The following is a 56,664-nucleotide window of genomic DNA, read 5'->3' as shown; positions in this document are numbered from 1 at the left end:
CATGTGACTGCGGAAAGTGCCGGACCCGGGCAGGGATCGACATTTACGGTTACACTGCCTGCGACAGAGACGACATGACCCAGAACCCGCACATCTTCATCGTCGACGACGAGGCGCCGGCCCGCGAGATGGTCGGTGATTACCTCAAGATGCACGGCTTCGGCGTCACCTTGTGCGACGGGGGAAAGAGCCTGCGCAAGGAGATCGAGAACGCCGTGCCCGACCTCGTCGTGCTCGACCTCAACATGCCCGAGGAAGACGGGCTTTCGATCATTCGCGACCTGAAGAGCCGCATCAACGTTCCCGTCATCATGCTGACGGCGACCGCGAGCCCGATCGACCGCGTCGTTGGCCTCGAACTCGGCGCCGACGACTACATCGCAAAGCCCTGCGAGCTGCGCGAACTGATGGCACGGATCCGCTCCGTGCTCCGCCGCAGCACGCCGGCCAAGACGGCGACGCCCGAGCCCGCGACGGCCAAGGCGGAGAAGGAACAACTGGTGCGGTTCGGCACCAAATGGCTCGATCTCGAAGCCCAGGCGCTACGCGACGACGAAGGCAACGAGCATCCGCTGACGGCGTCCGAATTCGGTCTGTTGAAAGTGTTCGCGGCGAATCCGAAGCGGGTGTTGTCGCGCGAGCGGCTGTTGGAATTGGCCAATGCGCGCGACGCCGAGGCTTTCGACCGCGCCGTCGATCTGCGCATCATGCGTATCCGCCGCAAGATCGAGATCGATCCGACCAAGCCCGCCGTGATCCGCACAATCAGAGGCGGCGGCTATTTGTTCTCGCCGACGGGTGAGAAGGGTTAAGCCTCGGCGCTTCTGCTGTTCGACCCTCATGGTGGTGAGGAGCCGCGAAGCGGCGTCTCGAACCATGTGGCCCGTCTGGGCCTGCATCCTTCGAGACGCGGCGAAGGCGCCGCTCCTCAGGGATGAGGGTCTACCTGCGGAACTAATCCGCATCTGAAATCTTCCAATTTTCCGCATATTGAAATTACTGGCCTTTTATCTCCGAATGTTTCGTCGCGGGCCCCGCGACGAAACAATTCTCTCGGCCACGAAACCATTTTTCCCTTGTGGAGCAGACATCCCGAAACCGAGCCTAATTAACAATTCTCCCAACGAAACGCCGCCCGGCGTGGAATTGGGAGCCTGTCATGTCGAACGTCATCGCCATCAACGCCGCAGCCAAGAAGTCGATTGCCGCCGCCCGCGCGACATCCGACGAAACGCTGCTGCAGAGTATTGCCAAGGGCGACCGCACGGCGATGCATGTGCTTTACTCCCGCCATAACGTCCGGGTTTACCGTTTCGTGCTGCGCATGGTGCGTGACACCACGATGGCGGAAGACCTCGTCAGCCAGGTGTTTCTCGACGTGTGGCGGACCGCCGCCCAGTTCGAGGGCCGCTCGCAGGTTTCGACCTGGCTGCTGTCGATCGCCCGTTTCAAGGCGCTGACCGCGTTGCGCCAGCGCAAGCATGAGGACATCGAGCAGGAAGACGTGCTGGAGATCGCGGACGAGGCCGACACGCCGGAAGCCTCGCTTGACCGCAACAATACCAGCGCCATCCTGCGCGCCTGCGTTGCCAAGCTGTCGCCGGCGCATCGCGAGATCATCAACCTGGTCTACTACCACGAGAAGTCGGTGGAAGAGGCCGGCGCGATCATCGGTATTCCCCAGAGCACGGTGAAGACCCGCATGTTCTATGCCCGCAAACAATTGGCCGAGTTGCTTAAGGGCGCGGGCGTGGACAGCATCGCCGCGTAAAGGTAAGCGACTTCAATTACTTAGATCGGAATTAATGACGGAAAAACGGGTCGATTTCGACGGACAAAGATTACCTCCGACGAAACAAATGAAACAAATGGCGACATCACCCGGAAAAACTCACCCCCTATACCGATCATCAACGACGCAACGCAAACGCCGAACCGGAGAGCGAACATGCTGAAGCCGTCCTTCCGCTTTTTCATCGTCCCGCTCGGCGCCGTCGCAACATTGGCCACTCTGTCGGCCCAGAACGTCCAGCCCCGCGCCCAGCGCGACGCCGGTTCGACATTCGTGCGCGAACAGGTGGTCGATTGCGGCACCAAGAACCCCAAGGAGGTCTGTGTGATCTCCTACGACAGCGAGACCCCCCGCTGAATTCTTCCTACCTCCCAAGCTCCAGACTCCCAAGCGACCTCCAACGACCCGGCCGGGATGCCCCCCAGCCGGGTCGCTCTGTTTTGGAGGACCGCTGAACGCAACCTTGCGGCGAGTAGGTGATCGCGAATAGTCTGCCGCGATGGGCTACTCTCGCCTGCCGTATTTCAGCCTTACACTTAGCCGCTTACGTGACCACGTCGGTCATGATGCTTGCCGCCATCGATGGATGCTGCGACTAACGAGAATGAAGTCAGGCTACGCAAGGGCACGTCGCTTAACGAGCGGCTCGCTCTCGCAGGCGCTGCCGTACTCCTTTGTTTGGTTGCCTTGCCTGGCCTTAGCCATCTGCCGAACCAATATTGGCTTGGCGTCGCCGCCCTTTTTGCACTGCTGTTCGGATGCCTCCTGCTGGGCGCAGCTCTACTTGATCGTAATGTCGTCTGGATCATTACATCAGGCGAAATCCTGATCGGCGAACAGCGTCCATTCGGGAAGTTGCACAAAAGACTGATCAGATACGATGAAATTTCGGGGATGCATATTCGAAAGAACAGCGGCAGATCAATCGAGTTCAGCCTGGTATTTGAGACCGAATCGGGAGATTTGCTCACCTCGCCTCCCCTGCCTGATATCACCCAAGTGCACCAAACCACCGTCCACATTGCCCGGCTGCTTCGGCTTCCTGATCCCGAACCGGCCGAGAACCCGCTCGACGCCGTCAATGCCGAGATACGACTAGGCAAGCCGGTCAACCCCAGAAGGGTACGAGGACTCAAGGTTCTCTTCGTGCTGCTCGCCGGCACACTGAGCCTTCCATTCATCTATGCACCGTGGAGCGGCAAATGGTCCGCCCTCGGGATCGCTGTCTGGTCGCTCGGCGCGATCGTGACCTTCGTGCTGCTCAGATATCTGCATCGGATAAGTGCATGCTGGATCGTCCACGATGGCGCGATCAGGATCGAACGGCTTTCATGGAAAGGCACAACAGAGGTGGAGACGATCGGCGGTGACGATGTCGAGGCCATCGACGTCGAGAGCGGCGGTCGCAAGGATAGCCTCTACGTGATCACAATTCGACTTCGCACGGGAAAGAAAATCCGCAGCCCGCCGCTGGCCGGCAAGGATCAGACGCACGCCGTACAGGCCGAGATCATTCGGCGACTGAGACTAAACTCGTCGGGTGACGCATAGGCTTGCACGCCTGTTCCGCGCGGCATGCAGGTACAATCGTCGCATCGGGCGTGGTAAGATACACGTCTGGTCCGGACGCAATTTTCGAAAACTGTAGTTCCGTTTTTGAAAGATCGCGCCCGGCGAAATTAGTGACGGGTGGTGTCGATGTTTGAAGGCTGGGATGCGGTCGTATTGGCCCGGGCGCAGTTTGCTTTCACGATGTCGTTCCACATCATCTTCCCGGCCTTCTCGATCGGGCTCGCCAGCTATCTCGCCGTGCTCGAAGCGCTGTGGCTCGTGACCGGGCGCGAGGTTTACATCAACCTGTTCAACTATTGGCTGAAAATTTTCGCCGTCGCCTTCGCAATGGGCGTGGTGTCGGGCATCGTGATGTCCTACCAATTCGGCACCAACTGGTCGGCCTTTTCCGACAAGACCGGCCCGGTGATCGGCCCGCTAATGGCCTATGAGGTGCTCACCGCATTCTTCCTCGAAGCGGGTTTCCTCGGCGTGATGCTGTTCGGCCTGAACCGCGTCGGTCCAAAACTGCATTTTCTGGCGACGCTGATGGTCGCGATCGGCACGCTGATTTCGGCGTTTTGGATCCTGTCGGCCAATTCCTGGATGCAGACGCCGGCGGGCCATACCGTCAATGAGGCCGGTCAATTCATCGCCGCCGACTGGCTGAAAGTGATCTTCAATCCGTCGTTCCCATACCGTCTCGTGCACATGGTGCTGGCGGCGTATCTGACCACCGCACTGGTGGTCGGCGCGGTCGGTGCTTGGCATCTGCTGCGCGATCGGCACCTCGCCGGCCCGCGCGTGATGTTTTCGATGGCGATGTGGATGGCGACGTTGGTGGCGCCGATCCAGATCATCGCCGGCGATCAGCACGGGCTCAACACGCTGGAGCACCAGCCGGTGAAGATCATGGCGATGGAAGGCCATTTCCAGAGCCACAAGCACGGCGCGCCTTTGATCCTGTTTGGCCTGCCCAACCAGAGCGCCGGCAGGGTCGACTACGCGGTCGAAGTGCCGAAGCTCGGATCGCTAATTCTAAAACACTCGCCGGATGCGCCGATGGCCGGCCTCGACACGGTGCCGCGCGAAAACTGGCCGCCGGTGGCGATCACGTTCTGGTCGTTCCGCATCATGGTCGGGATGGGATTGCTCATGCTGGCGCTCGGCATGTTCAGCCTGTTGATGCGTGTTCAGGGCAAGCTCTACGATTCCCGGCTGTTGCACATGTTCGCGGTCGCAATGGCTCCGGCGGGCTTCATCGCCGTGCTTGCGGGCTGGATCACCACCGAGGTCGGCCGCCAGCCGTTCACGGTCTATGGATTGCTGCGCACGGCTGAATCCGCCTCGCCGCTGGCGGCGCCCGCGGTCGCCTCCTCGCTGATCGCCTTCATCATCGTCTATTTCGTGGTGTTCGCGGCCGGCGTAATCTACCTGCTGCGCCTGATGACGGCGCCGCCGCATCCAGGCGAAGAGGGAATGGCGCACGAGGCGCCGATTCGCACCGCCGGCATCACCCCGGCTGCCCAGGGGGCCGGCTCATGAACATCGCGGTCGATCTCGCCACCGTCTGGGCGTTCATCATCGCCTTTGCCGTGTTCGTCTATGTCGTGATGGACGGCTTCGATCTCGGGCTTGGCATCCTGTTTCCGCTGTTTCCGGAGAAGCGCGACCGCGACGTCATCATGAACAGCGTCGCCCCGGTGTGGGACGGCAACGAAACCTGGCTGGTGCTCGGCGGCGGCGGCCTGATGGCGGCCTTCCCGCTCGCCTATGCCGTGCTAATGCCGGCGCTCTATACGCCGATGATCGTGATGCTGCTCGGCCTCGTATTCCGAGGCGTCGCCTTCGAATTTCGCTGGCGGACGACAGCCGCACGCAACCGCTGGGACATAGCCTTTTTCGGCGGGTCGTTGCTGGCGACGCTGGCGCAGGGCATCGCGCTCGGCGCCATCCTGCAGGGCGTGCATGTCGAGGGGCGGCACTATGCCGGCGGCTGGTGGGACTGGCTGACGCCGTTCAGCATTCTAACCGGCGTGTCGCTGGTGATTGGCTATTCGCTGTTAGGGGCGACATGGCTGGTCATGAAGACGGAAGGCGAGTTGCGCGACCGCGCCTATCACCTGAGCTGGGTCCTGTTGCTCGCGATGCTCGGGGCCATCGCCGCGGTCAGCATCGCGACGCCGTTCCTCCATATACAGTACACCGAGCGCTGGTTCGCCTGGCCGAACGTCCTCGTCACGGCACAGGTACCGATTTCGGTTGCTGTAGTCACCGCCCTGTTGCTGCGCAGTCTCGCCAAGAAATACGACTACCAGCCGTTCTTTCTCGCGCTGGCGTTGTTTATGCTGTCCTATGCCGGCCTTGGCATCAGCATGTATCCGTATATCGTGCCGCAGAGCATCACGATCTGGCAGGCGGCGGCACCGCAGAACAGCCAGCTCTTCATGCTGGTCGGCGTCGCCGGACTGATCCCGCTCATCCTCGGCTATACCGCCTGGGCCTATTGGGTGTTCCGCGGCAAGGTCAAACCCGAGAGTGGCTACCATTGAAGCCCAACGAGCCGGCCCGTCGCCCTCTCATGCAGCGCCTGCTGTGGTTTGCCGCGCTCTGGCTCGGCGGCGTCGGCACCGTCGCGCTGATTTCGTTTTGTCTGCGGCTGTGGATCGCGCCGAAATAGGGCAGGCGGGATTTCCCTTGAATTTGGTGGATGACGAAAATGGACGACATTTCAGTCACGTATCCGCCGCATTCGCCCTAAACTTGCCATCAAGCCAGCCCTGAGATTTGATGGTTCCGCTGATTTGCCAAGGCGCCAACCATTTGGCCGCCGTGCCAACAAGGAGAATTTCTGCGATGAAAAAATTTCGGCACCTGATCTGGATGGTGATCGCCGCCGGCGGCCTGATCCTTTCGGCCTCGCAGAGCCAGGCGCAGATGCGGCAGCCCGATGTCGGCGACCAGCCCGGTCTGCTCCCCGATGAATCCGTCGAACTCGATCCGCAGTTCAGGAAGACCGCGGTGCTCTATCGCACCAACGAACCGCCGGGCACCATCATCATCTCGACCCAGGATCGCCACCTCTATCTGGTGCAGGGCAATGGCCGCGCGTTGCGTTACGGCATCGGCGTTGGCCGCGAGGGATTCCAGTGGCAGGGGCTGCTCAATATCACCCGCAAGGCGGAATGGCCGGACTGGACGCCGCCACCGGAGATGATCGCGCGCCAGCCCTATCTGCCGCGCTTCATGGCCGGCGGACCCGGCAACCCACTCGGCGCGCGGGCGATGTATCTCGGCACCACTGTCTACCGCATCCACGGCACCAACCGACCCGACACCATCGGCACCGCCGTCTCCTCCGGCTGCTTCCGGCTGGTCAATGCCGACGTCGCCGATCTCTATGAGCGCGTGCCTGTCGGCACCAAGGTGATCGTGCGGCAGAAGCCGGAGCTTTAATTACGACGCGGCTTCTCCCGCCGATCCATTCCCCTGAAATAGTGAGTTAAAAATGCTACGGACATTTCGAGGCGGCCTCCTGATTGGGCTGGCGGTCGCAATCGCGATTGCGGCTGGCGCAATTACCTATGAGCGTTACGACACCAAGACGCTGAAGCGGACGATCCGCCGCGGCGACGTGCTGTGCGGCGTCAACAAGGGCCTACCCGGCTTCTCGATCCCCGACGACAAGGGCGACTGGACCGGATTCGACGTCGATTTCTGCCGCGCGGTCGCCGCCGCGATCTTCGACGATCCCAAGAAGGCGAAATTCGTGCCGCTGGATGCCAACGAGCGCTTCAAGGAGCTGCAGAGCCGAAAGGTCGACATCCTCTCGCGCAACACGACCTGGAGCATGTCTCGCGAGAGCAATAACGCCCTCTATTTCCCGGCAGTCGCCTATTATGACGGCCAGGGTTTCATGCTGCCGCGCTCGCGCAACATCGATTCCGCGCTGGACCTCAACAACAGCAAGGTTTGCGTGCAGGAGGGGACGACGACGGTCCTCAACGTCGCCGACCATTTCCGCGCCAACAACATGAAATATACCGAAGTGAAGTTTCCTAGGCTGGAAGATGTGCTCAAGGCCTATGAATCCGGCAAGTGCGACACCTTCACCGCCGACGTCTCTCAGCTCTACGCGCTGCGCTTGAATCTGATCCAGCCGAGCGATCACGTCATCCTGCCCGACGTAATTTCCAAGGAGCCGCTCGCTCCCGTGGTGCGCCAGCGCGACGACGACTGGATGATGATCGTGAAGTGGACGCTGTATGCGATGATCAACGCCGAGGAACTCGGCATCACCTCGAAGAACATCGACGAGGCGCTGAAGTCGAAGAAGCCTGACGTGATGCGGCTGGTCGGCACCGAAGGCGCCTATGGCGAAGATCTCGGTCTGCCCAAGGACTGGGCCGCCCGCATCATCCGCCATGTCGGCAACTACGGCGAGGTTTACGAGCGCAATGTCGGCGAAGGATCCAAGCTGAAGATCCCGCGCGGGCTGAATTCGCTGTGGAGCAACGGCGGGATTCAGTATGCGCCGCCGATACGGTGACGGCCATCAGGCCGTCATTCCGGGATGGTCCGAAGGACCAGACCCGGAATCTCGAGATTCCGGGTTCGTGCTTCGCACGCCCCGGAACGACAACCAGTTTCCAAGCGGTTGTGTTTGCCTCCTCTCATCCTGAGGAGCGCGCATAGCGCGCGTCTCGAAGGATGAGGCCACCAGCCGGGCCGCATGGTTCGAGACGCCGCGCTAATGCGCGGCTCCTCACCATGAGGGGAGAAATCAATACCCCTTCATTCGCGCCAACTGGTCGGCGTGGTAATTGCTGTCGCCGAACAACTCCTGGCAGACCCGCGCGCGCTTCATGAAGAAGCCGATGTCGAACTGGTCGGTCATGCCCATGCCGCCGTGCATCTGCACGCCCTCCTGCACCGCCAGCGTCGCCGTAGTGCCGGCCTTGGCTTTTGCCACTGACACGGCCGCGCCCGCGTGCTCGAAATCACCGTCGAGCGTCTGCAGCGCCTTCAGCACCGCGGCGCGGGTGATCTCGATGTCAATATAAAGCTGGGCTGCGCGGTGCTGCAGCGCCTGGAATTCGCCGATCAATTTACCGAACTGCTTGCGCTCCTTCAGATACGTTACGGTGCGGCCGAACACCTCTTCGCTCAAGCCGACCATTTCGGAAGCTACCGCACCGCAGCCGATATTGAGTACATCTTCCAATAACGCGCCGCCCTGGTCGACCTCGCCGAGCACCTGATCGGCATTGACCTCGACATTGCTGAATTCGATTCGTGCAGCATTATGTGCGTCGACCATCACCGTACGTTCGATCGCGATGCTCTTGGCCTTGGGATCGACCAGGAACAGCGTCAGCCCGTTGCGCTCGCCGGCCGCACCGCCGGTGCGTGCCACGACGATCAGAAGATCGGCGATGTGGCCGTCGACCACCAGCGCCTTGGCGCCGTTCAGCTTGAAGCCGTTGCCGGAGCGCACCGCCTGCAGCTTGGTCTGCAGCGGGCGATGCTTGGTTCCTTCATCGATCGCAAGCGCAGCCAATAGCGACCCGTCGGCGATCTTCGGTAGATGCGCCGATTTCTGCGCTTCGCTACCGCCGCGGGAAAGCGCTGATACGGCGAGCACCGCGGTCGAGAGAAACGGCGACGGCATCAAAGTGCGGCCGATTTCCTCCATCACCACGCCGGCCTCGACACAGCCGAGCCCGCTGCCGCCGAAACTTTCCGGCACCAGCAATCCGGAAAAGCCCATCTCGGCAAACGCCTTCCAGAGCTCGCGCGAGAATCCCGTTTCGTCCTTGCTGTCGCGCAGGTGACGCAGATGCGACACCGGTGCCTTGTCGCTGATAAGGCCGCGCGCACTGTCGCGCAGCATGGATTGTTCTTCGGTGAGGACGAGGGGCATGGGGATTCCGTTACGCTGATCTTGGACTGATTTCGCTCTTGATCCTCATGGTGAGGAGGCGCCTTGGCGCCGTCTCGAACCATGAGGCAGATATCGGGGCCTCATCCTTCGAGACGCGCTCCGCGCTCCTCAGGATGAGGGATTCAGGTCAAGCCCCCGGCAGATCGAGGATGCGCTTGGCGACGATGCCGAGCATCACCTCGGAGGTACCGCCTTCGATCGAGTTAGCCTTGGTGCGCAGCCAGGCGCGCGGACGTGCGCCGCCTTTCGAGCGCTCGCTTTCCCATTCCAGCGCGTCGATGCCACCGGCCGACATCAGGATCTCGTGGCGGCGCTTGTTGAGTTCGGTACCGTAATATTTCATCGCCGACGAAAACGCCGGATGCGACTGGCCGGCCTTGGCGAGATCGATCGCGCGTTCGGCCACAGCCGCAAACGCCGCCTCGTCGATGTCGAACGCGGCGATCTGGCCGCGCAGCATGGCATCATCGAGCCGGCCGGAATCGTCGCTACCGACGGAATCGGCCGCGACCTGCCCAAGCGGACGGCCGATACCGCGCTCGCCAGTGCCTGATATCATCGCGCGCTCATGCTGCAGCAGATATTTTGCAACATCCCAGCCGCGGTTGACCTGGCCCACCACATGCGATTTCGGCACCCGCACATTATCGAAGAAGGTTTCGCAGAACGGCGAATAGCCGGAGATCAGAAGAATCGGCTTGGTCGAGACGCCCTTCGAGGCCATGTCGAACAAGATGAAGCTGATGCCATCATGCTTCTTCGCCGTGGGATCGGTGCGCACCAGGCAGAAAATCCAGTCGGCGTAGTTCGCATACGACGTCCAGATCTTCTGGCCGTTAATGATGTAATCGTCGCCGTCGCTCTCGGCGCGGGTCTGCAGCGAGGCGAGGTCCGATCCGGCGTTCGGCTCGGAGTAGCCCTGGCACCACCGGATCAGGCCCGCGGCAATCTTCGGCAGGTGCTCTTTCTTCTGCGCCTCGGTGCCGTATTTCAGCAGCGCCGGCCCGAGCATCCAGATGCCGAAGCTCGAGAGCGGCGAGCGCGCGCCCATCGCGGCCATTTCTTCACGCAGCACCTTGTGCTCGTCGGGTTCCAGCCCTCCGCCACCATACTCCTTCGGCCAGTCCGGCACGGTCCAGCCCCTGTCCCGCATCCGCTCAAACCAGACGCGCTGCGGCTCCGAGGAGAATTTGGCGTTGCGACCACCCCAGTAGGTATCGCTTTCGGAGGTCATCGGCCGTCGCATTTCCGGCGGACAATTGGCCTCTAACCAGGCGCGGGTTTCACGGCGGAATGTCTCCAGATCGGACATGTCGGCGTTTCCATGTGGGAATGTTTGGAAGCGACCTTAGCCCTCGCGTTGCGGAATTCAATATATGCCTGACGTCAGCCCATGCCGCTCTGGCGGTGGTCACGATGCCCGATCGGGTGTATGCGCTAGGCGATAACGATTGAAAAACAAGAGGAAACCGGCATGCGGCTGAAGTTGCTTTCGCCTGGCGAAATGAACGCCGAGCAAAAAGAAACCTACGACGAGGCCATCGCCGGCAAGCGCGGCGCGCCGCCGGCGCCGATGATGGCCTGGCTCAACAGCCCGGAGATGGCGCGGCACGCCACGCGGCTCGGCGAGCAACTGCGTTTCAACACAATCTTCCCTGCAAAGCTTTCCGAAATTGCCATTCTCGTCACCGCGCGGCACTGGACGTCGCACTACGAATGGTATGCGCACAAGCGCCTGGCGCTGAACGGCGGCATGGATCCGAAGGTCATCGAGGACATCAGAGACCGCCGCACGCCCGTCTTCGATGACCCCAAGGGCCAGACGATCTATGATCTCGCCAAGTCGCTGCATGAGGGCCACGGCGTGTCGCAGGCGCTGTATGATGAGGCTGTCGCGCTGCTCACTGTGCGCGGCGTGGTCGAAATTATCGGCCTATGCGGCTATTACACGATGGTGTCGATGACGTTGAACACGTTTGAGTTCGGGCTGCCAGACGGCGAAGTGTCCGATCTTGCGTGAGGAAAATCCGCGCCTACGTGTCCCGGACGCGGTGCAGCGCTTCTTAAGCGGTGCACCGCAGAGCCGGGACCCCATGCCGGCCCTAACATAGGCCCCGGCTTAGCAGCGCATCGCCGGAGTCGCGCGAAGCGCGATCCCGAGCGCGCTGCGCAGCATCCGGGGCACGCCAACCTTCAGAACGGAGACAACATGCCCCAATCCCCACCCATCGTCGCCGGCACGCGGATCGGGCATGTCCATCTCAAGGTCGCCGACCTCGAACGCGCGCTCGGCTTCTATTGCGGCGTGCTCGGATTCGAGGTGATGCAGCGGATGGGTTCTGGCGCGGCATTCATTTCGGCCGGCGGTTATCACCACCACATCGGCCTCAACACCTGGGAGAGCAAAGGCGGCCATCCGCCGCCGCCGGGCACCACCGGCCTGTTTCACACCGCCATTCTCTATCCTACCCGCCCGGCGCTGGCGGATGCGCTCTACCGCGTGATCCAGGCCGGCATCGAGCTCGACGGCGCCAGCGACCACGGCGTAAGCGAGGCGCTCTATTTGCGCGATCCCGACCAGAACGGCGTCGAGCTCTATCGCGACCGGCCGAAAGAAGAATGGCCCCGCGCACCCGACGGATCGCTCGCGATGTTCACCAAGCGGTTGGATCTGGAGGATCTGCTGCGGCAGCGGGAGGCTTAGGGCGGCACATCGTCAAACCATACTCAACAAACTTGTGAGCCAGCCGGACACATAGAGACCGAGACCGAAAATCGCGTGCGTGAGGAGGCTATGCAGGCGAGCGGCCATCGTGTGCGACGTGCGGCTGGCGGCGACGCCGAGACCCATCCCGGGCTGCATCAGCAGGAACGGGAAGATCACGCTACCGATGCCGAGAACCAGCGGAGGACCGATGGTTGGACGACGCACCCAGTCGAGACCCCAGATCGCAAGCAGCATAGCTGCGAGCGCGATGCCGATCAGATAGTGGGCGCCCCACCCGATCAGGCGTTCGCCCTGCACGGGCGGAGAGTCGGCGATCTGATCGTGGCGAAAACGCCCGCGCAGCAGATGGCCGATCCAGCGGCCCACCAAGCCATAATCCAACGGAGCAATGCCGAGCAGTCGCTTCCGCGCTGCGGTCCAGCCGTCCATCGTCGCGGTCGCGCCTGCTCCAATCAGGACCGCTTGCACGAGATAGTTCGTCGCCTCAACCACACACCGCCTCCCCCGCCGCGCCCGAAGCAGACCGTGCTCGAGCGCCGACCATCCAGCAGGCCGCTGTGAAGCGGACCTCCGCTCCGTGCACGAAAGGAGAAAAAGCGGCGCGAACCGTCTCGATGACCTGCGCGCGGGTCTCGCTGTCCGTCTCCTGGAGGGCCAGGCCGACGGGACCGAGTTGCGACAAGTAGCGGACCAGTTCCTTCTCCGACAGAGTGCAGGCGACATCGATGGGCCGGATATCGATTTCGGCCCAGCCGCTCTCCTGCAGGATGCCGTTGACCCGGCTGCGATCGGCGAAGGCGAATTGTCCCGGTGCGCCCGGCCGGCGGGCGGGTAGATTTGGCAGTAACGGTGCCGCAGCACGCTCGGCGGTCGTCATGAACGGATTTTCCGCGGGCCCGCGCCAGGCAATGAACCGCAACTCGGCGTTATTCTTGGCGGCGCGCCGGAGGTTCGAGAAGGCGCGAACCGGATTTCCGAAGAACATCACGCCGAAGCGCGAGATGATCGTGTCAAAACTATCGAGCTGGAACGCATAGGTCTCCGCGCTGGCGCAAACGAAGCTCGCCGGCACGCGCTCCGATTCAGCGCGGGCTCGGGCGGCCGCGATCATCGGCTCCGAAATGTCGATGCCGGTGCAAGTTCCTTTTGTTCCGAGCAGCCGCGCGACCGCAAGCGTTGTGCCGCCCGCGCCACAGCCGACGTCGAGCACGCATGCATCGGACCGGGAGGCAACTGCTTCGAGGAGCATTTCCTCGAATGGTTTGAATATCTGCTCGATCATGTCCTGAGTTCCAAGCCAGGCGCGTGCCGCGGGACCGTTCCAAAGCCTCATCTGCTCGTCATCGTCTAGCTGCGTTGCATCCATGATCCGCGTTCCTTGTTGCTTGCCTTCACCGAAGGATGGCCACATGATGCCAGTTCAAGTCCACTTGAGGTCAAGAGATGAATGGCATGGATATCGCGGAGGTGGCGCAGCGATCCGGCGTTCCCGCCTCGACGCTGCGGTTCTACGAGGAAAAGGGGCTGATCGCTTCGATCGGAAGGCGTGGTCTGCGCCGCATGTTCGATGCGAACGTGCTGGAGCGGTTGGCGCTGATAGCGGTGGGGCGCGCCGCCGGATTTTCGCTCGACGAGATCACCCGGATGTTCGCGCCCGACGGGCGGCCGCGTATCGACCGGAAGGTGCTCATGGCGAAGGCGGAGGAATTAGACAGGACCATTCGCAAACTGAACGCCATGCGGGACGGCCTGCGCCATGCCGCGGCGTGCCCCGCGCCAAGTCACATGGAATGCCCGACCTTCCGCCGCATTCTGCGCGCTGCCGCGTCGGGTGCTATTGGTCGACGAGAGAGGGCTCGGCGGCCATCGCGGCACTAGTCCGGTAACGGCAATCGTCATCGTTCAGCCGGAAGCCTCTTCACCTGGACGTTCTGCGAATCATGACCAGCACCGCCGCCGTCAGCTCCACCGCGATGCAGCCGTAGAACGGTAGCGCATAACTACCCGAGAGATCGCGCAACAGGCCGACCACGCCGGGACCGAACGCATACGTGATCTGGTTGATCGCCGTGATCAAACTGACCAGCACGCCGAACGAACGCGGATCGAATTCGCGCTGCACGATCAGCGCCGGCAATGTGATGAGGTTGCCGACGGAAAAGCCGAACAGCGCGCAGGCTGCGATCAGCACGTATTCGTTATGCACATTGATGACGATGAGCAGCGCCGCCGCCTGGCTGACAAAGGACAGCGAGGACGCCAGCCGCTGGTTCATCCGGTCGATCACGAAAGAAAACAGCACCCGGCCAACCACCGCCATCGCCGTCAACAGCGCCACCGCAATCGCCGCCTGCTGCCGCCCGATCACCGTATCCAGAAACGCGATCAGGTGGACGATGAAGCCGACCTGCGCGAACAGCACCAGCGCGAATGCCGACGACACCGAAAGAAAACCGATATCGCGAAAGGCGCGTGCGCGAATTTGCGTCGGCGACGGCGCGTCGGCAGTGTCGAGCCCGCCCGCACTCAGGTGAAGCGGCGGCCGTCCGACCAGCAGCAGGATCACCGGAACCATCAGCGCAACCATTACGGCGGCCGACGCCGCCATGGCACCGGCGAAGCCGAAATAGCCGATCGCGGTCACCAGCAGCGGCACGCCGACGATGCCGCCAAAGCTCGCGCCATTCAGCGCCAAGCTGATCGCCATGCCGCGCTTATTGTCGAACCAGAGGCCCAGCGTATTGGTGATGATGCCGAGGCTGGTGCCGGCCCAGCCGAACGCCAGCACGGCATTGGCGAGGTAAAGCTGCCAAGGCTCGCGCACCTGACCGATCGAGATCGCCGCCGCGGCCATCGCCAACGTGCCTGCGATCAGGCAGTTGCGCGGCCCGAACGCCTTGATGGCTTCGCTGACGAAGGCGACCAGCGCCGCGCCGAACAGATAGAAAAACGTGGTGCCGGACGAAATCAGCGATGCCGGCCAGCCGTGCAGCCGCTGCAGCTCGGCGACATAGACGCTCTGGCCGTAGAAGCCGAGCCCCCAGCCGAAGGTTGCCAGCAGGAAACAGACGGCGACGATGCGCCAGCCGTCGTAGCGGATAGAGGTCTCGTCGATGGAGATGTGAGTGAGATGGCTATCCAACTTTTCGTGCTTCATCTGCTCACCACACCGTCATGCCCGGGCAAAAGCGCGAAGCGCCTCTTCGCGCTAGACGTCCCGCGCATCCACGCCTTTTTGCTCTCGGAGACAAAGACGTGGGTGGCCGGGACAAGCCCGGCCATGCCAGCGAGGCTTAGCAGATCGAAACGCCAATTGCTTCGGCGCGGGCCGAACTGTCAGCAGGTGGCAGCTAGGCCGGTTTCGACGGATCGTAGAAGAACCGCTCGCGCCAAACTTTGTCGCCGCGCCATTCCTGCAGCGCGACCTCGTCGAACCGTCCGGTCTTCCCGGACTTGTACACGAACTCGAACACCCAGTGGATCGCGACATGGTCGCCCTCGACGATCGAGGTCACGCAGGTCGAGGTCACGCTTTTGACCCGCTCCAACACCGCGCGCTCATGCGCTACCAGCACGTCGCGGCCGACTCGCGGTGCGGCGGCGTTCTCCTGCATGCTGGCGTCCTCGGTGTAGAAGCGCTCGATCGCGCCGGCATGGTCGCCGGAGACGACGGTGGCGATGAATTCATCGAGACGGGCGCGCGACGGCATGGGACCTCCGGTAATCAGACACTCGGATCGGGAATCTCGTTGACCGCCTGCAGCTTCGCGCGACGCTTGGCAAGTGACGCAAACGACAGCACTGCAAGGCCGAGCAGCACCGGCGGGAACACCACCATGTTTACCATCGACCAGCCGTAATGCGCCAGCAACTGGCCGGACGAGAACGACCCCAGCGCCATCATCCCGAAGATCAGGAAGTCGTTGAACGCCTGCACCTTGTTGCGCTCCTGCGGCCGGTGCGTCTCCAGCACCAATGCCGAGGCGCCGATAAAGGCAAAGTTCCAGCCCACGCCGAGCACGATCAGCGCCGCCCAGAAATGCAGCGCGGTGATGCCGGAAAGGCCGATCGCGGCAGCGACGGCTTCCAGGGTCAGGCCAAGTGCCACGATTGTCGGTGCGCCGAAGCGGGCGATCAACGTTCCCGTGAAGAAGCTCGGGCCGTACATCGCCACGATGTGCCACTGGATGCCGAAATTGGAATCGCTCACCGTGAGCCCGCACATCTTCATGGCGAGCGGCGCCGAAGTCATGACGAGATTCATCATCGGGTAAGCAATCACGCCGCACAGCGCCGCGGCAATGAAGCGCGGTTGCCGCGCAATCTCGAACAGCGGCCGCCCGCCGTGCATGTCCGACGGTGCCGGCTTCGGCGCGTCGACGCTCCACAGCACCGCCGTCGCCACCAGCGCGACGAACGCCTGCACCACGAAGCTGAACGCAAACAGATAAGGCGGCCAGATATCCATGGTCCACTGCACGAGCTGCGGACCGAGCACGCCGGCGAACACGCCGCCGGCCATTACCCAGGACACGGCTTTCGGCCGGAATGCGGCGCTGGCGCCGTCAGCGGCGGCAAAACGATAGGACTGCGCGACTGCGCCGTAGAGGCCGCCGAGGAAAGTTGCGAAGCAGAACAGCCAGAACGACGCGTAGAGAACGGCGGCGGCGGCGAGCGCACCGGTGAGGATTCCACAGAAGGTACCAACGATAAACGCAACACGGCGGCCATACGCGCGCGAGATCGCGCCCGTCGGCAGCGTGCCGGCGGCGAGCCCCAGCACGTACATCGACAGCGGCACGGTGGCGAGCGAGATATCAGGCGCCAGCGTCGCGCCCACGATCGAGCCCGTGGCGAAAATCACCGCCGAATTGGCGCCGGTCAGCGCCTGCGCCGCAGCGAGCCGCAGCACGTTGGCGCGCGCGCGAGCGTCATTGGCGATCTCTTGGTTGGCTGTGGTATCCAGCATCGGCATTCCCGCCCGGTAGGCCCCGGGGCCGGGAGCCTCGTTATTGATTCCGCGGCACTATGAAGACACGGGGCGGCGCGATCAACCGACGCAAACGGGCGCGCGCTATGCGCCGACGTCACCCTTTGTGGATGGCGCGAAGGCCACGATCATGTTGTTGGCCGGCATTGGTACGGTTTCGACCAACGTAAGGCCGACCTTCTCGGCCAATGTACTGAGTTCTCCGATATCGCGCACGCCCCATTCGGCGTCCTGCTCGCGCAGGCTGGTGTCGAACACGGCGTTGCTCATCGCGGTGTGCTTGCCGTCGCGCTTGAACGGGCCATAGAGAAACAGCCGCCCGTCATCACGGAGATAGCGCGCCGCGCCGGCGAACAGGCCCTCAGCCACGCGCCAGGGCGCGATGTGGATCACGTTGGCGCAGAACACCGCCAGCAGTTTGCCCGGCCCGCTGCCGTCATGCATCGCCGGACACCAGGCCGGATCGGCGAGATCGACCCGCAGCGGCGAACGAATGTTCGGCAAGGCGGCATGCGCCCGCCACGCTTCGATGCTTTTGAGATGCCGTTCATTGAGATCGCTCGGCCACCAGATGATGTCAGGCGTATGTTTTGCGAAATGCACCACGTGCTGGCCGGTGCCGCTGCCGGCCTCCAGCACGTCGCCGGATTTGCCGGCGAGAAATTTCTGCAGCACCGCCCAGATCGGCTCGTGGTTGCGGTGGAATGCCGCCGCGTCGAGCCGGCCGTCGGGCTCGACCGGCCGGCCGTCCTTGCCGAATTCCACTACATACTCAGCCATCGCAGTTCGGTCCCGAAAAAATCAGTGGCGCAGCGATCACTTCAGATCGCCGCAGAAGATCTCCTTCAACACCCCAAGCAGACGCAGGGTGCGCTGGTCGGCGACGCGATAATGCAGCGTCTGCGAGGTCCGGCGGAATTCCACCAGCCCGTCGGCGCGCAATTTCGCCAGATGCTGCGACAGCGCGGACTGGCTGAGATTCACGATGGCGACCAGTTCGCCCACCGTCATCTCGCCGCGCACGGCAAGAAAGCAGAGGATCAGCAGACGCTTTTCATTGGCGAGCATTTTCAGAAGCTGCGCGGCGTCACCGGCCTGCTTCGCCAGCTTCTTCAGCGCCGCCGCGTCGTCGGCGCCGGGGGCGAAGGCCGTCTCTTGCCTAGTCTCTTGTTCAGTTTCTTGGGCTGCCGGGGCGGCTGCTCTCATCACTGCAAATCCGGTATCTTTTTCCGCGCCTGCGAAGCACACATACCACACTAGCGCGCCGGGCCTTCTTTAGCATTGACTAAATTAGTAAATGTGGATATTGGTTCCAAAAAGCAAGAATTGATGCGGCGACGCGGCCGCGAGGGGAAGAAAACGTGCGGCCAGACCCGTTACGCAGCAAAGCTGTTCTCTCTGATCCCGCCGCCCCGGACACCCCGATGGGCCGCCGCCGCTTTCTTGGCCTCGGCGCAGCCCTGACCGGCAGCCTCGTCATTGGCGGCAAACCGGCCGTGGCTGACACCGCGCAGGAGTCTCCCCCCGCAGACGCGCCCTGGTCGCAATCGATCGGCGCCGGCGTGGCCGATCGGCCCTATGGCCGCCCCGCCGATACCGAAGCTTCCGTCATCCGCCGCAACGTGCCCTGGTTGACCGCGAGCGCGGAATCGTCGGTGAGCTTTTCGCCCCTGCAGGACCTGCACGGCATCATCACGCCAAACGGATTGTTCTTCGAGCGCCATCATGCGGGACGGCCCGACATCGATCCGGCGCAGCACAAGCTGATGATCCACGGCCTTGTCGAGCGGCCGCTGCTTCTCTCCATGAAGGACATCATGCGCTTCCCATCTGTGTCGCGCATCCATTTCATCGAATGCCCGGCCAATGGCGGCATGAACTGGCGTGCTGCGCAGATGAATTCGCTGCAGTTCAGCCACGGCATGGTCAGTTGCGCGGAATGGACCGGTGTCAAGCTGTCGACGCTGCTGGAGGAGGTCGGCATCAAGAAGCAAGCGAAGTGGGCGATGGTCGAAGGCGCCGACGGCGCGCATATGAACCGCAGTCTGCCGCTCGACAAATGCCTCGACGATTGCCTCGTGATCTATGCGCAGAACGGCGAGGCGCTGCGGCCCGAACAGGGTTATCCGCTGCGGCTGGTGGTGCCGGGCTGGGAAGGCAACGTCAACATCAAGTGGCTGCGCCGGATCAAGCTCGGCGAAAAGCCGTGGCACACCCGCGAGGAAACCTCGAAATACACCGACCTGATGCCGGACGGCACCTCGCGCGGCTTCACCTGGCTGATCGACGCCAAGTCGGTCGTTACCTTTCCCTGCCCCGAGAAGCCGCTCGATGGACCCGGCCTCTACGAAATCCGCGGACTGGCCTGGACTGGCAACGGCAAGGTCAAGCGCGTCGATGTCTCCATGGACGGCGGCGTCAACTGGCAGACCGCGCGGCTACACGAGCCGGTGCTGTCGAAGGCGCTGACGAAATTCACCCTGCCCTGGCGCTGGGACGGCAGGCCCGCGCTGGTCGCATCCCGCGTTATCGACGAGACCGGTTATGTGCAGCCGACAATTGCACAACTGCGCGCACAGCGCGGCTCAAACTCGGTCTACCACAACAATTCGATCCAGACCTGGCAGGTCAAGCCCGACGGAAGCGTCTTCAATGTACAGCTCGCGTAAGATTTGCCTGCCGATCATGGCCATCCTGCTTGCCTGCGCCGCAAGCCTCGCCGGCGCGGCCGAACCCGGCTCGTTCGGTTACGGCAGTGTGGCGACGCCGGCGCAGATCGCCGGCTGGGACATCGACGTGCGCGGCGAGGACGGAACGGGCCTGCCGCCCGGCAAGGGCACCGTCGACCGGGGCGCCGAGGTTTATGCCGAACAATGCGCTGCGTGCCATGGAACCTTCGGCGAAGGCGAAGGCCGGTTTCCGAAGCTGGTGGGCGGCGTCGGATCGCTCCGGGACGAGCGCCCGGAGCCGACGGTCGGCAGCTACTGGCCGTTCGCCCCGACCCTGTGGGACTATATTAACCGCGCCATGCCGATGCAGGCGCCGCACACATTGTCAGCGGATGACGTTTATGCTTTGACCGCCTATATTCTGAACCTGAACGATCTCGTTTCCCATGAATTCGTTGCCGATCGCAACAGTTTGCCGAAAGTCAAAATGCGCAATCGCGACAATTTCGTCTGGGCCGACCCGCGCCCCGATACGATGGCAAAACCCTGCATGAGCGATTGCGTTAACGCCGCCGATGTCAGGATATCATCGACGGCCGAGGGCAGGAATCTGACGCCGCGCACGACCGGGCCGCTTGATACGATGCAACCGAAGTAGAATTACGGAAACGCCTGTGACCGATCATTTCCTGACGAAATCCGCAAAGCTTCCGGCGCTGGCGCTGCTCGTCGCTCTGGCGTGCGCAGGCGCCGCGCACGCGCAGTCCGCGGTGGATGAAGGCCGCAAGCTTGCGTTCGATCGCTCGAAGGGCAATTGCCTGACCTGTCATGTCATCAAGGGCGGCAACCTTCCCGGCACGATCGGGCCGGAGCTGGTCGACATCAAGAGCAAATACCCCAATCGCGAGGAACTCGTCGCCATCATCAATGACGAAACCTTGCGCAATCCGCTTACCGTGATGCCTCCATTTGGCCGCAACCGGATCCTGACCGAAAAAGAGATCAACGCGGTGGTGGATTTCCTGCAGACGCTGTGAACGCGGCGCAATGCTTTAGGAGAGTTTGTATGAGCACTATGGAGAATGATTTTTCGGCGACGCGCCGGTTGATCCTGCAAGGCGCCGGCGTGTTGACGCTGATCGGCCTTGGCATTGTGCCCTTTGATGTCACGAAGGCACTCGCCGCGGCCAACGACAAATATCCGGAAGAGGCCTTCAAGGCGAAGAGCGAGGCCGACGCGATCAAGGCGCTCTACGGCAAGACGCCGGAGCCTTCCGACAAGGTCAAGATGGATGCGCCCGAAATCGCGGAAAACGGCGCCGTGGTTCCGATTTCGGTGACGACGACGCTTTCGGACGTGACGTCAATCTCGTTCCTGGTCAGCGAAAATCCGGTCGCGTTGGTGGCGTCCTACAAGATCCCGGCAGGCACACTCCCAAGTGTTTCCAACCGCATCAAGATGGCGAGAACCAGCAACGTCGTCGTGGTCGTGGAAGCCGGCGGCAAGCTCTACAGCGCCAACAAGGAAGTCAAAGTCACCGTCGGCGGTTGCGGCGGTTAACGGGTACCGGGAGAGAATTCATGGCATCGACCATTCGCGTGCGCGCCACTTCGAGCGGCGAGACCACCGAGGTGCAGGCGCTGATCCAGCACCCGATGGATTCCGGCTTCGTCAAGGATTCAAAGGGCGAGCTCATTCCAGCGCATTTTATCCAGCAGCTCACCTTCGAGCATGACGGCAAAAAGGTGTTCACCGCCGATTGGGGCGGCGGCGTCTCCAAGGATCCCTACGTCAAGTTCGCATTCAAGGGCGCCAAGAAGGGCGACGAGCTGAAGATCAGTTGGGTCGACAACAAGGGCGCGACCGATACCACCACGGCGAAGATCCAATGAAGCTGCGATCCGCGATCTTTCTGGCGTCCGCCGCGATTGCGCTGGCCGCGCTGACGCTGGCGGGCGCGCCGCCGTTGGCAGCCAATGACAAGGTCGATCCGGCCGCAGACGCCAAGGCGTTCCAGAAGTTCTTCAGAGACAAGTTTCCCAAGGTAAAGTTCGAGGACTTCGTCAACGGCCCCTATTCGATGGACGAGGACCTCTACCGGCAGTGGCAGGAGAAGGAGCAATTCCCGCCCTACGAGTTCTCGCTCGAAATGGGCAAGGAAATGTTCTCAAAGCCGTTCAAGAACGGCAAGACCTATGCCGATTGCTTCCCGAACGGCGGCATCGGCATCCGCCAGAACTACCCCTACTTCGACGAGAAGGAAGGCAAGGTCATCACGCTCGAATTGGCCTTGAACCGCTGCCGTGAGGCCAATGGCGAACCGCCCTATTCCTACGTAAAGGACGAAATGGCGGCGCTGACCGCCTACATGGCCTTCACCTCGCGCGGCAAGCCGATGGACATCAAGATTCCGAACGATCCGCGCGCGCTCGCGGCTTACGAAAACGGCAAGGAATATTTCTACACGCGACGCGGCCAGCTCAACTTCTCCTGCGCCACCTGCCACGTGCAGAGCCCGGGCGAGCGTATCCGCGCCGAGGTCCTGGCGCCCGCGCTTGGCATCGTCAATGCGATGCCGATCTACCGCTCGGAATGGAGCGGCATGGGCACCACCAGCCGGCGCTTCACCACCTGCAACAGCCAGATCCGCGCAGTGCCGCTCAGCCCGCAGGACGACGAATATCGCAACGTCGAATACTACCTGTCCTATGTCAGCAACGGACTGCCGATTTCAGGTCCGGGAGCGCGGCCATGAGGAACATGATGCAGAAATCCGCATTGGTTCTGGCGCTGCTCGCCGCGGGCGTCATGTCCGCGCTCGCCGCGGGCCCCGAGGACGAATTCAAGGCGGCCTATGCCGCGGCTGAAGCCGCCAACAAGGAGGCCGGCAAGCTACGCAACCAATGGACGACCACGGCAAACACGCTGGCGGCGGCGAAGAAGGCGGCGGACGCCGGCGATTTCGACAAGGCCACCGCGTCGGCCAAGGAAGCCGAGGCGCTGGCCAAAGCTTCGATCTTCCAGGCCACCAGCGAGAAGACCCGCTGGAGGGATCTGGAAATACGCTGAAGCTGTTACGACGCGCGGAGACACGCATGACTATCCGCCGCCGGGATTTTTTGACGTTGGCAGGCGCCGCCACACTGGCAGGCAGCCTGCCGCGGCTGACGCGCGGCGCCGACAATGGCGGCGTCTACGATCTCGAACGCTTTGGCAATGCCCGAATCCTGCATATCACCGATACCCATGCGCAGCTTCGGCCGGTGTTCTTCCGCGAGCCGAGCGTCAATCTCGGCGTCGGACCGATGCAGGGCAACCCGCCGCATCTGGTCGGACGCGCCTTCCTCGACCGTTTCGGCATCCGCCCCGACAGCGCCGATGCTTATGCCTTTACCTTTATCGAATTCGAGAAGGCCGCCGGCCGGTTCGGCAAGCTCGGCGGCTTTGCGCATCTGAAGACATTGATCGATCGGATGCGCAGCGAGGTCGCCTCCGGACGCTCGCTGCTGCTCGACGGCGGCGATCTCTGGCAAGGCACTGGTCTCGCCAATACCATGCGCGGCGCCGATATGGTGGACGCCGCCAACCTGCTCGGCATCGAGGCGATGACCGGCCATTGGGAATTCACCTATGGCGAGAAGGCGCTGCGCGCCAACCTTGAACGCTTCAAGGGCGAATTCCTGGCGCAGAACGTCTACCTCACGGAAGAAGCCGCCTTCAACGACGCCAAGGCGTTCGACCCGGCATCGGGCCGCGTGTTCAAGCCGTCCATCATCAAGGAGATCGGCGGGCGTAGCGTCGCCGTGATCGGGCAGGCGTTCCCCTATGTGCCGATCGCGCATCCCAAGCGCTTCACGCCGGACTGGAAATTCGGCATCCGCGACGACGAGCTGCAGAAGCTGGTCGATACGCATCGCAGCGACGACAAGGTCGACGCCGTCATTCTTCTGTCGCACAACGGCATGGATGTCGATCTCAAGCTCGCCAGCCGTGTCACCGGCATCGACGTCATTCTCGGTGGCCATACTCATGACGCCGTGCCGCAGCCGATTGCCGTCACCAACGCAGGCGGCACCACGCTCGTAACCAATGCCGGCTCGAATGGAAAATTTCTGGCGGTGCTCGACCTCGACCTCGGCAAGGGCAAAATCAAGGATGTGCGCTACCGGCTGCTGCCGGTGTTTTCCGAATTGCTGAAGCCCGATCCGGCGATGCAGGCGCTGATCGACAAGACCCGTGAGCCGCATGCGGCCACGCTCAACGAGAAGATCGCATCCGCCGACCGCCTGCTCTATCGCCGCGGCAATTTCAGCGGCACGATGGATCAACTGATCTGCGACGCACTGCTCGGCGAATTGAACGCGGAGATCGCGCTGTCGCCGGGTTTTCGCTGGGGCACCACGGCGCTGGCGGGCCAGCCGCTGACAATGGAGGATGTGATGGCGCAGACCGCCGTCACCTATCCGGAGACTTACGTCCAGACCATGACCGGCGGCCAGATCAAGGACGTGCTGGAAGACATCTGCGACAATCTCTTCAACACCGATCCCTATTACCAGCAAGGCGGCGACATGGTCCGTGTCGGCGGCCTACACTACACCTGCACGCCGACCGAAACCGTGGGCAAGCGGATATCCGAACTCAAGCTCGACAACGGCCGCGCGCTTGAGGCTGGCAAGAGCTACAAGGTAGCGGGCTGGGCCTCCGTCAACGAGCAGACCGGCGCACCGATCTGGGATGTCGTTACCAAACATCTGAGGTCCGGTAAGCCGCCCAACCGCTCGCCGCCGGGCGTCACGCTGAAAGGCGTTGAAGGCAATCCGGGCATTGCGGGACAGGCATGACGGGCTTTTCGACCATGCTTCGCGCGATGGCCGCGGCGCTTCTGATCACAGCCGCCGCGCCACACGCCCGCGCCCAGCAGGCACCGCTGCAGGACAAGCCGTTCGCCGAGCACAAAGTCGTGCTGCAGCTCTCCGACAACGATCCGCGCAAGCAGGGCCTCGTGCTCAGCGTCGCCAGCAACCTGATGAAGCATTACGACCCTGACAAGGTCGCGATCGAGGTCGTGGCGTTCGGCCCCGGCATCGACCTGCTGCGCCCGGAAAATCCCAACCGCAAGATGGTCGAGAGCCTGGTCGCGCAAGGCGCGCGTTTCGACGTCTGCCTCAATACCGTCGATACGCTCGAACGCGAGCACGGCAAACGGCCGGAATTCATCGCGGCGGCAACACCGGTGCAGGTCGGGGTGGCGCAGATTCTTTTTCTGACGGAGAATGGGTACACGCTAGTGCGGCCGTGACCGTCGTTGCGAGCGAGCAGACCGCAATGCCCCCCGTTCATTGCGAGCGGAGCGAAGCAATCCATCCGTCCCCGGGCGGAAATATGGATTTGCTTCGTCGCGGAGCCTGTCATCGGGTGCGCATTCGCGCGACCCGTTGGCTCCTCGCAATGACGTGAAGGCCAGAGCTGGCGCGACACCCCGGCATGATGTGATAAAGTCGAGAAGCAACATTTGGTGTCAGCCATGATCTTCCGTCAACTCTTCGACAGTGTCTCCGGCACCTACAGCTACCTGCTGGCGAGCCGCGCCGGCGGCGAGGCGTTGATCCTCGATCCCGTGCTGGAAAAGGCCGATCGTTACTGCCAGCTGCTGCGCGAGCTCGATCTGCGGCTGGTGAAGGCGGTCGATACCCATCTGCACGCCGACCACATTACAGGCCTCGGCGAACTGCGCGACCGCACCCAGTGCATCACCATTATGGGCGAGCAGAGCAAGGCCGACGTGGTATCGATGCGGGTTTCCGACGGCGACAAGCTGACGATCGAGGGGCTGAGCCTGGATGTCATGTACACGCCCGGCCACACCGACGATTCCTATAGTTATTTGATGGGCGACCGCGTATTCACCGGCGACACGCTGTTGATCCGCGGCACCGGCCGCACCGACTTCCAGAACGGCTCTTCCCGTGCGCAGTATGAATCGATCTTCAACCGGCTTCTGAAACTGCCGGATGAAACCATGGTGTTCCCCGCCCATGACTACAAAGGCGACACGGTTTCCACCATCGGCGAGGAGAAGCGCTACAATCCCCGGCTGCAGGTGCGTAACGTCGACGAATATATTGAGCTGATGGCCAACCTGAAGCTGCCGAATCCGAAGATGATGGACGTCGCGGTGCCCGCCAACATGCATGTCGGCCTGCATCAGGAGGAACTTGCCAAGCAGGGACTCGCGCTCTCTGCCCGCGACGCGATCAACGTTCTCGGCCGGCCCGATATCCTCTTGGTCGATTTGCGCGAGACCAGCGAGCGCGCCAAGCACGGCACGATCTCGGGCGCGCTGCACGCGCCCTACCCTGGCATCGGTGAGAGCCTGAAGCCCGGCGGCATGCTGCGCGAAGTCGCCGCCGCCACCGGCCGCCGGGTCGTGTTCTTCTGCGCCTTCGGCGAACGCTCCGCGATGGCGGTTGCCGCGGCCAAGAATGCGGGACTGGCCAACACCGCGCATATCGAAGGCGGCATCGACGCGTGGAAAAAGGTCGGTGGACCGGTGGTGATGGGGTAGGATTTCATCGTAGCCCGGATGGAGCGAAGCGAAATCCGGGACGCCCCGAAAAGATTCCCGGATTGCGCTTCGCTCCATCCGGGCTACGAATTCACTTTCCCACCCGCTTCAACTCTGCCGTCAGCGCATCGAGCGCATCGGCCAGCATCACGCCGCCGCATTCGGTCAGCCGCTCCGGAATCACGATGCGCCGCTCCGGCGGGTAGAAGCGCTCCAGCGCCGGATGGACCAGAAACGCCTGGCCGTCATCGCGCGCATAATTGCCGGCTTGCGAAACCACGAGAAAGTCGGGCTTCAAGGACACGATCGCCTCCAGCGAGGCAAATCCGCCGAAGGTAAAGCCGAGGTCGCCAGCGGCGCTGCGCAGCCCGACTTCGCTCAGCAGCGAGCCTAGAAAGCTGTCGCTGCCTGCCACCCAGCCGCGCCGCGACAGCGGCAGCACGCGATAATGCCGCTCGGCGGCGGCACGGCGGGCACGCGCCAGCGCGGCGTCGAGCCGCGCGATTTCGGCAGCCGCGCGATCGGGGTGCCCTGTCATGTCGCCGACCTCGCGGATCTGCGCGCGGGCTTCGTCGAGGTTTCGCGGCACGGCGAGCTCGGCAAGATGAAGACCCTTCGCCTTCAACAGTTCCCGCGTCGAGCGCTTGTCAAACGCACTGGCGATGACCAGGTCCGGCTTGAGCAGCAGCACGTCCTCGGCCGCGCCTGATAATACCGGGTAGCGGCTGATGTCGCCCGCCTGCGATTGCCAGCCGTCGCGTGCAAAGCGGCTGAGGCCTAAAATCTGCTCGGGGTCGGCCAGCGTCAGCAGCAACTGATCGCTGCAGACATTCATCGACACCATACGCGGAGGGCTGGCCGCGAGTGCCGCGCCGCCTGACATCGCCAACGCGGCGATCGCAACAAGAACGCCGAACCGTCGCATCAGACATCCGCCCAGGGCACGATCACCGCCTCGCGCTGATATTCCGCGCGGTAGGCGCTGATCCGAAATACGTCCGCCATCACCTGCTCCGATAACCCCGCGCTCGGTGTGCCCCACGACACTAGATTGCCTTCCTTCAGCACCAGCACATGGTCGGCAAACCGCGCAGCAAGCCCGAGATCGTGCGTCACCACGATGATCAGCACACCCTTGTCCGCGGTCGCGCGCAAGTTCTTCATGACGTCGATCTGGTGCCGCGGGTCGAGCGAGGCGGTCGGCTCGTCGGCCAGGATGATCGGCGCTTCCACCGCGAGTGCGCGGGCCAGCGCCACGCGGCTGCGTTCGCCGCCGGACAATTCGGTGACGCGTCGATCACTGAACTCCATCACGTCGACGGCCTGCATCGCGCGCAGCACGGCCTCGGCATCCCTGGGCGACAGCCGCGCCGGATCGGTTGCGCCATGCGGGTAGCGGCCGAGCGCCACGATATCGCGCGCCGGCAGCGGCCAATGCACGAGATGCCCCTGCGGCAGATAGCCGAAGCGTTTGGCGCGCTCACGCAGCGACAGTGAGACCAGCGCATCGCCGCCGATCGTGATCTCGCCTTCGGAGGGGATCAGCCCGGCTAGCGCGCGCAGCAGCGTGGTCTTGCCGGCGCCATTCGGGCCGACCAGCGCCACCAGGTGCCCCGCCGACAGCGCCAGCGAAACGTCCTTCAGCACGACGCGGCCGGCGAGCCGCACGCCGAGTCCCCTTGCGGTCAGCAGCGCAGCCTCGCTCATGCGACGCCTCCGCCGAGCGCGCGGCGTTCGCGCATGATCAGATAGAGGAAGAACGGCACGCCGATAATCGAGGTCAGCACGCCGACCTTGATATCCGATGTTGAGGGAATGATGCGCACTGCAATATCCGCGGCCAGCAATAGCGCCGAGCCCGCGAGTGCGCTCGGCACCAACAGCCGCCCGGGATCGTGGCCGATCACGGGCCGCATCAGGTGCGGCGCGACCAGGCCGATGAAACCGATGGTGCCGGTAACAGCGACGGCGCCGCCGACACCCAGCGCGACGCCCGAAATCACGAACAGCCGTAGACGCCCCACATCGACGCCAAGGCTCTGCGCGGTTTCCTCGCCCAAGCTCAGCGCGCGAAAGGCGTGGCGCTGGCTGAACAGCATGACCGCGCCGGCAATGATGAATGGAAACGCCAGCATCACATGCTGAAAGCTGCGATCCTCGAGCGAGCCGAGCAGCCAGAATGCGATCTCCAGCACCACGAAGGGGTTGCTGGAGAGGTTCATCACCAGCGCGGTGGCAGCGCCCGCAAAGCTCGAAATCGCCAGTCCCGAGAGAATGAGGATCAGCAGACCCGCATTGCGGCCGGCGATCGAGAGCAGCACGAACACCGAAGCGAATGCCGCGATGATCGCGGCGACCGGCAGCGCATAGGAGCGCACGTCGGCCAGCCCGATCGCAATCACCAGCACCGCGCCAAAGGCGGCCGATTGCGGCGCGCCGAATAGCGAGGGCGAGGCCAGCGGATTGCGCAGCAAGCCCTGCAGCGACGCGCCCGACAGCCCGAGGATGGCGCCGATCGCCAGCGCCAGCAGCGTGCGGGGCAGGCGGATTTCCCGCACGATCACCTGCGCCACCTCGCTGCCGCCACCGAACAGCGCTTGCGCCACCGCAAGCGGCGACAGCCGCACCGGCCCGATGCCGAGCGAGATCAGCATCAGGAGCACAACAAGGGCAGCAAGCGCCGCGGTCGCGCCGATCCGCCGGCGCGCGGCGTCCTCATTGGTCAGGGCTACGGCTTCAACACTCATCGATCGTCCTAAAGCAGGTTTACCCGCCCCGGTACAGGCGGCGGGCAGGCGTGCTCATGCGGCAAAAATAGCGCACTCGTCCAGTGAGGATCGCGGGACGCCCCGGGGCGCATTGACTCGGACTTTGACAAACTTCTACCATAGTTCCCGACGGTTCCCGTTTTGGGGATCAAAAGGGAATGCGGTGCGGGGAAATCCCCCAATTCCGCGGCTGCCCCCGCAACTGTAAGCGGCGAATCCTTCGTCACATGCCACTGGGCACTCGGTCCTGGGAAGGCGACGATGGGGTAACGACCCGCGAGCCAGGAGACCTGCCGTCAGCCGTGGTCACACGCGAAGATGTCGGTCGGGGAGTACAGACATTAGCTTCACCTGAGCTGCTCAAAGCACATGGTGAGACTTGGTTCGCTGTGACGTGCCACTGACGTCATACCGAGGTCCAAGTCATGTCTTTCACCAACACAGCCGCAAGGCGCCGCCGCTTTTGGCTCGCCTCCAGCTTTCTCGTTCCCATCGTGTCGCTAGGCATCTCCGGTGCGCACGCGCAGCAGACGGCGGCGGAGCCATTGCCGCCGATCGAGATAACTTCGCCTACCGACCCGAACCGGACTCGCGCAAAACCGACCTACAATGAAGCGTCGACCTCGCGCCGCGTCGTGCCGGCGGCGGTGCCGTCGACCGGCGGAAGACCCGCAGCGGGGATCGGCTCGAACACCGCATCCCAGGGCGTCTCGCAAGGCGCGGACGGCAGCGGCGACCGCCAGTTTTCAGGAATCGTCGGCTCGGCGTCGACCGTTATTACCGCCGAAGAGATCGCGCACTCACCGGCTCAAACGCTGCAGGAAATCATCGCGCAAACGCCCGGCGTGCAGCTGACTAGCCTGTTTGGTGGCGTCAACGGCGCCAAGACCAGCGTCGACCTGCGCGGATTCGGCGCTTTCGCGACCTCAAATACGCTGGTGCTCATCAATGGCCGAAGGCTCAACGACATCGACATGGCCGGTGTGGATTTTTCGACCATTCCGCGCGACTCGATCGAGCGCATTGAAATCACGCGCGGCAACAGCGGCGCGGTGCTGTATGGCGACAACGCGGTCGGCGGCGTCATCAATATCGTCCTGAAGAACGGCGTCGGTGGCCCACCTGTTGCCATGCGCGCAGAGGCCGGTATCGGCTCCTTCAACCAGCGCATGGCCTCGGTTTCGGCGGCGCTGAATTCGGGACCATGGTCGACCTCATTCTACGGCAACGCAATCAAGTCCGACGGCTATCGCGAAAACAACGCGCTCGACCAGCGCAACGGGGTCGGCAATCTCAATTACACCACTCCCGATCTCAAGGCCTTCCTGACGGTGACCGGCGACGACCAAAAGCTCGGACTCCCCGGTGGCCGCATCGTCGATCCCTCGATTGGCGTCAACGAACTGGTCACGAACCGCCGCGGCGCCGCCACGCCATTCGATTATGGCAATCAGCAGGGCGCCAGCGCTACCGCCGGTTTTACCAAAACCCTGTGGAACGGAGCCGAACTCATTGTTGATGGCGGCGTCAGAGACAAGAAAACGCAAAGCGGATTCTTCGGGGCGATACCGTTTGCGTCGCCATTTCCGAGTTTCTCCTCCACCTATAACGACGCATCATTGCAGACTTGGTCGATCACGCCACGATTGAGCATCAAGAACTCGATCCTCGGGGTGCCCTCACAGATCCTGACCGGTATCGATTATTACGATGCGACGTTCCGCCAGGACCGCGGGGCGTTCAAGGGTCTTGCGCCGACCCACATCTACGATCTGTCGCAGCAGATGCTGGCCGGCTACTGGCAGCAATCAGTCGGCCTGTTGCCGACGACCGACTTCTCCTATGGCGCCAGGATTCAAAACACCAGCCTGAGCGCCCGGGATCGGTTCGACGCCAACGCGCCCGGTTGCGCCATGTTCTTTAATTGCAGCGATCAAGCCTCCCCGCTGGACAGCAACGAGACGCAATACGCCTTGCACGTGGGCCTTGAGCACCGACTCAGCAACACATTCTCGGTGTTTGGCCGCGCCGCGCGCGCGTTCCGTACTCCGACCGTCGATGAACGCGTCTCCAGCGGCCCTTTCTTCGTTCCGGGGACCTTTCAGTTGAAAACCCAGACCTCGCACGACATTGAGGGCGGTTTCCGCATCAAGTCCGGCGGTTTCCAGATGCAGTCGAGCATCTACAACATGGACCTCGAGAACGAGATCCATTTCATCCCGGCGCTGTTCTACAACGTGAACCTCGGTCCAACCCGCCGCTACGGCTCCGAGACCAGCGCGTCGCTGCGTGTCAGTGACAGCCTGTCGCTGCGGGCGGGCGCTGCCTACACGCGTGCTGTCTTCCGCGAAGGGCCGTTCGCCGGCAACGACGTGCCACTGGTTTCCCGCTACACAGCCATGGGCGGCGTGACCTGGAATATCTGGCAGAACTACCTGGTGTTCGACGCCACGGTGCGGGCCTGGAGCGAGCGCGTCATGGACAACGACCAAGCCAACACCCAACGGCGTATTCCGGCGGACGCCACCGTCGATCTGAAATTGAGCGGCGCCTACGATCGCTTCTTCTGGTCAGTGGGCGTGAACAACCTGTTCAACGCACTCTATTACGACTACGCCATCGCGAGCTCGTTCACGCCGGGCCGCTTCGCGGCCTATCCACTCCCTGGCCGCACCTTCATGGTGAAGGCCGGCGCGACGTTCTGACCGACATTAGCCGGTTCGGCTTGCTGCCGGACCGGCCCCGACCTGCCGTGTTCCCCGCCAACCTTCATATCAAGGCAGATTCTGTCAGAAACTGCGCCGTTTTCGATCGAAAATAACGTCCTCTGCACGCCGATCCGTGGTAAATGGGCCACAGACCGCTCGACGATATCAGTCGTGATTTCAGAGGTATGACATGAATGATGAGCCGAAGAGCGCCGCCGAGCTGAAAGAAATGAGGCTCAACCGCAAGCGCGCCCAGGAAGTCGACGGCATCAAGGCGATGGCCGAGATCGCGGCTGCCGATATCGCGATCCGCAAGCGAACCGAGAAGCTCCGCGCGCTGCGTCTGGCAAAGGAAGCGGCCGACCGTGCAAATCCGCCAGAAGCGAAGGTCAAGGGCAAGACCAAGACCAGGATTGCGAAAAGAGGCTGACCTGAAATGACGAAAGCGGATCGCGATCGCGCCCAGGCGCGCTTCGACAAGGCGGCCAAGGCAGTTCAGGACGCAAAGTCCGGCAAGGCCGAACGCGACGCAGCGGCGAAAGCCGTGCTCGACAATATGGCGAAGCTGAAGGCATTGCGGCTCGCGCGCGAAGCAGCCGAGCCGCAACGTGTGCCCGCCGCAAAGGCCGCAAAGAAGGCGCGCAGCAGCGCAAAGCGGCCCGACGAGAAGCCGGTGGCCCTGTCCGACTGGCTGGCGAACCAGCAGAACGGCGGACGGCGAACCTGAGATCGGCCGATCGAGCTCAAAGATCCGGCGTTACGCCGGCCCCGGCCAATCGATCATCGATCGCGTCTTGTTCTCGGCATCGTAAACCTGCACCTGAAGCATCTGGAAGCGGTTCTTCAACGCCATGCCCGCTTCCTCAGCCGCCTCGACCGTATCGTGATGCGACTTGAAGTGGCCATCCACGACCAGCGAATAACCGGTGCTCGGTGCCTTGTCGGCGCGGAGGATCTTGCGCTGCTGCGGTTCATCGAGCGCAATGCGGGGCTTCTTCATACTGGCTCCATGTGAGGCCCTTCGGGCTGAAAGCCGCAAAAAGGGCAGGAAAAATCGTTTGACCGGCGCTAGGATGCCGTCCGGACGCGATTAGATTGAGGTCATGCCGTTACCCTGAGTCGGCATGCAGCGCAAACGCCGATTGGTCCGACGAAGGCGTCACTTTGGTGAAATCATATGGGCGGAAAAGGCAGGAAGAGCAGCGAGCCTCCGAAACCAGGCGAGGACAAACCGAAGAAGCCGCGGCGCACGCCGGTTGAGGAGGAGGAGGACCACGAGGACGGCGACATCGCCACGCCGAAGCGGGACCGTCATGACCCTGATGATGAGCCGTTGTAGCCGCGGCACGCGATTTCGTAGGGTGGGGCAAAGCGAAGCGTGCCTACCATTCAAGACGAGATCGCGGTGCAAATGGTGGGTACGGCGCGAAGGGCGCCTTTGCTCACCCTATACGGTTCTATAACGTGCCCATTGTACGTGCGCGTTATGCGGAGGCACCCCCACCCCGGCCCTCCCCCGCAGGCGGGAGAGGGGGCGCAGCGCGGTTCGCGTCATGCTCACTCGCAAACGTCTCGCTTTCAATCACCCGAATGCTCGCCGCATCGAGCAGATGCGCGCCAAAGCCGCCGCGCGCTAGTTTGATCGCCAGCTTCGGCGAAGCCAGCAGCAAGGCTGTGGTGATCGCCAGCGGCACGGCGCTGATCCAGTCCGATTGCACCGGTGTGAGTTCTTCGTTGCTGCCGGCATAAGGCCCGCGCGCCGCAGCGAGATGCAAACATTCCCTGAGAATGTCGGACCGCGTTCCGCCGCGCGCCCCACATCCGAGCAACGCCTGCATCGCCAGGTGCGTGAGCGCGCCCTCGCGGCTTTCGGGCACCGGAGCCGGCGTCTCGCCCAGCGAGATCAGAAGCAAAAGTCCGACGAGATCGACGCCGGAGCGATAGGCATTCATCGGCTCGACCAGCCTCGGATTGCAATCGATCAGCAATGGCGCGGTATCGACCTCCGGCATGATGTAATCGACCGAGAGCGCACCGTGCCAATCGAGCGCCCGGCCGATCTGTTCGACATAAGCGCGAACGACCGGCCGATTCACGCTCTGCTTGATCGCCTCGCCGCCGCCAACGCCCGCCGCGATCTGCCGATAGGCATGAAAGCCGAGCATCCGGCTACGGCAAAACACCGATTGCGCCTTCTCGGTGATGCCTGCGACGAGGTCTTGCACCAGCACCTCACCGGCGAATGCATCGCCGCCGCCGAGATCGTGCAGCGCGCGCATCAGATCGTCCGCGCCGCGCACGAACCAGATGCCGCGGCTTGCGGTGCCGACAGAAGTTTTCACGACGGCTGGAAAGCGAACCGCATCGCGCACCCCTTGCGCGGATTGCACGATGTGCGTCGGCGGCTGCGGCAATCCCAACCGATCGAGCAGCCGGCTGAAGCCGGCCTTGCTATGCGCCTCGCGATAGCTCTCGAAGTCCGGCAGCGCGATCCCGGCGCGGCCTTCGAGGCGCTGCGCGACCCGTGCAAACAAAAATCCCTGCTCATGCGTCGGCAGCAGCACGTCGAACTTCCCGTCGGCCAGTCGTCGCTCGACGAACGCCAGATAACCGGCGGGATCGTCCCGCAGTCCAGGGCAGCGGTGAAATTTGCGGACGAAGCGCGAGAACCGCGACAGGCACCAGGGCGAGGGATCGCAGACCTCGACGTGATGGCCCGAAAGACCGAGAATCGTAATTGCCTCGCGGGCCGAGGTCGAGGAACCTTCGGAGACCAGTACCCGGAGCGGTTTTGCGGGGTCAGGCATGCCGGATCATTGCCGCGTGGAGGCGCCTTTGTCTCCCGATTTAATGGCGGCATTCGTGCGCCCGCCCTGCCCTGCCCTGCGCCGGGGCAGCCATGCAGCGGCATTCATGGACAAATAACGGCCTGCCTATATTTTCAGCCCGCCCAGCCGGGCCGTAAGCTATCCAGGATTTTTGAGCTGACATGGTCGACATTCTGGCCGCACCGCAACAAGCCAAAGCGGACACTTCGCTGCGCACGCTCGCGGCGATTTCGGTCGCCCATTGGGTTAGCCATTTCCATCTCTTCGTGCTGCCGATGCTGTTTCCGTTCCTGAAGGAGCAGTTGGGCGTCGGCTACATCGAACTCGGCTTCGCGCTCACCGTGTTCGGTGTCGTCTCTGGCCTGACGCAGGCCCCGATCGGCTATCTCGCCGACCACATTGGCGCGCGAAAAGTGCTGCTTATCGGCCTCACCGTCGGCGGCCTCGCGCTGATCATGCTCGGCCTGCACCTGAGCTACGTCTCGCTGATCATCTCGGCCGCGCTGCTCGGCCTTGCCAACAGCGTATATCACCCCTGCGACTATGCGATCCTGTCGACGCATATGGATGAAGCGCGGATGGGCCGGGCGTTTTCGGTCCATACCTTTGCGGGTTTCCTTGGCGGCGCGGTGGCGCCCGCGATCATGGCGGCACTGGTGGCAAGCGTCGGCGGGCTCGGCGCGCTGATCGTGGCCGGCGCGGTCGGCCCTGCGGCGGCGCTGCTATTGATCGCGGTCAGAATTCCCGATGCCAGTTCGGCCGATCGCAAGACAGATGACTCTGCGGGGCCGCAGCAGAGCATCGTCACGCCTGCGATCATCGTGCTGACGGTCTTCTTCATGTTGCTCGGCCTGTCCAGTGCCGGCATCAGCAATTTCGGCGTGGTTGCGCTGATGAGTGGCTATGGCGTGACGTTCTCGACGGCCAACGTCGCGCTGACCGCCTATCTCGGCGCCAGCGCGGCCGGCGTGCTGGCCGGCGGCTATCTCGCCGACCGCATCAAGCGCCACGGCAATGTCGCCGCCGCCTGCTTTGCCGTCAACGCCGTCATCATAACGATCATTGCGACGATCAATTTGCCGTCGGTAGTGCTGATCGTCGCGATGGGGCTGGCTGGATTCCTAGGCGGCGTCATCGCGCCCTCGCGCGACATGCTGGTTCGCAACGCAGCCCCGGCGGGCGCCGGGGGCCGCGCCTTCGGCATCGTCTCCACCGGCTTTAATTTCAGCGGCATCCTGAGCCCGCTGTTGTTCGGCTGGATCATGGACCAGAGCCTGCCGCATTGGGTGTTCGGCGCCTCCGTCGCCTTCATGGTGCTGACGGTCCTGCTGGCGCTGGTCACCGACCGCAAGCCGGAACCCGCCCGGACATAACTGCATCGGCGATGCATTCCTGAGCGTCATCCTAGGCGGTTGACAGCGTCTGATGACGTCGGATGATGCCCTCAATAAAAACAGATGCGGGATGGAAGCCATGACCTCGACCCCCGACCTCGTGATCCGCGGCGGCACCGTTGCCGATGGCAAGGGTGGCGACTTGTTCGAAGCCGACGTGGCGATTGCTGACGGCCGCATCACCGAAGTCGGCAAGGTTGCCGCGAAGGGCAAGGAAGAAATCGACGCCCGCGGCAAGTTGGTCACGCCCGGCTTTGTCGACGTCCACACCCATTATGACGGCCAGGTCACCTGGAGCCAGGACATCACGCCCTCCTCGCAGAACGGCGTCACGACAGCGATCATGGGCAATTGCGGCGTCGGCTTTGCGCCGTGCCGGCCGGCCGACCATGTCCGGCTAATTCAATTGATGGAAGGCGTCGAGGATATCCCCGAGCCGGTGCTGAGCGCCGGCATTCCCTGGGCGTGGGAGAGCTTTCCGGATTACATGGAGTGGCTGTCGAAAAGAAGCTTCGACATGGACATCGGCGCGCAATTGCCGCACGCGGGTTTGCGCGTCTATGTGATGGGCGAGCGCGGCGCGCGCCGCGATCCCTCGACCTCAGAGGACAACAAGGCAATGGCAGCCTTGGCTGCTGATGCCGTGCGCGCCGGCGCGCTCGGCTTCTCGACCTCGCGCACGCTCAACCACCGCACCTCGACCGGCGATTTTACGCCGACGCTGAAGGCCGGCGAGGACGAACTGACCGCGATCGCGGCGGCGATGCATGCGCAGGGCCGCAGCGTATTGCAGTTCGTGCTCGATCTCTCCACCATCGACGAAGACCTGCCGATGATGCTGCGGGTCGCCGAGAACACCAAAATCCCGGTGTCGTTCTCGATCACGCAGAATGATAAGGCGCCGCAGCGCTGGCGGCAGACGCTCGACACCATCAGAGAGGCTTCCGCGCGCGGCCTCTCGATCACCGCGCAGATCGCTGCGCGCCCGGTCGGACTGATGCTTGGGCTGGAGTTGTCGCGCAATCCGTTCCAGACTCATCCGAGCTACGAGGCTATCGCGCACTTGCCGCTCGCAGAGCGGCTCGCCCGCCTGCGCCAGCCCGAAGTGCGCAAGGCGATCCTGAGCGAGCACGCCACCGCGACCGACGATCCGCTGTTCTTCCGGCCGGACTACGACAAGATGTACCTGCTTGGAAACCCGCCGGATTACGAACAGCCGCCGGAAAATACCTTGGGCGCACAGGCCCGTCGCCTGGGCAAACAGCCGGAAGAACTCGCCTATGACGCTATGCTGACGGATGACGGCCGCGGCATGCTCTACGTGCCGTTCCTCAATTACGCCGACGGCAATCTCGATGCTACCAGAGAGATGCTGCGTGATCCCAATGCGGTGCCGGGGCTATCAGACGGCGGCGCGCATTGCGGCATCATCTGCGATGCCAGCTTCCCGACCTATCTCCTGACGCACTGGACACGCGACCGCAGCCGGGGCGAAAAACTGTCGATCCCGTTCGTGGTCGCCGCGCAGTCGCGCAAAACCGCGATCTCGGTTGGCCTCTACGACCGCGGCGTGATCGCGCCCGGCTTCAAGGCCGACGTCAATGTGATCGACTACGACCGCCTGCATCTGCATCCGCCAAAAGTGCATTACGACCTGCCGGTCGGCGGCCGCCGCCTGATGCAGCAGGTCGACGGCTACGATGCCACCATCGTCTCCGGCGTGGTGACGCAGCGCGGCGGCAAGGCGACCGGCGCCCGCCCGGGCAAACTGGTGCGTGGCACGCAGGGGAGCAAGCCGCAGTTCGACGCGGCGGCGAGTTAGGGCATCACTGGTTCAACACGCACAATGTCGTCCCTGCGCACGCAGGGACCCATACGCCGCGGCGCATCGATCATGGCGATGTGCAGACGCCTTGCTTAACAATCAGCATCGGTGGCTATGGGTCCCTGCTTTCGCAATGCGTGCGCAGGGACGACGAGAGAGTTGTTGTTCCACCCCTCACGCGAATTTCGGCTGCACCGCTGCCTGGGCCATCAACTTCTTGCGTTCCGTGTTCGGCCACAGCAGCAACAGCCCAAGCAGACCCGACGCCGCCATGATCACGGCGTTGATGGTGAAGCCGGTCATGTAGCCGTCGAGCGGCACCGCCGCATTCTGGATCACCGCGCCCATCACGAACGGAGCGATCATTCCTGCCAGCGTGTAGATCGCACCATAGATCGCGAGCACGGCACCGCGCTGCTGCACCGGCGTGAATTCGCCGAGCATCGGCGGGCATACCACGTAGATCGAGCCGCACAGCCCGGAGCCGACCACGAGGAACGCGATCTGCCATCCAGCGCCGTTGACATAGGGCAGCACGGCCAGGATCAACCCGCCGACGATCAGCGGCACCGAGCCGAGCACGCCGCGCGAGGCGCGCGTCGTGAAGCCGCGCGCCAGCATCACCTGCGAAATCCAGCCCGTCAGCAGCACGATCGTCGCGCCGAACACCCAGGGCAGCACCGAGATCCAGCCCGCATCCGTCTGCGAGAAGCCCAGCCCCTTGACGATGAATGGCGTGAACCAAGTCAATCCGAGCGACAGTGCCCAGTAGGCGCCGAAGGTGGCGGCGACGCAGCCGATGAATGTGCGCGACGTCAGAAGCTGGAGATAGGGAACGCGCGGATCGGTTGCAGCCGTTGTAACGGTCTGAACCAGCGGTCCCTCCTTGCCCATGGCCAGCCACGCTACAACCCACATCAGACCGACCACGCCGAGCGCGCCGAAGGCGTAGTGCCAGCTATGATTGACGATGATCCAGTTCAGTGCGGGCACTGCGAGGATCACACCGAAGGCCGAGCCCTGCGAGAGGATGGCGGTCGGCAGGGTGCGCTTCTCGTCGGGAAACCACTTGTAAAGCGCGTGCGCCGCCACCGCAAATGCCGGCCCCTCGCCTGCGCCGAGAATGATGCGGCAGATCAGCAGCGTCGTGAAACTGACGGTGCCAACCATCGGAAACTGCGCCACCGACCAGATCACCGCCATCGCGAGCAGCACCCAGCGGGTAGCAACACTGTTGACGATGAAGCCGACGACGATGGCCGAGATCGAAAACAAGAGAAAGAACGAAGAGCCGAGCAGGCCGAACTGTTCCGGCGAGAGCTTCAACTCATCCATGATCGGGGCGCCGGCGAGGCCGACCACGATCTTATCGGCAAAGTTCACCAGCATGAACAGAAACAGCAGGAAGGTGATCGTCCAGGCGCCCTTCGGCGTTTCCTTGGGCGTCGGTTGCGCGGTCATGGATGCTTTCCCCGTTTATCTTTGCTGGCTCTGTAGGATCGGCCGGTTACAATGCTACAAGGCGCCTTGCGGGCAAGGCAACCGCGATTTTCGCAACTGCCCGGCTGGTGCGACAGGCGCACTCCACAACCGGATCACGATCGCGTCGCGGCGCGATTGAGGCCGTGATCGGGGACGCGTGCCCTGATATGTTGCATGCCATCACGTCGGGGGATTTTCATGGTCAGATCGGTCGATCATCGCGCATGACCAAAGGCATTCCCAGTGCGACCGGCCCCGTGCTGCACGTGGCCGGCCTGACCAAGAGCTACCGCACCGCCGGCGAACAGGTCGCGGTGCTGCGCGGCGTGAACCTGACGGTCGCTGCCGGCGAGAGGGTCGCACTCACCGGCGAATCCGGCAGCGGCAAGAGCACGCTCTTGCACCTGATCGCCGGGCTCGATGCGGTCGACGGCGGCGAGATCAGGTTGGCGGATGCCTCAGTCACCGAACTCAGTGATGCCGACCGGGCGGAAATGCGACGCGACCGACTTGGCCTGGTGTTTCAGCAATTCAACCTGGTCCCGAGCCTCACCGTGGAAGACAATCTGGTCTTCCAGTCTCGCATCGCCGGCCGTCACGATGCGGCCTGGCACCACGAATTGGTGGAGCGGCTCGGGCTCGGCCGTTTCCTGAAACGCTATCCCGAGCAATTGTCCGGCGGTCAGCAACAACGCGTCGCCATCGGCCGGGCATTGGCGGTCAGGCCGCTATTGCTGCTCGCAGACGAGCCGACCGGCAATCTCGACGAGGACACGGCGGACGAAGTGCTGGCGCTGGCGCGCGACCTGGTAACACGGAGCGGCTGCGGCTTTCTGATGGTGACGCACAGCGCGCGGCTCGCCGCAACGCTCGACCGCCAAGTCAACCTCCATGCCGGGGTGATCGCGTGAAACGCGCACTGTGGACACTGGCCGTGCTGCTGAGTCATTGGCGGCGTCACCCGATGCAATTGGCGACCCTGCTGATCGGGTTGATCTCGGCGACCGCGCTGTGGAGCGGCGTGCAGGCGCTCAATCAGCAGGCGCGCACGGCCTACGATCGCGCTGCCGCTACGTTTGGCGGCACGCGCACCGCCATGCTGGTCGCCCGCAACGGCGTAAGCTTCCCGCAAAAGCTTTTTGTTGAGTTGCGCCGCGCCGGCTGGCCGGTCTCGCCGGTGGTGGAAGGCCGCATCCAGATCGAGGGACGGTCGTTCCGGCTGCTCGGCATCGAACCGGTCACGTTGCCCGCCGAAGTCGGCAACGCGCCGACGATCGGCAAGGCCAGCCTGCAATCCTTCATGACGCCGCCGGGCGAGATGCTGGTGGCGCCGGAAACGCTTTCCGATCTCAAGCTCGCCGAGGGCGCGCGCCCCCCAGGCGATGGCGGCGCACCGCTGCCACCGCTTCGCGTGGAGCCGAACCTGGTGCCCGGCGTGCTGGTCGTCGACATCGGCGTTGCGCAGAACCTCCTGAAAATGCCGGACCAGATCTCGCGCCTCCTGATCGGCAAAGCGACAGGCAGGCACGCGCCGCTCGAAAGCGTTGCCGGCGACAAGCTTCGGCTGGTCGAAGCCGATGCGGAGACCGACCTCGAACGCCTCACCGACAGTTTTCACCTGAATCTGACCGCGTTCGGCTTGCTGTCGTTCTTTGTCGGCCTGTTCATCGTCAATTCGGCGATCGGGCTGGCCTTTGAACAACGCTTGCCGACCTTGCGCACCTTGCGTGCCTGCGGTGTCTCGGCGCGAATGCTGAACGCCGTTCTGGTGCTTGAGCTGGTATCGCTGGCGCTGGCTGCGGGGCTGATCGGACTCGTGTGCGGTTACTTCATCGCCGGTGCGCTGCTGCCTGACGTCGCCGCATCGCTGCGCGGGCTCTATGGCGCGCAGATTCCGGGACATCTCACACTCAAGCCGCAATGGTGGATCGCGGGCATCGCCATCAGCATTTTGGGCGCGCTCGCAGCGGCCGCCGCCAGCCTGACCAAGGCGCTGCGGCTGCCGCTGCTCGCCACCGCCCAGCCCTTTGCCTGGCAACAGGCGCAGCGGCGCTGGCTGGCTTACCAGAGCGCGCTGGCACTCGTGGCGTTTGCAGCGGCTGGCGGCTTTTTGTGGTTTGGCGATTCCCTGATTTCGGGCTTTGCCGTGCTCGCCGCGTTGATGCTCGGCGCAGCGCTGATCCTGCCGATGTTTCTGGAAATCGTGCTGTCGCTTGGCCAGCGCTATGCACGAGCCCCGCTCGGAATCTGGTTCTGGGCCGACAGCCGCCAGCAGTTGTCGGGGTTGTCGCTCGCCCTGATGGCGCTATTGCTCGCATTGGCGGTGAATGTCGGCGTCTCCACCATGGTCGAGAGTTTTTCCCGCACGTTTCTGGTCTGGCTGGACGGGCGGCTGGCGGCAGAAATTTATGTCAACGCCGCCAACGACGCGCAGGCGCACGAGATCAAGGCGTGGCTGCGCGAACGCCCTGAGGTCGAGGCAATCCTGCCCGGCGGCCGCGCCGATACGCAGTTGGCGGGCGCGCCGCTCGAGGTGCTGGGCCTGACCGATCACGCCACCTATCGCGACAACTGGCCGTTATTGCAATCGACTGCGGATGCCTGGGTCAAGCTTCGCCCCGGCGATGCGGCGCTCGTCAGCGAACAACTGGCACGGCGGCTGCACCTCTCCCTCGGCGACCGCATCGAAGTGCCCGCGTCAGGCGGGAACTGGACGCTCAACGTGGTCGGCATCTACGCCGATTACGGCAATCCCAAGGGCCAGATCGCGGTGAACTTCGCCGCGCTGACGCGGCGCTTTCCGGAAATCCCGCTGACGCGCATGGGCCTGCGGGTCGCTCCGCCGAAGATCCCGGCGTTGATCTCGGCCCTGCAGGAAAAGTTCGGCCTCGACGATCGCAATGTCGCCGACCAGGCGACGATGAAAGCGGAATCGAGGCGGATCTTCGCCCGCACTTTCTCGGTCACGGCGGCGCTGAACGCCTTCACGCTCGGCGTCGCCGGCGTGGCGCTGTTGACGAGCCTCTTGACGCTCGCCAATTCCCGCCTGCCGCAACTGGCGCCATTATGGGCGATCGGCGTCACGCGGCGGCGGCTTGCGGCCATCGAGCTGTTGAAGACGACCTCGGTGGCGCTGATCACCACCATCTTTGCGCTTCCGCTGGGTTTGCTGGTCGCGTGGTGCCTGCTCGCGATCGTCAACGTCAAGGCGTTCGGCTGGCGGTTGCCGTTTCATGTCTTTCCGATGCAATTGCTCTGGCTCACCGGCGTCGCGATGGCCGCGGCGGTTGCGGCTTCCGCGCTCCCGGTCATCAGGTTGGCGCGCATGCAGCCGAGCAGCCTGATCAGGATCTTTGCCAATGAACGGTAGCGGCCTCATTACCCGCCGCGGTTTCATCGGCGGCACGCTCCTCGCCGGCTTCGGCGGCAGGGCGCTCGCGCAGGGATTTGCCGGGCTTGGCGAAAGCGCGGAAGGATTTGCACCGGTCGTGCCGAGCAGGACATTTGCTTTTCCCACCGATCACGGACCGCACCCGGAATTCCGCATCGAGTGGTGGTATGTGACGGCCAATCTCGCCGATGTCAGCGGAGCGGCCTACGGCGTCCAATGGACGCTGTTTCGCCAGGCGATCGCGCCTGGCGGGCCGCGAGAGGGCTGGGCTAACCAGCAGATATGGATGGGCCATGCCGCCATCACGCGCGAAGATACCCATCGCTTCAGCCAGACGTTCGCGCGCGGCGGTGTCGGCCAGGCTGGCGTCGAGGCCAGCCCATTTCACGCCTGGATCGATGCCTGGGAGATGCGCGCCCTCGATTCCGTGAATGACGACAATATCGCACCGCTGGAACTGAAAGCATCGGGCGCCGGCTTCAGCTACACGCTGCGCCTGGATGCGGATCGGCCGCTGGTGCTGCAGGGCGATGGCGGCTACAGCCGCAAATCGCTGCGCGAACAGGCCTCCTATTACTACAGCCAGCCGCACTATGCGGCGAAGGGCATCCTCACCATTGACGACAGGCCCATCGACGTCACCGGCATGGCCTGGCTCGATCGCGAGTGGAGCAGCCAGCCGCTGGCTGCGGATCAAAGCGGATGGGACTGGCTCTCGCTGCATTTCAACGCCGGCGACAAATTGATGCTGTACCGGATGCGCCAGACCGACGGCCAGCATTATGGCTCGGGTAAATGGATCGCGCCCGACGGCACGGCCGAGCAACTCGCCTCCGCGGATATCGCCATGACGCCGCTCGCGTTCACCGAGATCGAGAGACGAAAAATTCCGACCACATGGCGCATCGAGGTTCCAAGCAAGGCACTCAAGATCGAGTGCACGCCGCTCAATCCGAGAAGCTGGATGGGCACGATCTTCCCCTATTGGGAAGGCCCGATCCGCTTCGCAGGCAGCCGCACCGGGGTGGGCTATCTGGAAATGACGGGCTATTAAGGCGCGCATGAAACAGGGGAGTTTCAGCGATGTATCATCTCACCGCTCTCGTCAGCTTGCTGGCGATCCTGGTCTACTTCTACTCGTCCGTGCTGGTGTCGCGGGCGCGCGGCAAATTCGGCGTCAAGCTGCCGGCGATCTCGGGCAATCCCGATTTCGAGCGCGTGTTTCGCGCGCAGATGAACACGCTGGAATGGCTGCCGATCTTTCTGCCGTCGCTATGGCTGTTCGCGATCTACATCAGCGACGGTATCGCCGCTGCGCTCGGCCTGGTCTGGGTCGTCGGTCGCATTCTCTATATATTCGGCTACGCCAAATCGGTCCCACAACGCGGCCCCGGCTTCGCGACTCAGGCGCTGGCGACGATCGCGCTGTGGGTCGGCGCATTCGGTGCCATCGTGTGGCGGCTGGTGCAGGGGTGATCGGCGGCCGTCATTGCGAGGAGCGAAGCGACGAAGCAATCCATGTTTCCACTTGTGGCGCGATGGATTTGCTTCGCGGAGCCTGTCATCGGGCGCGCATTCGCGCGACCCGTTGGCTCGCAATGACGAACACGGAGAGAGCCTACTTCACCAGCGGGCAGCCGGAATCCTTCGCTGCCGGAAACGCCTTATCGCCGGGCACCACGGCGAGCTGCTTGTAGTAATCCCACGGCTTCTTCGACTCCGACGGCTTCTTGACTTCGAACAGATAGAGGTCGTGGACCATGCGACCGTTTTCCAGCACCCTGCCGCCCTGCGCGAAGTCATCGTCGACCGGAAGCTCCTTCAGCTTTTTCGCCACTGCCTCGGTATCCTTGGTGCCCGCGGCCTTGACTGCCTTGAGGTATTGCAGCGTCGCTGAATAGGTGCCGGCTTGAATCATGTTCGGCATCCGGCCGGTGCGCTTGAAGAAGCGTTCGGCGAGGTTGCGGCTCCTGGCGTCGCGGTCCCAGTAGTAGCCTTCGGTCAGCACCAGGCCCTGGGCGGCCTGAAGGCCGAGGCCGTGAACTTCGGCCAGCGTCAGCAACAGGCCGGCGAGCTTTTGGCCGCTCCTGACGATGCCGAATTCCGCCGCCTGCTTGATCGAGTTGGTGGTGTCGAGGCCGGCATTGGCGAGGCCGATGATCTTGGCTTTAGAACTCTGCGCCTGCAGCAGGAAGGAAGAGAAGTCCGACGAGTTCAGGGGAATGCGGACTGCGCCGAGCACCTTGCCACCCTTCGCCCTGACGAAATCGCCGGTGTCCTTCTCCAGCGCATGACCGAAGGCGTAGTCGGCGGTCATGAAGAACCAGGTATCGCCGCCGGATTCCACCAGCGCACCACCGGTGCCGTAGGCGAGCGCGTGGGTGTCGTAAGCCCAGTGGAATCCATACGGCTGGCAGGAATCGCCGGTGAGGCGCGAGGTCGCAGCGCCCACGACGATGTCGATCTTCTTCTTCTCCCTAGAAAGCTCGTGAATCGCGAGCGCGACGGAGGACGTCGTCAGCTCCGTGATCATATCGACGCCTTCGACCTCGTACCAGCGCCGCGCGATAGCGACGCCGAGATCCGGCTTGTTCTGGTGATCGGCGGAAATGACCTCGATCTTGTGGCCGAGCACTTCGCCACCGAAATCTTCGACCGCCATCTTGGCCGCTTCAAACGACCACTTGCCGCCGTAATCGGCGTAGACCCCGGACTGGTCGTTCAAAATGCCGATCTTGACGCCCTGCGCCGATGCCGGCGCGGCGAGCAAAAGACCAACTGCCGCAACGGCGGCCAACAATCCCGACTTCATACTTTTCTCCCGAATTTTTCCAGAGAAACTTCGCGAACTTATTCAATAACCCCGCAAGTGCCCATCCATTTCGGATCAGCAAAAAGTATGGGGAACTCTATCATCATTCCGAGGCGCGTAGCGCGCGCCCCGGAATCCATTTCACTACAGGTTATGCGGCCCGATGGGCTCGCGCTTCGCGCGCCCCGGAATGATGGCAAGGGCCAATTATCCGCTCACGCCGCAGCGGGCTTCTTGCTCTTCCCGTCCGCCAGATTGCGCACGATGACGTAGAAGATCGGCGTGAACACCAGGCCGAACAGCGTGACGCCAATCATGCCGAAGAACACGGCGACACCCACCGCCTGCCGCATCTCCGAGCCCGAGCCCGACGAGATCACCAGCGGCAGCACGCCGAGGATGAAGGCGAATGACGTCATCAGGATCGGCCGCAACCGCAGCCGGCAGGCTTCGATCACTGCCTCCAGCCGCGCCTTTCCTTCGAGTTCGATATCGCGCGCGAACTCGACGATGAGAATGGCATTCTTGGCTGCCAGCCCCACCAGCACGACGAATCCGATCTGAGTAAGGATGTTGACGTCCTGCCCCATGATCCGCACACCGATAGTGGCGGCGAGGAGGCACATCGGCACGATCAGGATGACCGCGAATGGCAGGCTCCACGAGCCATATTGCGCGGCCAGCACCAGATACACGAACAGCACGCATATCGGGAACACGAGAAGGCCGGCTTGGCCGCCGGTCACCTGCTGATAGGACAAATCCGTCCATTCGAACGAGAAGCCGCTCGGCAGCGTCTCCTCGGCGAGCTTCTTCATCGTGTCAATGGCGGTCGCCGAACTCGTTCCCGGCAACGTATCGCCCTGCAGCTCGGACGCAGGATAGAGATTGTAGCGCGCGACGCGGTCGGGGCCGGAGATGTCGCTGAAACTCACAACACTGCCGAGCATCACCATGTCGCCGGCGGCGTTGCGAGTGCGCAGGCGTGCGAGATCGGACGTCTCCTTCCGGAACGGCAGATCGGCCTGCGCCGTGACGCGGTAGGTGCGGCCGAACAGATTGAAGTCGTTGACATAGGACGAGCCGAAATAGGTCTGGATCGTATCGTTGATGTTCGCAATCGGCACGCCGAGCTTCTGCGCCTTGACGCGGTCGATGTCGACGAACAGTTGCGGCGTGTTGGCAGCAAAGGTGGAGAACACCTGGGTCAGTCCGGGCGCCTGGCGCGCGGCGCCTATCAATTCGTCGGTCGCCGCTGCCAGCATTTCGGAGCCGCGGCCCTGACGGTCCTGGATGCGCATGGTGAAGCCGCCGCCGGTGCCTATGCCGGGCACCGCGGGCGGCGGAATCACGATGATGAACGCACCCTTGATATTCGCCAGCCGCTTGCGCAATTCGTCCGCGATCGAAGCGGACGAAAGTCCCTTCTTCGCCCTGGCCTCCGGGTCGTCAAATACGGGAAACAGTGCCGCGGCGTTGCTTGCCTGCGTCCGGGTCGCGCCCGAGAAGCCGGCGAAGGCGGGCGCGCGAACGACACCCGGCGTATCAAGCGCAATCTTTTCGATCTCCCTGACCACCTCGGTCGTCCGCGCCAGCGAGGCCGCGCCCGGCAATTGCACGGAGACAATGACGTAACCGCGATCCTGCGCCGGGATGAAACCTTGCGGCGTCGTCATCAACAGCCATCCGGCGCCGCCGATCAGCGCCACGTACACCAGCAACATCACCACCGAATGCCGGATCACGAAATCGGCCGCGCTGGCATAGCCATGCGCCAGCCGGTCGAAGCCGCGATTGAACACGCTCGTAAAGGCACCCCAGCCGCGGGCGATGAAATTCCAACGTGCCGGCGGCCTTTTGTCCTCGTGCGGCTGCAGGATCAGCGAGGCCAGCGCTGGCGACAGCGTCAGCGAGCAGAAGCAGGAAATCGCGGTCGCCACCGCAATGGTGACGGCAAACTGCTGAAAGAACTGCCCGGAGATGCCGCCGAGGAACGCAGTCGGGACGAACACCGCGCACAGCACCAGCGCAATCGACACCAGCGCGCTGCCGACCTCTTGCATGGTGCGAAGCGCGGCGTCACGCCGGTTCATGCCGTGCTCGAGATGGCGCTCGACGTTTTCGACCACCACAATCGCATCGTCGACCACGATGCCGACCGCAAGCACGAGGCCGAACAGAGTGAGATTGTTGATCGAAAATCCCAATGCTGCCATCACCGCAAAGGTGCCGACCAGCGACACCGGGATCGCGATGATCGGAATGATGGCGGGCCGCCAGCCCTGCAAGAACACCAGCACCACGATCACGACCAGCGCCATCGCCTCGTAGATCGTCTTGATCAGCTCGCTGACGGACTGTGCGATGAATTCGGTCGGGTTGTAGCCGATATTGTAATCGAGCCCTTTCGGGAAGCTCGCCTTCAACCGCTCCATGGTGTCCGAAATGCTCTTGGCGGTCGCAAGCGCATTGGAGCCGGGCCGCTGCGTCACCAGCATGGCGACCGCGGATTTGCGCAGCAGAAAACTGTTGGTCGAATAGGCCAAAGCACCGAGTTCGATCCGCGCGACGTCGCGCAGCTTCACCGTGCGCCCGTCGGCGCCGGCCTTGACCACGATCTCCTCGAATTGTTTCGGGTCCTTCAGACGGCCGGTAAAGGTGAGATTTGGCGAAAAGGCGCGGTCGGCGATCGGCGGCTCCGCGATCTGGCCGCCCGCGATCTGCACGTTTTGCGAGCGGATCGCCGCCACCACCTCGCCCGCGGTCAGGCCGAGCGTAGAGATTTTGTCGGGGTCGAGCCACAGCCGCATCGAATAGTCGCGCGCGCCGAAGATCTGAATGTCGCCGACGCCGTCGAGCCGGAGCAACTGGTCGCGGACCTGCAGCAGCGCGTAGTTACTGATATAGAGCTGGTCGAACGTGTCGTCCGGCGACAGCATGAACACGACCATCAATATGTCGGGGCTGTTCTTGCGCGTGATGACGCCGTTGCGCTGCACCTCTTCGGGCAGCCGCGGCTGCGCGATCGCGACGCGATTCTGCACCAGCACCTGGGCCTTGTCGAGATCGGTGCCGAGCTTGAAGGTGACCGTGATCGTCAACTGTCCGTTCGAGGTGGCCTGGCTGTAGAGATACAGCATGTCCTCGACGCCGTTGATCTCCTGCTCGATCGGAGCAGCGACGGTGTCAGACACGGTTTGCGCGGAGGCGCCGGGATATTGCGTGGTGACCGTCACCGTTGGCGGCACCACTTGCGGATATTCGGAGACCGGCAGCGTGGTGTAGGCGATCGCGCCAACGATCAGAAGCACGATCGACAGCACCATCGCCAGGATGGGCTGGTTGATGGAGAGACGGCCGAGATTCATGTCTTGGCACCGGCCGGCTTGATGTCGCCCGGCTGCGTGCTGACTTTCGCGCCGACGCGGGCCCGCTGCAGCCCGTCGATAACGACGCGGTCTTCCGGCTTCAGGCCCTCGCGGATCACGCGCAGGCCTTCATCGAGCGGTCCGAGCGTCACCGGCTTCGCCTCGACCGTATTGTCGTCCTTGACGACGAAAACGATCTTCCGCGACTGATCGGTCGCGACAGCCGTGTCCGGCAGCAGCAGCGCCTCATAAGGCGCGCTGCCGATGATCCGGACGCGGCCGAACTGTCCGGGCAGGATCGAGAGATCCTTGTTCGGGATCACGGCGCGGCTGCGCAGCGTACCCGTCGAGACGTCCAGGCGGTTGTCGAGGAAATCCATCTTGCCCTCATGCGAGGGCTTGGTCTCGCCGGTCAGCGTCACCTGGACCGGGTTCGGCGTGTCGCGCGAGCTCGGCCGCTTGCCTTCGAACCAGAGCCGGCTGTTTCGTAAGTACGTCGCCTCGTCGACATCGAAATAGATGTAGATCGGGTCGAGCGAGACGATCGAGGTGAGCAGCGTGGCGCCGCCCTCGGAGCCCTGCACGAGATTGCCAGGCGTCACGAGATGGCGGCTGACGCGGCCGGTGATCGGCGCCATCACATGGGTGAATTCGATGTTGAGCTTGGCGGCCTTGAGCGCGCCTTCAGCCTGCATTTCCGCGGCGCGCGCCGCCTGCAGGGTCTGGCGGCGCTGGTCGACGATCGAATCGGACACGGCCTGGGTCTGATTTAATGTCAGCGCGCGGTCGAGTTCGCGCCTGGCGAGTTCTGCCCTCGCGCGAGCGTCCGATAACTGGCCGTCGGCCTGTTCGGCGACTGCTTCGAACGGACGGGCGTCAATCACGTAAAGCAGATCGCCCGCGCGCACGATCGCGCCATCGCGGAATTCGACGCTCTTCACGAAGCCGCCGACGCGGGCGCGGACCTGGACTTCCTGCACCGCCTCGAACCGACCGGTGAATTCGTCCCAATCGGTGACGGTACGTTTCACTGGCTGCGCGACCGTGACCGTCGGCGGCGCCGCCGCAGCCGGCTGTTGCGGCGGCTTGTCGCCGCAAGCGGACAGCGCAAGCGCGAGCAATGGGGGCAACCATTTGAGACCGCGAAGTGAGTAACCATCACGGCTTGCCCCAGCCGGACGTTTCAATGGATCAGTCGTGCTCAATCCCATCTCCCCCTGCATTCTCAACATCCTGATCGATGGAAAAAGCTTGCCGTGGAACTTAGTGGCGGAGGCCAAAGATGTGATCGGTTCCCAGTCTCGTCAAGAACCGGCCGGGATCAAGCACAATCGTTGTGCATCAGCGTCGTCAACGCCCTTCGCATGCGGATGTTATGCTTTCCGCACTGCGATGAAAGCGGAACCCGTGCAGCGCACGGTCAGCTAATCGCCGCCTGATGACGAAAACGTGACATCGCACGGCGGCGTCTCGCGGAGAATGACCGCAGCTAACTGCGACAGATCCATTTGTGGGCAAATCACTTCTGATTTTCAGAAATCGTGTCAAGCCCGGGAATCAAAAAGAATCAAAAATATTTCGCTTAAGGCGAGAGGCAAATCAGCCGCATGTGCGTGTTCTTTTGCGCACTTTGCACACGAGACCGTGGGTGCTGCGCGCACCCGGTCTTCCGTGCGCCCTCTGACAAGAGGGCGGGAATTTAAGAGCAAACCTCGGGCGCAAAGCGCCGCGAGAAGGCCGCCTCATATTCAATTGTCATCGTCCGCCTTGTGCGCAATTGCGCACTGGGGCGGACGATCCAGTATTCCAGAGACGCCAGTGATTGCACCGAGAAGCCGCGGCGTACTGGATCCCCGCCTTCGCGGGGATGACAGTCGGGGGTCTCAACGTCATTGCGAGCGCAGCGAAGCAATCCATCGTCGACTCGTGCGCAAAGATCGATTGCTTTGCGGAGCCTGCCATCGGGCTTACCGAAGGCGATACCGGTCGCGGGGAACGACAGCTTGTGCGCGCACCGTCGCCGCTGCGCGGGCGGTCGAGACTGTTTCGCTCGCAATGACCAACGAAGGCAAATGATCGGAGCAGCATCTTGGGGCATGACGTCGCCGATTTCCTCGGCTAACCTTGCGGCAAGGCCCGCCAAGAGGGCCAGAAAATGTCCGGGGAGGACAAGCGTGCACAGAGGGCGTGTCGTATTCGGCGCCATGGACGAGGTCGTGTTCGGACGGCCGGCGTCCGAGGCGCTCGTTGCGCAGCTGGATCGGCTCGGCACCAGGCGCGCCTTCCTGATGGTCAGCGGCACGCTCAACCGCGAAACCGATGTGATCGACACTATCCGCCGTGCGCTGGGACCGCGCTGCGTCGGCACGTTCGATGCTATGCCGCCGCACACGCCGCGCTCAGCCGTCATTGCCGCCAGCGAACAGGCTCGCGCTGCGGATACCGATCTCATTGTCACGATCGGCGGCGGCTCGATCACCGACGGCGCCAAGGCCGTGCAGCTTTGCCTTGCCAATGACATCCGCAGCGCAGATGACATCGACCGGATCAAGGCCGGTCGCGGCGGCTCGCCGCAACTTGCGGCACCAGCCGTGCGCCAGATCAGCGTCCCGACGACGATCGCCGGCGGCGAGTTCTCCTCCACGGCAGGCGTCACCAACGAGAAGACGAAGGTCAAGGAAGCGCTGCGCCATCCGCTGCTGATGCCGCGCGCCGTGCTTCTCGATCCCTGGCTCAGCGCACACACCCCCGAATGGCTGTGGCTGTCGACCGGCATCCGCGCCGTCGACCATTGCGTCGAAGGCATCTGCTCGCGCGAGGCTCATCCTTATGGCGACGCGCAGGCGCTGAAGGGCCTGTCGATGCTGGCGCAGGCCTTGCCGCGGGTGAAGGCCGACGCCAAAGACCTCGACGCGCGGATGGATTGCCAGATCGGAACCTGGCTTTCGACCGGACCGCTCGCTTCCGGCGTACCGATGGGCGCCAGCCACGGCATCGGTTACGTGCTCGGCGCGGAGTTCGGCGTCCCGCACGGCTACACCTCCTGCGTGATGCTGCCGTCGGTGATGCGCTGGAACAAGTCAGCGAATGCCGAGCGGCAGGCGCTGGTCGCGGCTGCGATGGGGCGCCCAAACGATGACGCCGGCGACCTGCTCGACCGCTTCATTCGCGGCCTCGGTATGCCGCGCAGCCTGCGCGAGGTCGGCGTCGGCCCGGAGCAGTTCGATCGCATCGCGCAACAAGCGATGGCGACGACCTGGGTGCCGCGCAATCCGCGCAGGATCGAGGGGCCGGCGCAGGTGCGTGAGATTCTGGATATGGCCGCGTAGGGAGACCAAAGCCAACATGTACACCGGTACACATGCCCGTCTTCGTCCACTTCAACCCGCGTTCATCATGGCTTCCACTGGCGAGGCCGTCACCTATCGGGAGCTAGAAGTCCGCACCAACCGGCTGGCGCATCTGTTCCGGAAATACGGATTGAAGCGGCTCGACCACTATTCGATCTTCATGGAGAACAACAGCCGCTACCTCGAGGCCTGCGGCGCCGGCGAACGCAGCGGGCTATACTATACCTGCGTCAACTCCTACCTGACCGCGGGCGAGCTCGCTTACATCCTCACCAACAGCCAGTCGCGCATTCTCATCACATCAAGGGCAAAGCTCGACGTCGCCCGCGAGGCGCTGATGGAATGCCCCAAAGTCGAGCTGTGCATCGTCGCCGACGGAGAGGGCGAAAGCGAGCGCATCGTCGGGCTGCAACAGGCGACATCAACCTTGCCGAAAACCCCGATATCAGACGAATGCATCGGCACCGCCATGCTCTATTCGTCGGGCACCACCGGCCGGCCGAAGGGCATTTTGCGGCCGCTGCCGGAGCAGCCGCCAATCCAGAATCTGCCGATCTTCGATTTCCTGCACGGCGTCTGGCACTACCGCGAGGGCATGATCTACCTTTCGCCCGCGCCGCTCTACCATTCGGCGCCGAAGGCCGCCGTCAACCTGACGATCCGCGCCGGCGGCACCGTCATCATCATGGAAAGTTTTGATCCGGAAAAATATCTGGAGCTGGTTCAAAGGTGGGGCGTCACCCACACCCAACTCGTGCCCACGATGTTCTCGCGCATGCTGAAGCTGCCAGAGGATGTCTGCAAGCGTTACGATCTCTCATCGCTGGAAATCGCGATCCATGCCGCCGCGCCATGCCCGGCTGCGGTGAAGGACGACATCATCAAATGGTGGGGACCGATCATCCATGAATATTACGGCGCCACCGAAGGGCTCGGCTTCACCGCCTGCAACACCGAGGAATGGCTGGCCCATCGCGGCACCGTCGGACGCGTGCTGCTAGGCGACCTCCATATCCTCGACGAGAACATGCAACCCTGCCCGGTCGGCACACCAGGCACGGTGTGGTTCAAGACCGCGACGCCGTTCGAATATTTCAACGATCCCGTCAAAACCAAGGAGGCCCGTTCGCCCGACGGCAGCATGAGCACGGTCGGCGACGTCGGCTATGTCGACGATGACGGATTTCTCTACCTGACCGATCGCGCCACATTCATGATCATCTCGGGCGGCGTCAACATCTACCCGCAGGAATGCGAGAACCTCTTGATCACCCACCCCAAGATCGCCGACGCCGCGGTGTTCGGGGTGCCGAATCCCGATCTCGGCGAGGAAGTAAAGGCCGTGGTGCAGCCGATGCCGGGCGTTTCGCCGGGACAGGAACTGGCCGACGAACTGATCGCCTTCTGCAGCCAGTCGCTGTCGCGCCAGAAAGTGCCGCGCTCGATCGACTTCGAGGCCGAACTACCGCGGCTGCCGACCGGCAAGCTCTACAAGCGCCTGTTGCGCGATCGCTATTGGGGCAACAAGACCTCGCGGATCGTGTGAGCATGCGACGATATGAGATGACGAACTCGAACACAGAGGTCGCGAGACCTGGTGGTGCGGTGCATCATCCGGCAAGACATTCCAGCGCGAGCCGCAACATAACGGCTACGCTGCAGCGAATCTGCCGCTTTCGCAGCGAACGGCTGCGTTGGCGCGCATGTTCCGCCGCGCGGATTTCGATTAGTTCGAATTGCCGATCTGTGCATCGTCTTGGCCGGTTGCCCGGACGCGCGGTCATGCTATCGTCTGATGCAATCGGCCGTTTCGAGACCGAGCAAATGTGGGAGGGGATCATGCGGAGCGTTCATGCGCTTGCCGCCGCAGCGTTATTGTTGCTGCCGGCTTATGATGTTGCATCAGCCGGCGAGCCGAAACAGGGCGGCATCCTCAGGGTCTATCATCGCGACAGCCCCGGCAGCGCCTCGATCCACGAAGGCGCGACCTTCTCGATCAACGTTCCCTTCATGCCGGTCTTCAACAACCTCGTCATGTTCAAGCAAGACGTCGCGCAGAACAGCGCAGATTCCATCGTCCCGGATCTGGCGGAGAGCTGGGCCTGGAGCAACGACGGCAAGAAACTCACTTTCAAATTGAGGCAGGGCGTCAAATGGCATGACGGCAAGCCGTTCACCTCAGCCGACGTCAAGTGCACCTTCGACATGCTGATGGGCAAGTCGCAACAGAAGTTTCGCCAGAATCCGCGAAAGTCCTGGTACAACCAGGTCGAGGACGTGACGACAAACGGCGATTTCGAGGCATCGTTCAGCCTGAAGAGGCCGCAGCCAGCGTTGTTGTCGTTACTCGCCTCCGGCTACACCCCGGTTTACCCCTGCCACGTCTCCCCGGCCGACATGCGTACCAAGCCGGTCGGCACCGGCCCGTTCAAATTCGTCGAGTTCAAGGCCAACGAATCGATCAAGCTCACGAAGAATCCCGACTACTTCAAGAAGGGCCTGCCGCACCTCGACGGCATCGAGTTCACCATCATCACGAACCGTTCGACGGCCATTCTCGGATTTGTCTCCGGGAAATTCGACATGACTTTCCCGACCGAAGTGTCAATCCCGCTCTTGAAGGAGGTCAAGTCGCAGGCACCGAACGCAGTGTGCGTGGTCGAGCCGGTCAACGTCTCGACCAACATCATCGTCAACTCGTCCGCCCCGCCGTTCGACAACATCGACATTCGCCGCGCGCTGGCACTGGTGCTCGACCGCAAGGCCTTCGTCTCCATACTGTACGAGGGACAGGCCGACATCGGCGGCACCATGCTCCCCGCACCGGGCGGCTTGTGGGCGATGCCGAAGGAAATGCTGGAATCGATTCCGGGTTACGGTTCCGACGTCAACGCCAATCGGGAAGAGGCGCGCAAGCTGATGCAGAAGGCGGGCTATGGACCGGACAAGCGCCTCGCCGTCAAGGTCGCCACGCGCAACATCCCGATCTACCGCGATCCCGCCGTCATCCTGATCGACCAGATGAAGAGCATCTATATCGACGGCGATCTCGACGTCGTTGATACCGCACAATGGTTCCCGAAGGTCGCCCGCAAGGATTACTCGCTCGGCCTCAACCTCACCGGCAATGCGGTCGACGATCCCGACCAGTCATTCTACGAAAACTATTCTTGCGGCTCGGAGCGCAACTATACCAACTACTGCAACAGGGAAATCGAGAAGCTGTTCGACGAGCAGTCGATGGAGAAGGATGTCGCCAAGCGCAAGAAGTTGGTCTGGGAGATCGACAAGAAGCTGCAGGAAGACGTGGCGCGGCCGATCATCTTGCACGCCCGCCAGGGCTCGTGCTGGCAGCCTTATGTCAAGGGCATCACCATCATGGTGAACAGCTCCTACAACGGCTACCGTTACGAAGACGTCTGGATGGACAAGTAACGTCCGGCCGAGAGAAGCCGATGGGTCAGGGAGAGTAGCCGGGTGTTTGCTTATATCGTGCGACGCCTCGCCTTGATGCTCGTGACCCTGATCGGGATATCGATCATCATCTTCGTGTTGCTGCGGGTCGTCCCCGGCAACATCGTCGATATCCTGTTCGACGCCGCCGGCTTCGTCGATCCCACCGACAAGGCCAACCTGGAAAAGGAACTCGGCCTCAACCTGCCGATCTACCAGCAATATCTGAACTGGATCGGCGGTCTGCTGCACGGCGATCTCGGCTACTCGTATGTGTCCGAGAAGCCGGCGCTGCAGGAGATCCTGCCGCGCATTCCGATCACCGCCAAGCTCGCGGCGCTGGCGCTGTTGTTCTCCGCCTCGATCGGCATTCCCTTAGGCGTTCTCAGCGCAGTCCACCAGGGCTCGCGGCTGGATTACACCCTTCGTGTCGTCAGCCTGAGCGGCCTGTCGCTGCCTTCCTTCTGGCTCGGGCTGCTTATCCTGATGGCCTCGGTTTCGCTGTTCGGCCACATGCCGATCTACAACCCGAACCCGGCAACCTGGACGGAGGCGTTCGCGATCTATGCCGTGCCGGCGATGGCGGTCGGTTTTCGCAGCGCCGCGCTGACCATGCGCATCACGCGCTCCTCGATGCTGGAAATTCTGCGGCAGGATTACATCCGGACCGCGCGCGCCAAGGGCGCGTCCGAGGCTTCGGTCAATTATCGCCACGCGCTGAAGAACGCGATTCTCCCTGTTATCACCGTGATCGGCATCGAGGCGGCGTTCCTGATCGGCGGGCTGATCGTCACCGAAACCGTGTTCAATATTCCAGGCGTAGCCCGCTTCCTAGTCGAGGCGCTCCGCTGGCGCGATTATCCGATCGTGCAGAATCTCGTGATGCTGATCGCCGTGGTCGTAGTGGTCGCGAACTTCACCGTCGACATGCTTTACGCCGCGATCGATCCGCGCATCCGGTATGGGGATTAGCCGCGTGACCACGATTAACTTCGAAAGCGAGTTGAGGCGGGCCGGCGCCCATTCTACGCATGGCTGGCGC

At 63.1% G+C, this 56,664-nt stretch carries 57 protein-coding genes and 1 riboswitch (2 of these 58 running past the window's edge); of the genes, 39 read left to right on the top strand and 18 right to left on the bottom strand.

The features are described 5' to 3' along the window. From RX328_RS03205 to RX328_RS03160, 10 genes are all read left to right on the top strand, one after another. A protein-coding gene (locus tag RX328_RS03205) for a DUF3369 domain-containing protein (protein ID WP_213251683.1) crosses the window boundary here: on the top strand, positions 1-78 show its 3' portion. Its footprint begins 1,668 nt before the window's first position; only the last 78 of its 1,746 coding nucleotides appear in the window; its start codon lies beyond the left edge, outside the window; it ends in the stop codon at positions 76-78. Continuing rightward, complete coding sequence (locus tag RX328_RS03200) at positions 75-812, top strand: response regulator (protein WP_213251682.1); 738 nt, start codon at positions 75-77, stop codon at positions 810-812. Before RX328_RS03205 ends, RX328_RS03200 begins: the two co-directional genes overlap by 4 nt. A 347-nt stretch (positions 813-1,159) precedes the next feature. Then, a complete protein-coding gene (locus RX328_RS03195) occupies positions 1,160-1,771 on the top strand; it encodes a sigma-70 family RNA polymerase sigma factor (RefSeq protein WP_213251681.1) in 612 nt (203 codons plus the stop codon). Between the two features lie 177 nt (positions 1,772-1,948). Further along, positions 1,949-2,149, top strand: a complete 201-nt coding sequence (locus tag RX328_RS03190) for a hypothetical protein (RefSeq protein ID WP_213251680.1) — start codon at positions 1,949-1,951, stop codon at positions 2,147-2,149. 213 nt (positions 2,150-2,362) lie between these two features. Then, complete coding sequence (locus tag RX328_RS03185; protein WP_213251679.1) at positions 2,363-3,343, top strand: hypothetical protein; 981 nt, start codon at positions 2,363-2,365, stop codon at positions 3,341-3,343. A gap of 147 nt (positions 3,344-3,490) precedes the next feature. Further along, positions 3,491-4,888, top strand: coding sequence for a cytochrome ubiquinol oxidase subunit I (locus tag RX328_RS03180; RefSeq protein ID WP_213251678.1), 1,398 nt, complete (start codon positions 3,491-3,493; stop codon positions 4,886-4,888). Further along, positions 4,885-5,895 (top strand): cytochrome d ubiquinol oxidase subunit II, encoded by a 1,011-nt coding sequence (cydB, locus tag RX328_RS03175; RefSeq protein ID WP_249726393.1) that lies wholly within the window; start codon positions 4,885-4,887, stop codon positions 5,893-5,895. The genes RX328_RS03180 and cydB overlap by 4 nt, the downstream gene beginning before the upstream one ends. A gap of 29 nt (positions 5,896-5,924) precedes the next feature. Continuing rightward, positions 5,925-6,023, top strand: coding sequence for a DUF2474 domain-containing protein (locus RX328_RS03170; protein WP_197427214.1), 99 nt, complete (start codon positions 5,925-5,927; stop codon positions 6,021-6,023). A 176-nt stretch (positions 6,024-6,199) separates the two neighbouring features. Further along, positions 6,200-6,799 carry a L,D-transpeptidase gene (locus RX328_RS03165; RefSeq protein ID WP_213251677.1) on the top strand — a complete coding sequence of 200 codons (600 nt, stop codon included), beginning with the start codon at positions 6,200-6,202 and terminating at the stop codon, positions 6,797-6,799. A 52-nt stretch (positions 6,800-6,851) separates the two neighbouring features. Then, complete coding sequence (locus RX328_RS03160; protein ID WP_213251676.1) at positions 6,852-7,892, top strand: amino acid ABC transporter substrate-binding protein; 1,041 nt, start codon at positions 6,852-6,854, stop codon at positions 7,890-7,892. A 234-nt stretch (positions 7,893-8,126) separates the two neighbouring features. Here RX328_RS03160 and RX328_RS03155 read toward each other — a convergent pair whose 3' ends face one another. Next, positions 8,127-9,266, bottom strand: coding sequence for an acyl-CoA dehydrogenase family protein (locus tag RX328_RS03155; protein WP_213251675.1), 1,140 nt, complete (start codon positions 9,264-9,266; stop codon positions 8,127-8,129). A gap of 148 nt (positions 9,267-9,414) precedes the next feature. Then, on the bottom strand, positions 9,415-10,599 hold the full coding sequence (locus tag RX328_RS03150) for an acyl-CoA dehydrogenase family protein (RefSeq protein WP_213251674.1): 1,185 nt from the start codon (positions 10,597-10,599) through the stop codon (positions 9,415-9,417). A gap of 162 nt (positions 10,600-10,761) precedes the next feature. Here RX328_RS03150 and RX328_RS03145 point away from each other — a divergent pair, with 162 nt between their 5' ends. Both RX328_RS03145 and RX328_RS03140 read left to right on the top strand, forming a co-directional pair. Then, on the top strand, positions 10,762-11,307 hold the full coding sequence (locus RX328_RS03145; protein ID WP_213251673.1) for a carboxymuconolactone decarboxylase family protein: 546 nt from the start codon (positions 10,762-10,764) through the stop codon (positions 11,305-11,307). Positions 11,308-11,496: 189 nt separating this feature from the next. Continuing rightward, on the top strand, positions 11,497-11,991 hold the full coding sequence (locus tag RX328_RS03140; protein WP_065747683.1) for a VOC family protein: 495 nt from the start codon (positions 11,497-11,499) through the stop codon (positions 11,989-11,991). Between the two features lie 12 nt (positions 11,992-12,003). Here the strand turns inward: RX328_RS03140 and RX328_RS03135 are convergent, their stop codons facing one another. Further along, the gene (locus RX328_RS03135; protein ID WP_312018012.1) at positions 12,004-12,507 is read right to left on the bottom strand and encodes a DUF2938 domain-containing protein; all 504 of its coding nucleotides are present in this window, start codon (positions 12,505-12,507) and stop codon (positions 12,004-12,006) included. Continuing rightward, entirely contained in the window at positions 12,500-13,381 is an 882-nt protein-coding gene (locus RX328_RS03130; protein WP_213251672.1) for a class I SAM-dependent methyltransferase, read from the bottom strand. Before RX328_RS03130 ends, RX328_RS03135 begins: the two co-directional genes overlap by 8 nt. Before the next feature lie 77 nt (positions 13,382-13,458). Here RX328_RS03130 and RX328_RS03125 point away from each other — a divergent pair, with 77 nt between their 5' ends. Continuing rightward, entirely contained in the window at positions 13,459-13,893 is a 435-nt protein-coding gene (locus tag RX328_RS03125) for a helix-turn-helix domain-containing protein (RefSeq protein ID WP_213251671.1), read from the top strand. A 40-nt stretch (positions 13,894-13,933) separates the two neighbouring features. Here RX328_RS03125 and RX328_RS03120 read toward each other — a convergent pair whose 3' ends face one another. From RX328_RS03120 to RX328_RS03100, 5 genes are all read right to left on the bottom strand, one after another. After that, the gene (locus RX328_RS03120) at positions 13,934-15,172 is read right to left on the bottom strand and encodes an MFS transporter (RefSeq protein ID WP_213251670.1); all 1,239 of its coding nucleotides are present in this window, start codon (positions 15,170-15,172) and stop codon (positions 13,934-13,936) included. A 193-nt stretch (positions 15,173-15,365) separates the two neighbouring features. Continuing rightward, on the bottom strand, positions 15,366-15,725 hold the full coding sequence (locus tag RX328_RS03115; RefSeq protein WP_213251669.1) for a nuclear transport factor 2 family protein: 360 nt from the start codon (positions 15,723-15,725) through the stop codon (positions 15,366-15,368). A 14-nt stretch (positions 15,726-15,739) separates the two neighbouring features. Then, complete coding sequence (locus tag RX328_RS03110; RefSeq protein ID WP_213251668.1) at positions 15,740-16,984, bottom strand: MFS transporter; 1,245 nt, start codon at positions 16,982-16,984, stop codon at positions 15,740-15,742. Between the two features lie 105 nt (positions 16,985-17,089). Next, on the bottom strand, positions 17,090-17,785 hold the full coding sequence (locus RX328_RS03105) for a DUF938 domain-containing protein (RefSeq protein WP_213251667.1): 696 nt from the start codon (positions 17,783-17,785) through the stop codon (positions 17,090-17,092). Positions 17,786-17,821: 36 nt separating this feature from the next. Further along, positions 17,822-18,211 (bottom strand): ArsR/SmtB family transcription factor, encoded by a 390-nt coding sequence (locus tag RX328_RS03100; RefSeq protein ID WP_213251709.1) that lies wholly within the window; start codon positions 18,209-18,211, stop codon positions 17,822-17,824. Between the two features lie 218 nt (positions 18,212-18,429). Between RX328_RS03100 and soxC the strand changes: the two genes are divergently transcribed. From soxC to RX328_RS03050, 10 genes are all read left to right on the top strand, one after another. Next, on the top strand, positions 18,430-19,674 hold the full coding sequence (gene soxC, locus RX328_RS03095; RefSeq protein WP_213251666.1) for a sulfite dehydrogenase: 1,245 nt from the start codon (positions 18,430-18,432) through the stop codon (positions 19,672-19,674). Beyond that, a complete protein-coding gene (locus RX328_RS03090) occupies positions 19,658-20,332 on the top strand; it encodes a c-type cytochrome (protein ID WP_213251665.1) in 675 nt (224 codons plus the stop codon). The genes soxC and RX328_RS03090 overlap by 17 nt, the downstream gene beginning before the upstream one ends. Before the next feature lie 31 nt (positions 20,333-20,363). Beyond that, positions 20,364-20,711, top strand: a complete 348-nt coding sequence (gene soxX, locus RX328_RS03085) for a sulfur oxidation c-type cytochrome SoxX (protein WP_213251708.1) — start codon at positions 20,364-20,366, stop codon at positions 20,709-20,711. Positions 20,712-20,749: 38 nt separating this feature from the next. Further along, positions 20,750-21,235, top strand: a complete 486-nt coding sequence (soxY, locus tag RX328_RS03080; protein WP_409410792.1) for a thiosulfate oxidation carrier protein SoxY — start codon at positions 20,750-20,752, stop codon at positions 21,233-21,235. 20 nt (positions 21,236-21,255) lie between these two features. Then, entirely contained in the window at positions 21,256-21,567 is a 312-nt protein-coding gene (gene soxZ / locus RX328_RS03075; RefSeq protein ID WP_213251663.1) for a thiosulfate oxidation carrier complex protein SoxZ, read from the top strand. Next, entirely contained in the window at positions 21,564-22,430 is an 867-nt protein-coding gene (soxA, locus tag RX328_RS03070; RefSeq protein ID WP_213251662.1) for a sulfur oxidation c-type cytochrome SoxA, read from the top strand. The genes soxZ and soxA overlap by 4 nt, the downstream gene beginning before the upstream one ends. A gap of 8 nt (positions 22,431-22,438) precedes the next feature. Beyond that, a complete protein-coding gene (locus tag RX328_RS03065; protein WP_213251707.1) occupies positions 22,439-22,744 on the top strand; it encodes a hypothetical protein in 306 nt (101 codons plus the stop codon). Between the two features lie 26 nt (positions 22,745-22,770). Continuing rightward, entirely contained in the window at positions 22,771-24,519 is a 1,749-nt protein-coding gene (gene soxB, locus RX328_RS03060; protein WP_213251661.1) for a thiosulfohydrolase SoxB, read from the top strand. Further along, positions 24,516-24,977, top strand: a complete 462-nt coding sequence (locus RX328_RS03055) for a hypothetical protein (protein ID WP_409410788.1) — start codon at positions 24,516-24,518, stop codon at positions 24,975-24,977. The genes soxB and RX328_RS03055 overlap by 4 nt, the downstream gene beginning before the upstream one ends. A 225-nt stretch (positions 24,978-25,202) precedes the next feature. Further along, positions 25,203-26,243, top strand: a complete 1,041-nt coding sequence (locus RX328_RS03050) for an MBL fold metallo-hydrolase (RefSeq protein ID WP_213251660.1) — start codon at positions 25,203-25,205, stop codon at positions 26,241-26,243. 91 nt (positions 26,244-26,334) lie between these two features. On the opposite strand, the gene RX328_RS03045 is transcribed toward RX328_RS03050, so the two are convergent. The 3 genes from RX328_RS03045 to RX328_RS03035 are packed head-to-tail and all read right to left on the bottom strand — an operon-like array spanning position 26,335 to position 28,990. Then, complete coding sequence (locus RX328_RS03045) at positions 26,335-27,168, bottom strand: ABC transporter substrate-binding protein (RefSeq protein WP_213251659.1); 834 nt, start codon at positions 27,166-27,168, stop codon at positions 26,335-26,337. Beyond that, positions 27,168-27,950, bottom strand: a complete 783-nt coding sequence (locus tag RX328_RS03040) for an ABC transporter ATP-binding protein (protein ID WP_213251658.1) — start codon at positions 27,948-27,950, stop codon at positions 27,168-27,170. Before RX328_RS03040 ends, RX328_RS03045 begins: the two co-directional genes overlap by 1 nt. Continuing rightward, a complete protein-coding gene (locus tag RX328_RS03035) occupies positions 27,947-28,990 on the bottom strand; it encodes a FecCD family ABC transporter permease (protein WP_213251657.1) in 1,044 nt (347 codons plus the stop codon). The genes RX328_RS03040 and RX328_RS03035 overlap by 4 nt, the downstream gene beginning before the upstream one ends. 134 nt (positions 28,991-29,124) lie before the next feature. After that, a riboswitch (cobalamin riboswitch) is annotated at positions 29,125-29,324 on the top strand. Between the two features lie 112 nt (positions 29,325-29,436). On the opposite strand from RX328_RS03035, the gene RX328_RS03030 reads away from it, so the two are divergent. The 3 genes from RX328_RS03030 to RX328_RS03020 all read left to right on the top strand — a co-directional run bounded on the left by RX328_RS03030 (position 29,437) and on the right by RX328_RS03020 (position 32,446). After that, the gene (locus RX328_RS03030) at positions 29,437-31,716 is read left to right on the top strand and encodes a TonB-dependent receptor (RefSeq protein WP_213251656.1); all 2,280 of its coding nucleotides are present in this window, start codon (positions 29,437-29,439) and stop codon (positions 31,714-31,716) included. Between the two features lie 193 nt (positions 31,717-31,909). Next, on the top strand, positions 31,910-32,149 hold the full coding sequence (locus tag RX328_RS03025; protein WP_213251655.1) for a transcriptional regulator: 240 nt from the start codon (positions 31,910-31,912) through the stop codon (positions 32,147-32,149). A gap of 6 nt (positions 32,150-32,155) precedes the next feature. Continuing rightward, the gene (locus tag RX328_RS03020) at positions 32,156-32,446 is read left to right on the top strand and encodes a hypothetical protein (protein ID WP_213251654.1); all 291 of its coding nucleotides are present in this window, start codon (positions 32,156-32,158) and stop codon (positions 32,444-32,446) included. Between the two features lie 30 nt (positions 32,447-32,476). Here the strand turns inward: RX328_RS03020 and RX328_RS03015 are convergent, their stop codons facing one another. Then, complete coding sequence (locus RX328_RS03015; protein WP_065731995.1) at positions 32,477-32,719, bottom strand: hypothetical protein; 243 nt, start codon at positions 32,717-32,719, stop codon at positions 32,477-32,479. Between the two features lie 177 nt (positions 32,720-32,896). On the opposite strand from RX328_RS03015, the gene RX328_RS03010 reads away from it, so the two are divergent. Then, positions 32,897-33,058, top strand: coding sequence for a hypothetical protein (locus RX328_RS03010; protein WP_213251653.1), 162 nt, complete (start codon positions 32,897-32,899; stop codon positions 33,056-33,058). A gap of 145 nt (positions 33,059-33,203) precedes the next feature. Here RX328_RS03010 and RX328_RS03005 read toward each other — a convergent pair whose 3' ends face one another. Beyond that, on the bottom strand, positions 33,204-34,526 hold the full coding sequence (locus tag RX328_RS03005) for a hypothetical protein (RefSeq protein WP_249726392.1): 1,323 nt from the start codon (positions 34,524-34,526) through the stop codon (positions 33,204-33,206). 182 nt (positions 34,527-34,708) lie between these two features. Between RX328_RS03005 and RX328_RS03000 the strand changes: the two genes are divergently transcribed. Next, positions 34,709-35,920, top strand: a complete 1,212-nt coding sequence (locus RX328_RS03000) for an MFS transporter (protein ID WP_213251652.1) — start codon at positions 34,709-34,711, stop codon at positions 35,918-35,920. Between the two features lie 100 nt (positions 35,921-36,020). Next, positions 36,021-37,763, top strand: a complete 1,743-nt coding sequence (locus RX328_RS02995) for an N-acyl-D-amino-acid deacylase family protein (protein ID WP_213251651.1) — start codon at positions 36,021-36,023, stop codon at positions 37,761-37,763. A 177-nt stretch (positions 37,764-37,940) separates the two neighbouring features. Here RX328_RS02995 and RX328_RS02990 read toward each other — a convergent pair whose 3' ends face one another. Further along, positions 37,941-39,227, bottom strand: coding sequence for an MFS transporter (locus RX328_RS02990; protein ID WP_213251650.1), 1,287 nt, complete (start codon positions 39,225-39,227; stop codon positions 37,941-37,943). A 245-nt stretch (positions 39,228-39,472) separates the two neighbouring features. Here RX328_RS02990 and RX328_RS02985 point away from each other — a divergent pair, with 245 nt between their 5' ends. From RX328_RS02985 to RX328_RS02970, 4 genes are read left to right on the top strand one after another with little or no spacing between them, the layout of a single operon-like run. After that, positions 39,473-40,159, top strand: a complete 687-nt coding sequence (locus tag RX328_RS02985; RefSeq protein ID WP_249726391.1) for an ABC transporter ATP-binding protein — start codon at positions 39,473-39,475, stop codon at positions 40,157-40,159. Beyond that, positions 40,156-42,618 carry an ABC transporter permease gene (locus tag RX328_RS02980; RefSeq protein WP_213251649.1) on the top strand — a complete coding sequence of 821 codons (2,463 nt, stop codon included), beginning with the start codon at positions 40,156-40,158 and terminating at the stop codon, positions 42,616-42,618. The genes RX328_RS02985 and RX328_RS02980 overlap by 4 nt, the downstream gene beginning before the upstream one ends. Continuing rightward, entirely contained in the window at positions 42,608-43,693 is a 1,086-nt protein-coding gene (locus RX328_RS02975) for a lipocalin-like domain-containing protein (protein ID WP_213251648.1), read from the top strand. The genes RX328_RS02980 and RX328_RS02975 overlap by 11 nt, the downstream gene beginning before the upstream one ends. 29 nt (positions 43,694-43,722) lie before the next feature. After that, positions 43,723-44,115 carry an MAPEG family protein gene (locus RX328_RS02970; protein WP_213251647.1) on the top strand — a complete coding sequence of 131 codons (393 nt, stop codon included), beginning with the start codon at positions 43,723-43,725 and terminating at the stop codon, positions 44,113-44,115. Positions 44,116-44,257: 142 nt separating this feature from the next. On the opposite strand, the gene RX328_RS02965 is transcribed toward RX328_RS02970, so the two are convergent. The 3 genes from RX328_RS02965 to RX328_RS02955 all read right to left on the bottom strand — a co-directional run bounded on the left by RX328_RS02965 (position 44,258) and on the right by RX328_RS02955 (position 49,949). Further along, positions 44,258-45,451 carry an ABC transporter substrate-binding protein gene (locus tag RX328_RS02965; protein WP_213251646.1) on the bottom strand — a complete coding sequence of 398 codons (1,194 nt, stop codon included), beginning with the start codon at positions 45,449-45,451 and terminating at the stop codon, positions 44,258-44,260. 215 nt (positions 45,452-45,666) lie between these two features. Next, positions 45,667-48,819: an efflux RND transporter permease subunit gene (locus RX328_RS02960; protein WP_213251645.1), complete on the bottom strand. Its 3,153-nt coding sequence runs from the start codon at positions 48,817-48,819 to the stop codon at positions 45,667-45,669. Beyond that, positions 48,816-49,949 (bottom strand): efflux RND transporter periplasmic adaptor subunit, encoded by a 1,134-nt coding sequence (locus RX328_RS02955; protein WP_249726402.1) that lies wholly within the window; start codon positions 49,947-49,949, stop codon positions 48,816-48,818. Before RX328_RS02955 ends, RX328_RS02960 begins: the two co-directional genes overlap by 4 nt. Positions 49,950-50,016: 67 nt before the next feature. Here RX328_RS02955 and RX328_RS02950 point away from each other — a divergent pair, with 67 nt between their 5' ends. From RX328_RS02950 to RX328_RS02925, 6 genes are all read left to right on the top strand, one after another. After that, positions 50,017-50,247: a hypothetical protein gene (locus RX328_RS02950; protein ID WP_213251715.1), complete on the top strand. Its 231-nt coding sequence runs from the start codon at positions 50,017-50,019 to the stop codon at positions 50,245-50,247. A 746-nt stretch (positions 50,248-50,993) separates the two neighbouring features. Next, positions 50,994-52,148, top strand: coding sequence for an iron-containing alcohol dehydrogenase (locus tag RX328_RS02945; protein ID WP_213251644.1), 1,155 nt, complete (start codon positions 50,994-50,996; stop codon positions 52,146-52,148). A gap of 16 nt (positions 52,149-52,164) precedes the next feature. Continuing rightward, positions 52,165-53,715 carry an AMP-binding protein gene (locus RX328_RS02940; RefSeq protein ID WP_213251643.1) on the top strand — a complete coding sequence of 517 codons (1,551 nt, stop codon included), beginning with the start codon at positions 52,165-52,167 and terminating at the stop codon, positions 53,713-53,715. 293 nt (positions 53,716-54,008) lie between these two features. Beyond that, positions 54,009-55,604: an ABC transporter substrate-binding protein gene (locus RX328_RS02935; protein WP_213251642.1), complete on the top strand. Its 1,596-nt coding sequence runs from the start codon at positions 54,009-54,011 to the stop codon at positions 55,602-55,604. A 42-nt stretch (positions 55,605-55,646) separates the two neighbouring features. Further along, a complete protein-coding gene (locus tag RX328_RS02930) occupies positions 55,647-56,594 on the top strand; it encodes an ABC transporter permease (protein WP_213251641.1) in 948 nt (315 codons plus the stop codon). A 4-nt stretch (positions 56,595-56,598) separates the two neighbouring features. Then, positions 56,599-56,664 carry the beginning of an ABC transporter permease gene (locus RX328_RS02925; protein WP_213251640.1) on the top strand. It continues 828 nt past the right edge of the window, so the window shows 66 of its 894 coding nt (coding positions 1-66); the start codon lies at positions 56,599-56,601; its stop codon lies off the right edge, out of view.

The sequence above is a fragment of the Bradyrhizobium sp. sBnM-33 genome, from assembly GCF_032917945.1.
In the GTDB taxonomy this organism is placed as follows: Bacteria; Pseudomonadota; Alphaproteobacteria; order Rhizobiales; family Xanthobacteraceae; genus Bradyrhizobium.
This window is presented reverse-complemented; position numbering and strand designations above follow the sequence as displayed.

Bases quoted from the DNA above. Each gene is read 5' to 3' on its own strand.
- RX328_RS03200 (WP_213251682.1), top strand. From the start codon at position 75: ATGACCCAGAACCCGCACATCTTCATCGTCGACGACGAGGCGCCGGCC.
- RX328_RS03195 (WP_213251681.1), top strand. From the start codon at position 1,160: ATGTCGAACGTCATCGCCATCAACGCCGCAGCCAAGAAGTCGATTGCC.
- RX328_RS03190 (WP_213251680.1), top strand. From the start codon at position 1,949: ATGCTGAAGCCGTCCTTCCGCTTTTTCATCGTCCCGCTCGGCGCCGTC.
- RX328_RS03180 (WP_213251678.1), top strand. From the start codon at position 3,491: ATGTTTGAAGGCTGGGATGCGGTCGTATTGGCCCGGGCGCAGTTTGCT.
- cydB (WP_249726393.1), top strand. From the start codon at position 4,885: ATGAACATCGCGGTCGATCTCGCCACCGTCTGGGCGTTCATCATCGCC.
- RX328_RS03170 (WP_197427214.1), top strand. From the start codon at position 5,925: ATGCAGCGCCTGCTGTGGTTTGCCGCGCTCTGGCTCGGCGGCGTCGGC.
- RX328_RS03165 (WP_213251677.1), top strand. From the start codon at position 6,200: ATGAAAAAATTTCGGCACCTGATCTGGATGGTGATCGCCGCCGGCGGC.
- RX328_RS03160 (WP_213251676.1), top strand. From the start codon at position 6,852: ATGCTACGGACATTTCGAGGCGGCCTCCTGATTGGGCTGGCGGTCGCA.
- RX328_RS03155 (WP_213251675.1), bottom strand. From the start codon at position 9,266: ATGCCCCTCGTCCTCACCGAAGAACAATCCATGCTGCGCGACAGTGCG.
- RX328_RS03150 (WP_213251674.1), bottom strand. From the start codon at position 10,599: ATGTCCGATCTGGAGACATTCCGCCGTGAAACCCGCGCCTGGTTAGAG.
- RX328_RS03145 (WP_213251673.1), top strand. From the start codon at position 10,762: ATGCGGCTGAAGTTGCTTTCGCCTGGCGAAATGAACGCCGAGCAAAAA.
- RX328_RS03140 (WP_065747683.1), top strand. From the start codon at position 11,497: ATGCCCCAATCCCCACCCATCGTCGCCGGCACGCGGATCGGGCATGTC.
- RX328_RS03130 (WP_213251672.1), bottom strand. From the start codon at position 13,381: ATGGATGCAACGCAGCTAGACGATGACGAGCAGATGAGGCTTTGGAAC.
- RX328_RS03125 (WP_213251671.1), top strand. From the start codon at position 13,459: ATGAATGGCATGGATATCGCGGAGGTGGCGCAGCGATCCGGCGTTCCC.
- RX328_RS03120 (WP_213251670.1), bottom strand. From the start codon at position 15,172: ATGAAGCACGAAAAGTTGGATAGCCATCTCACTCACATCTCCATCGAC.
- RX328_RS03115 (WP_213251669.1), bottom strand. From the start codon at position 15,725: ATGCCGTCGCGCGCCCGTCTCGATGAATTCATCGCCACCGTCGTCTCC.
- RX328_RS03110 (WP_213251668.1), bottom strand. From the start codon at position 16,984: ATGCTGGATACCACAGCCAACCAAGAGATCGCCAATGACGCTCGCGCG.
- RX328_RS03105 (WP_213251667.1), bottom strand. From the start codon at position 17,785: ATGGCTGAGTATGTAGTGGAATTCGGCAAGGACGGCCGGCCGGTCGAG.
- RX328_RS03100 (WP_213251709.1), bottom strand. From the start codon at position 18,211: ATGAGAGCAGCCGCCCCGGCAGCCCAAGAAACTGAACAAGAGACTAGG.
- soxC (WP_213251666.1), top strand. From the start codon at position 18,430: ATGGGCCGCCGCCGCTTTCTTGGCCTCGGCGCAGCCCTGACCGGCAGC.
- RX328_RS03090 (WP_213251665.1), top strand. From the start codon at position 19,658: ATGTACAGCTCGCGTAAGATTTGCCTGCCGATCATGGCCATCCTGCTT.
- soxY (WP_409410792.1), top strand. From the start codon at position 20,750: ATGGAGAATGATTTTTCGGCGACGCGCCGGTTGATCCTGCAAGGCGCC.
- soxZ (WP_213251663.1), top strand. From the start codon at position 21,256: ATGGCATCGACCATTCGCGTGCGCGCCACTTCGAGCGGCGAGACCACC.
- soxA (WP_213251662.1), top strand. From the start codon at position 21,564: ATGAAGCTGCGATCCGCGATCTTTCTGGCGTCCGCCGCGATTGCGCTG.
- RX328_RS03065 (WP_213251707.1), top strand. From the start codon at position 22,439: ATGCAGAAATCCGCATTGGTTCTGGCGCTGCTCGCCGCGGGCGTCATG.
- soxB (WP_213251661.1), top strand. From the start codon at position 22,771: ATGACTATCCGCCGCCGGGATTTTTTGACGTTGGCAGGCGCCGCCACA.
- RX328_RS03055 (WP_409410788.1), top strand. From the start codon at position 24,516: ATGACGGGCTTTTCGACCATGCTTCGCGCGATGGCCGCGGCGCTTCTG.
- RX328_RS03050 (WP_213251660.1), top strand. From the start codon at position 25,203: ATGATCTTCCGTCAACTCTTCGACAGTGTCTCCGGCACCTACAGCTAC.
- RX328_RS03045 (WP_213251659.1), bottom strand. From the start codon at position 27,168: ATGCGACGGTTCGGCGTTCTTGTTGCGATCGCCGCGTTGGCGATGTCA.
- RX328_RS03040 (WP_213251658.1), bottom strand. From the start codon at position 27,950: ATGAGCGAGGCTGCGCTGCTGACCGCAAGGGGACTCGGCGTGCGGCTC.
- RX328_RS03035 (WP_213251657.1), bottom strand. From the start codon at position 28,990: ATGAGTGTTGAAGCCGTAGCCCTGACCAATGAGGACGCCGCGCGCCGG.
- RX328_RS03030 (WP_213251656.1), top strand. From the start codon at position 29,437: ATGTCTTTCACCAACACAGCCGCAAGGCGCCGCCGCTTTTGGCTCGCC.
- RX328_RS03025 (WP_213251655.1), top strand. From the start codon at position 31,910: ATGAATGATGAGCCGAAGAGCGCCGCCGAGCTGAAAGAAATGAGGCTC.
- RX328_RS03020 (WP_213251654.1), top strand. From the start codon at position 32,156: ATGACGAAAGCGGATCGCGATCGCGCCCAGGCGCGCTTCGACAAGGCG.
- RX328_RS03015 (WP_065731995.1), bottom strand. From the start codon at position 32,719: ATGAAGAAGCCCCGCATTGCGCTCGATGAACCGCAGCAGCGCAAGATC.
- RX328_RS03010 (WP_213251653.1), top strand. From the start codon at position 32,897: ATGGGCGGAAAAGGCAGGAAGAGCAGCGAGCCTCCGAAACCAGGCGAG.
- RX328_RS03005 (WP_249726392.1), bottom strand. From the start codon at position 34,526: ATGCCTGACCCCGCAAAACCGCTCCGGGTACTGGTCTCCGAAGGTTCC.
- RX328_RS03000 (WP_213251652.1), top strand. From the start codon at position 34,709: ATGGTCGACATTCTGGCCGCACCGCAACAAGCCAAAGCGGACACTTCG.
- RX328_RS02995 (WP_213251651.1), top strand. From the start codon at position 36,021: ATGACCTCGACCCCCGACCTCGTGATCCGCGGCGGCACCGTTGCCGAT.
- RX328_RS02990 (WP_213251650.1), bottom strand. From the start codon at position 39,227: ATGACCGCGCAACCGACGCCCAAGGAAACGCCGAAGGGCGCCTGGACG.
- RX328_RS02985 (WP_249726391.1), top strand. From the start codon at position 39,473: ATGACCAAAGGCATTCCCAGTGCGACCGGCCCCGTGCTGCACGTGGCC.
- RX328_RS02975 (WP_213251648.1), top strand. From the start codon at position 42,608: ATGAACGGTAGCGGCCTCATTACCCGCCGCGGTTTCATCGGCGGCACG.
- RX328_RS02970 (WP_213251647.1), top strand. From the start codon at position 43,723: ATGTATCATCTCACCGCTCTCGTCAGCTTGCTGGCGATCCTGGTCTAC.
- RX328_RS02965 (WP_213251646.1), bottom strand. From the start codon at position 45,451: ATGAAGTCGGGATTGTTGGCCGCCGTTGCGGCAGTTGGTCTTTTGCTC.
- RX328_RS02960 (WP_213251645.1), bottom strand. From the start codon at position 48,819: ATGAATCTCGGCCGTCTCTCCATCAACCAGCCCATCCTGGCGATGGTG.
- RX328_RS02940 (WP_213251643.1), top strand. From the start codon at position 52,165: ATGTACACCGGTACACATGCCCGTCTTCGTCCACTTCAACCCGCGTTC.
- RX328_RS02935 (WP_213251642.1), top strand. From the start codon at position 54,009: ATGCGGAGCGTTCATGCGCTTGCCGCCGCAGCGTTATTGTTGCTGCCG.